Consider the following 57,671-nt stretch of genomic DNA (forward strand, 5'->3'; position numbering starts at 1 on the left):
GAGTCGTGACCACCGACGGCCAACTACTGCGAGAACTCCAACTCGATCCGACGAAAAACTACCAACCACAACCAAAACCGTGAACGATGTCCCAAGACACATGTGCACGATGTCCCGAGACATCACACTGCGCGCCCGAAGGGATTCGAACCCCCAACCTTCTGATCCGTAGTCAGATGCTCTATCCGTTGAGCTACGGGCGCTTATATGTAGTTGTACGGCGGAGGCGAGAGGATTTGAACCTCCGGTCGCCTTTGAGGGCGACAACTCATTAGCAGTGAGCCCCATTCGGCCGCTCTGGCACGCCTCCTGAACCCGAAGGCACAGAGTACACAGCGCGGATGACGCACCGCAAAGCCATCCGCGGCCGCCCCGAGACTGCTGGGAGATCGCGTTTGCGGCCAAATCGGCGATCTCCCAGCAGTCTCGGCGAAATGGGGCTGCAACCTATGCTGGGCGGGTGGCACCCCGTCTGCGTCCCGAGCTGGCCTCCTTGCCTGCCTACACCCCAGGCAAGACGGTGCCCGGAGCGATCAAGATCGCCAGCAACGAGACGGTGCACGGGCCGCTGCCCAGCGTGCGCGCCGCGATCGAAAACGCCACCGGCGCGGCCAACCGCTACCCCGACAACGGCTATCTCGAGCTGCGGGATCAGCTGGCCAAGCACGTCGATTTCCCGCCCGAGCAGGTGGCCGCGGGGTGCGGGTCGGTCAGCCTGTGCCAGCAGCTCATCCAGATCACCTCGACGGTCGGCGACGAGGTCGTGTACGGCTGGCGCAGCTTCGAGGTGTACCCGTTGCAGGTCCGGCTCGCCGGCGCCATGCCCGTCGAGGTGCCGCTCAAGGATCACACCTACGACCTCGACGCGATGGCCGCTGCGATCACCGACCGCACCCGGCTGGTGTTCGTCTGCAACCCCAACAACCCGACATCCACCGTCGTCGACCCCGAGGCGCTGGCGAGATTCGTCGAGGCCGCTCCGCCTGATCTGCTGATCGCGATCGACGAGGCCTACGTCGAATACATCCGCGACGGAATGCTGCCTTACTCTTTGGAATTGGCGCGCAGGCACTCGAATGTCATTGTGCTGAGGACATTCTCAAAGGCATACGGATTGGCGGGACTGCGCGTCGGCTACGCGGTTGGCGATCCCGGGGTGATCACCGCGCTGGGCAAGGCGTATGTCCCGTTCAGCGTGACAAGCATCTCGCAGGCCGCCGCGATCGCGTCACTGGCAGCGGCCGACGAGCTTCTCGCGCGCACCGACGCCGTTGTTGCCGAACGCGTCAGGGTGAGCGCGGCGCTACGCAAGGCCGGCTACACGCTGCCGCCGTCGCAGGCGAACTTCGTCTGGTTGCCTTTGCCAAGGCGCACAGCCGAATTCGTTGCGAGCGCGGCCGAGGCCAAGATCATCGTGCGTCCGTACGGCGACGACGGTGTTCGCGTCACCATCGCCGCGCCTGACGAGAACGACGCATTCATCAGCTTCGCCGAGCGGTGGATTCGAGAAGGCGGCTAGGCCGGCGCCCGGCCAGTGAATGCGATCAGCTTGTCGAACGCCGGCGCATCGTCGGCGACGTCCACAGGTGCGTCGAAGCCGACGTTCGAGCGCCCTTGCGGGGTGATGATGCTGCGAGCCAGCCCGAACACGAACTCGGCAACCTCGGGGTCGGGCCGCACCGACTGACCGGTCGCCTTCGCGTAATCCCAAGCGTGAATGAGGAATTCGAGAGACAGAACACCTACCATCACTTTGGCCGGGGCTTCGTTGTCCCCGAGGCGGACGGTGCCGTCGAGGCCGCGTCTGTGCCATGCATCCAACACCGGCCGCGCCGCGAGGATGATCTGACGCTCCACCGAATCCGAACTGTCGCGGGGCGGAATCTCGGCGCCGGCCATCCCGCCGATGGTGGTGATCGAATTCATCAGGTGGTCTGTGAGACTGGCCACATCGAATTCCCGGCACGGTGTCTGCTTGCCGAGGTCGTCGGCGGCGATGTGGTGGATCACCTGCTGCAGCTCCGCCAACGTCGCTTCGGCACTGGCGAGTTCGTCGGTGGGCTGGATGTCGGCGGGCACGAGTCAACGGTACGACTAGGGTTGCCGAATGACCATTTCGGTTCGAATCATGGCCACCATCGTGTTGTGCACGGAACTGGCTGCATGCGGGGGGACCTCCGCGTCCAAGCCGGACGCCAAGACGATCACGTGCGCTGACTACGCCAAACTCGATGAAACTGCGCGTGTTGACGTCGTGAATCAACTCTCTCCGAAGCCGACCGCGGACACTGGGTCACCGGAAGCCAAACAGATGGAGCCGATGGTCACGGAGTTGTGCAAGTCCGTGCCGGACAGCAAAGTCGCGGACCTGATCGGTACGTCGACGCCGACCTCGCACAACCCGCCACCGACCCCCTGACTAGCCTCGATAGCTATGGGAGACGCATACGAATCCGTCACCGTCGACGTCGACGGCCACGTCGCACAGGTGACGCTGGTAGGGCCGGGCAAGGGCAACGCGATGGGCCCGGCGTTCTGGGAGGAGATGCCGGAGGTCTTCGCCAAACTCGACGAGGACCGCGACGTGCGCGCGATCGTGCTGACGGGGTCGGGCCGCAACTTCAGCTACGGACTCGACCTGCCCGCCATGGGCGGGAGTCTGGCCGACGTGATGACCGACGGCGCGTCGGCGCGGCCGCGGGCGGACTTCCACAAGACGGTGTTGCGGATGCAGGGTGCCATCTCCGCGGTCGCCGACTGCCGCACACCGACGATCGCGTCGGTTCACGGCTGGTGCATCGGCGGCGGTGTCGACCTGATCTCGGCGGTCGACATCCGCTACGCCAGCGCCGACGCGAAGTTCTCCGTGCGTGAGGTGAAGCTGGCGATGGTCGCCGACGTGGGCAGCCTGGCGCGGCTGCCGCTGATACTCTCGGACGGACACTTGCGCGAATTGGCGTTGACGGGCAAGAACATTGACGCCGCGCGGGCCGAGAAGATCGGGCTCGTCAACGACGTCTACGACGATGCCGACGCCAGCCTGGCCGCCGCGCACGCCACGGCCGCCGAGATCGCGGCGAACCCGCCGCTGACGGTGCACGGCATCAAGGACGTGCTGGATCAGCAGCGGATTGCCCGTGTCTCGGAGAGCCTGCGTTACGTCGCCGCATGGAACGCGGCGTTCCTGCCTTCGAAGGATCTGACTGAGGGCATCACCGCGACGTTCGCCAAGCGTGCGCCCGAATTCCGCGGCGAGTGACGAAGCCCTACATCTGATTCTTGGCGGGCTCGCAGACGGTCCACTTCCCGTTCTCCTTGCGGAAGTACAGCTGCTGCGACTCGCTTTCCCTGAACTTGAGCGTGGCCGACGCGACGTCACCCTTCACCGTGATGTCGCCGATCTCGAACCCGGAGTCCTTAGGACCCTCGGCATCGCCGTCCTGGATCTCGGCGTTCTCGAGATACGGTTCGGCCTCGTCGGCGCACATGTAGCCGGCGATCTTCTGCGGGTTGCCCGTCGCGACGGCCTTGGCGAAATCGTCGGTCAGTGCCCTGATCTTCGCGGGCTCGATGTCCTTGTACTGCGCCAGGAGTACCCACGCGGTAGCACCGCCGGCGACGCCAAGGACAACGACGGCCACTGCGGCGATCAACCAGCCCCGGCGCCGACGTCGTACCGGCGCCGGCGGCAGAGCACCGTAAGGCTGGGTTGGCCAAGGCTCTTGCGGGGGGCCCTGCGGGGGACCGTAGTACGGGGTGCTCATCGTTCCTCTCAGACAGGGTCGACGAAATAGGCGGTCATCGTGTGATCGAGCAGCCGACTGAAATCATCCGGTTCATCCGCCACTCCGTCGTAAACGGTCAGCGCCTGTCCGCCCGGGAGATCGGGCGAGACGCAAAGGTAGACGTTGCCGCCTGTTGCCGCGAGGACCAACAACCGGGTGGAGTCCACGTCTTCCTCTGGCCAACCTGGCACACCCTCGGGGAAGTCGACGGACTTCGCGTACGTCTCCAGGTACCGCGGCTGATACGGGCCGTAATACAGCCACTCCGGATCCAAGAAGCCGGCATGCACGTCGCGATAAAACGTCTGCAATTGCTGCGGTATCGCGTCGAACAGCGGCACCTCGGCATCCGTGAATAAGGCTGGGTCCCAACCGATCCAGCACAGGACGTACCGGTCGGGTCCGCCGGCGTCAAAGTGCTCGAATGCGTAGACCAACACTGCGTCATTACCGATGTGTCCGACGCGGACGTCGGCGAGTTTGGAGCGCAGGGCTGCAGCGAAGTTCGGGACGATCTCGAGGAACTCGTTGTTCCACAACGACACAGCGGACAATCGGCGAGCCTCCGGGTCGTCGGAGTCGGCGATCGCGCGCCAGGCCTGCGGCACCTGCGGTCCCGGCCCAAGGACCACTGGCTCCGAATGGGGGTACCTCTGGAGCGCCTCTTCGATTTCGGCGGTTTCGACGGTCATCAGCCCGGTGGCAGCGCCGCAAGCAGTTTGTCGATGATCTTCTGCAGCTTCTCTTTCGTGCTCCCCTCAAGCGCGAGCTGCTCGTCCAGCCATTTCGGGTCGGCACCCGCGACCCGCGCGGCACTTCCCGAGTTCTTCATGGCGTTGGCGCTCTTGGTCATCCACTGCAAGTTCATCGGCGCGTTGGCCACCATGTACATCTGCTCGACCGGCAGTTTGATGAAGCCTGGCATGTACACGATCTGAGCCAGCGGAACGATGTGGTCCGGGACGATCGCCGGCTTCGTCGGATCATTGCCCATCGGCGGGATCGTCTTGCCGGGTTGAGACGGGTCGGGATCGCCGACCTTTCCGATCGGCTGGGCCGGTTTCAAGGTCTGGTTGCCCGCTCTGGGGTCCCGCAGGGAGTCGAATAGGGGCTTCATCGGCGGATCCACCGTGGTCACGCCGGGCTTCCCGTTGCTTCCGCCCCTCGTCGGTGGGTTCGTCGGCGGCACGTAGTTCGGCGGCAGTTTGCTCTTGGCGTCGTTGAGATTGTTGATTCGATCCTGGGAAGGCTTCGGAAGCGGCCCTCCCTCGGAAACCTGCTGAAACGCCTCGACGCAGGATTTGAGGCTCGAGACAGCTCGGGCCTTGCGTGCGTCGAGCGCGTCCGCTTCGGCGTTGTATGCGTCGAAGGCGGCCTGTTCCTGCGGAATCTTGAACAGGTGCGGTTGCGCGTTGTGAGCCGAGATAGCCGCCCGAACCGAGTCGAGCTCGCCCTGCTGGGCCTGGCACGCTACGTCGATGTTCGATACCGGTGGGTCGGCGAGGGCTGCCGGCGCGCCAGCCAGCAGACCGAGCGCCAGCAAGATCATGGCCAGCAGTGCTATCGGCGCGCGAAACCACGCGGCCTGACGGTGTTCGGAATTCATTTAGCCCGCTCGTCGGTCAGTTGACGTGTGCATACGACCTTACCGGCGGGTGCCGGGGTGGGCGCGCGGCGGATCGAGGTCAATGGCCGGTCGACTTGTAGATGGAAAAGCCGAACAACGCGGCAAGGAACAGCACCACCACCACCGCAGTGATGATCCATTGCCTGCCACTCGTCCTCGGCCTGTGGTCGGGTGCGCAGATCGTCACGGGGAAGCCGAGGGCGGTCAGGATTTCAGAGGCGGGCCCTTGGCCGCCTGGATCGATGTTCAGCTGGCCGCCTCTGCGCAGCACGAGCTCGACCGTCAACGGAAACGACGGCAGATCCACCGAATAGCTGGCTGGCATCGACCCGCCGTAACTGGTGAAGCGCTTGGTCTGCGCTTGCAGGGCGGGCCTCATATACGCCTCAGCGATGTTCTCGCGCAGTGCAAGTGGTGCGTTGTCGGCGTAGACGCCGCTTTGATCCACGGAGAGGGCGACCGAGACACGCTTGGGCTTGAGCGCGCCGGAGAGCATCATCGGGTAAAAGCCGAGCATCGCGACGCCCAGCACCGTGGCGGCGATAAATTTCGAATTTCCGGGCAGAAGTATCAACACTGGAACAGCTATCGCGACGAGAGCGATCGCTCCGCCGAACACCCACATGATTCTGGGGTTTCTTTGCATCAGAGTCGCTTGTCCGCGAAACACGAATGACGAATCTACGCTGGCTGAGCGCGTTGATATGGGTGAACGGCAACCGCGATTGGATCGGCGGTGGCGGAGGGATTTGAACCCCCGGACGGTGTTAGCCGTCTCTCGCTTTCAAGGCGAGTGCATTAGGCCGCTCTGCCACGCCACCGCGCACAAGGGTAGCGGGCCGGTACATCTCGGCGCTGCGCGCGGACTGACGGGCGTCAGGCCCGTCGCAGCCCCGTGCGTGGCGAGACCTTCAATCCCGCGTTGATCCGACGGCAGTTCTCCCCCAGCGCGGCCACTTGGGGACGCGATAGATGACTGAGGAAGTGTGCCTTCACGCTCTCGCTGTAGGTGACCATCGCCTGCTTGACCGCCATCCGGCCGTCGTCGGTGATCGACGCGAGTACCCCCCGGCCGTCGTCCGGGCTGGCCTCGCGGCGCACCAGTCCTTGGGCCTCGAGCCGGCGGATCTGGCGCGTGACCCGGCTCGGCAGCGACATCAGTCCCTCGGCAAGATCGCCCATCCGGGCCGCGCCCGTGGCTGATCGGTCGAGCATGTCCAGCAGACGCACGTCGACGAGCGTGAGGCTGTGCGAGTCGACCAGGCCGCGATTCAGCGTTGCCGCCATTCGCAACGCCACCTCGAGAAAGTTTTGCCAGGATCGCATCTCTGCGAGATCCAACCCCGGCATCTCACTGGTACTACGTCCCGCTATCAACCCCTCCATGGGCGACCATAGTAAGCGAGAAATGGTTGCTAGGGCTAGTGAGAGGCCGGGTTGTACCGTGGCCTCATGCGTGCTGTCGTGGCCCACTCCGCTGACCGACTTCCCTGGGATGAGGTGCCCGATGTGCGCCCGCAGTCGGGTGAAGTGCTGCTGCGAGTGCGGGCAGCGGGAGTGAACCGCGCCGATTTGCTACAGGCGGCCGGCCATTACCCGCCTCCGCCCGGTGCGAGCGAGATTCTTGGAATGGAAGCGTCCGGCGTGATAGCGGGGCTGGGCGACGGCGTCACAGAATGGGCGCCGGGACAAGAAGTTTGCGCTTTGCTGGCCGGCGGCGGGTATGCGGAGTATGTCGCGGTGCCCGCCCCTCAGTTGATGCCTCTGCCGCAGGGCGTGGACCTCGTCATGGCGGCCGGCCTGCCAGAAGTCGCGTGCACGGTCTGGTCGAACATCGTGATGACAGCCGGCCTCACACCGGGGCAGACCGTGCTGTTCCACGGCGGCGGCAGCGGCATCGGCACCCACGGCATACAGGTCGCGAAGGCGCTTGGCGCCAGGGTCGCCGTCACCGCCGGATCTGCGGAGAAGCTCGAGACGGCGCGCACTCTCGGCGCCGACATCACGATCAACTACCGCGACGAGGACTTCGTCGCGCGCGTCCGGGACGAAACGGGCGGGGCGGGGGCCGACGTGATTCTCGACATCATGGGTGCCGCCTATCTCGACCGGAACATCGACGCGCTCGCGCCCGGCGGTCGGGTGATCGTGATCGGCATGCAGGGCGGCACGAAGGGCGAGCTGAACCTCGGCAAGCTGCTCGTCAAGCGCGCCGGCGTCATCGCCACCGCGCTTCGCGGTCGGCCGGTCGAGGGACCCGACGGAAAAGGCCCGATCGTCGCCGAGGTCGTCGCGCATGTGTGGCCGATGATCGCCGACGGTAGGGTGCGGCCCGTTGTAGGCGCAGTGCTGCCCATCGAGCAGGCAGCCGAGGCGCACCGGCTGCTCTCGTCCGGCGAGGTGACCGGGAAAGTGGTGCTGCGGGTAGGCGACTAACCGCGCGAGCAGACGCAAAATCGCACAAATCGCGCTTGGGTAATGCGATTCCGCGTGTGCTCGCGAGAGAGCTTCTAGCCCAGCGACGCAAGCGCGCGGACCAGCTGGTCCACTTCCGCGGTCGTGGAGTAATGCGCAAGCCCGATCGAGACCGCGCCGCCGATGTCGCTGACGCCGATCAGATCGAGCACCCGTGACGGGGTGTTGGAAATTGCGCAGATTCCGTTGTCGGCCAGACGCTGGACCACGCGCTCGGCGGGCACATCACTGACCACGAAACTGAGCACCGGGATGTGCGTCTCGGGTGAACCCAGCACCATCACCCTGGGCAGCGACCGCAGTGACGTCTGCAGGTAATCGAATACCCGGTCCATGTACAGACCGGCCGACTGCATCGAGTAAGCCAGCCGTTGGCGCCGCGTGCCGGAGGCGGACTCATCAAGCGATGCCAGGTACTCGATGCTGGCGACGACGCCGGCGAGCAGTCCGAACTGGTGAACCCCGGTTTCGAGGCGCGCCGGTCCGGAAGCATTGGGGATCAACGACATCGACGCGAAGGTCTCGATGGCCGACGGGTCGCGGAAGGCAAGCGCGCCGATGGGCGGGCCGCCCCAGGCGACTGCATTCACGGCGACCACGTCGGCGTCCACTTCGTCGAGGTCCATCAACCTGTACGGGGCGGCCGCGGAGTGGTCGACAACCACCAGCCCGCCCGCGTCGTGGACCAACTTGGTGACCGCGCGCAGGTCGGTGACGGCACCGAGCGTCGACGACGCCGAGGTGATGGCGACCAGCCGGGTGCCCTTGGTGATCAGGCTCTCCCATTGCCACACGGGCAGGTCGCCCGTCTCGATGTCGACCTCGGCCCACTTGATCCTGGCCCCGTAGCGGTTTGCTGCGCGCAGCCACGGCGCGATGTTCGCCTCGTCGTCGAGCCGCGAGACGACGACCTCATAGCCGAGCCCGGCCCGCGACGACGACGCGTCCGCGAGTGCCTTCAGCAGAATCGCGCGGTCCGCGCCGAGGACCACTCCGCGCGGGTCCGCGTTGACCAGATCGCCTACCGCCTGCCGGGCCGCCTCGAGCACAGCGGCGCTGCGCCGCGCCCCCGGATGCGGGCCCGTTGCTTCGGGCCGCGATCCCCGGAAGGCCGTCGACACCGTGGTGGCCACAGAGTCGGGGACGAGCATTCCCAGCTGCGCGTCGAAATGCACCCAACCGTCGCCCAGCGAGGGGTGCAACCCGCGCACCCGGGCAACGTCATAACCCATGTAGGCACCTTAGAGCGTCGTTTGATTCTGGCTAACCGACCCGCTCGCCGGCGGCGCCCGACCGCCATCGAGCCCTGACAGAGCGGGTCACCTGGCCAGCCATACTAGTCCAGTGAGCTTGGCCCTCGGAGCGCTGCCAGCGCTGTTGCTGCTGATAGTGCCCGGGGCGCTCGTCGGACTCGCTGCGCGGCTGCCTTGGCCCATCGCGATCGCGGTGGGTCCGGCGTTGACCTACGGGGTGGTAGGTCTGGCGATTGTTCCGTTCGGAGCGCTCGGTTGGCCGTGGAACGGATGGACCGCGCTGTTTGCTCTGGCAGTCGTTCTCGCCGCGGTATTCGCCTTGAGCATCGTGCTGTCGCGGTACCGGGATCGCGACGCCGAAGCCCTTGGCCCCTCGAAGGGGCCCACGCTGACGGTCGCGGCCGGCGTCGTGCTGGGCGCGTCGCTGATCGGGGCAGCTGTCGTCGTGGGGCTCGTGCACTGGGAGTCGGTTCCGAGCACCTGGGACGCGGTCTGGCATGCGAACGAGATCCGGTACATCCTCGACACCGGCCAGGCCTCGCCCACGCACATGGGCGAGCTGCGCAACGTCGAAACCCATGCGGCCCTGTACTACCCGTCGGCGTTTCACGCGCTGGCGGCTGTTCTGGGGCAGCTCACAGGCGCCTCGGCGACCAGCGCCTACACACTGAGTTCCGTCGTCGCGGGGGTATGGCTGGTCCCCGTCAGCGCCGCGACGTTGACCTGGCAGCTGGTGCGCTTGCGGACATCGCAATGGCGAACCGCCGGCTGCGCCGCCGCCGCGGCGGTGATTTCGGCGTCGTTCACGGCGGTGCCGTACATCGAATTCAATACCGCGTCGATGCCGAACCTCGCGGCCTACGGCATCGCCGCCCCGACCATGGTGCTGGTCGCCTCGACGCTGCGGCACCGCGATCGCATACCCGCCGCCGTCCTGGCCGCGGTGGGCGTCTTCTCGGTGCACACCACGGGCGGCGTGATCGTCGCCCTGTTCGTCGCCGCGTGGTGGGCGTGCGATGTGGTGTGGCATCCGGTCCGAAGCCGGCTTGCCGACGTGGCTTCGCTTCTCGCGGTGGGGATCTCGGCGGTACTCCTGCTGCTGCCGCAGTTTCTCGCAATCCTGAAGCTGACCGACATCATCGTCGGGCATGCGTTCCTCACCGGCTTGGGCCGAAAAAGGGCACTGTTCAACGCGGTCTTCGGGCAGACCCGTCACCTCAACGACTTCCCCGTCCAGTGGGCCTTGATGGCGCTCGCCGGCGCCGGATTCCTGATCCTGCTCGTGCGCAGGATCTGGTGGCCGCTGGCGGTGTGGCTGGTGCTCGTCGCCGCCGTCGTGCACTCGTCGGCGCCCTACGGCACGATCGTCGGAACGGTGGTGGCCAAGTTCAGCGACCTGTTTTACAGCGACCCACGCCGGATATTCGCCGTGATCGTGCTGCTGCTGGCGCCGATGGCAGGCATCGCGGCTTTCACCCTCTGCGCCCTCGTCGTGGCGGGCGCGCGTCGACTGATCAGCCGATGGACCTCTGCGCCCGTGAGCCGGCCCGTCTGGGCAGGCGTCACCGCAGCGGCCGTCCTCGCGGTGACCATCGGGTACGCCATCCTCTACTTCCCCAGGAACTCCTACATCGTCGGCCAGAAATACGACTCGGTGGTAATCGACCACAAGGACCTCGAGGCGATGGCCTACCTCGCAACGCTTCCCGGCGCGCGGGACGCACTGATTGGCGACGCGAACACAGACGGCACCGCGTGGATGTACGCCGTCGCCGGACTTCGGCCACTGTGGACGCATTACGACTATCCGGTGCAGCAGGGCCCGGGATACAACCGGTTCATCTTCTGGGCGTATGCCGACGACGCGGACACCGACCCGCGAGTCGCAGAAGCGGTGAAAGCGCTCGGGATTCGGTACGTGATGACGAGCGTCCCGGTGGTTCGCGAGTTCGTCATGCCCGATGGCCTGTCGTCGCTGGACAAGTCGCGGTCGTGGGAGAAGATCTTCGACAACGGAGGCGCCCGGATCTACGAGTGGCGGCCCGGCGGTAGCTGAATTCGCGGCGGATAGGGTCAACGGGTAGCTGCGAGGAGAAGAGGTGAGCAGGGTGACTTCCGGCACCGACGACGACAACATCGAGATCATCGACGGCGACGGCTTGGGCGACAAGGACGGTTCCGAAGGACGGTCGGTGACGGACCTCGTCGAGAAGCCCGCCAAGGTGATGCGGATTGGGACGATGATCAAGCAGCTGCTTGAGGAGGTCCGTGCCGCCCCGCTTGACGACGCCAGCCGCAACAAGCTGCGCGAAATCCACGCCACCAGCATTCGCGAACTCGAAGAAGGGCTCGCCCCGGAACTGCGCGACGAGCTCGAGCGGTTGACGCTGCCCTTCACCGAGAACACGACACCGTCGGACTCGGAGCTGCGCATCGCCCAGGCGCAGCTCGTGGGCTGGCTGGAGGGGCTGTTCCACGGCATCCAGACCGCGCTGTTCGCCCAGCAGATGGCCGCGCGCGCCCAGCTCGAGCACATGCGACAGGGCGCGCTGCCGCCGGGATTGACGCCAGGCCAGATGCCGCAGGGCGGACCCGGCAGCGGCACCGGGCAGTACTTGTAGGTGCGGTGTCCGTAACAGATTCGACCGCCGGCGGCGATGAGCGCGCGCGCGAAATGGGGGCACTCCCCCCTGCAGAGCTGGGGGTACCCCCACCCGCTTGCGGGGGACAGACGATGATCGTGCAGTCAGAGACTCACGACGTCAGCATCCGGACGCAAGGCGCCTGGGTGGAGTTTCCGATCTTCGACGCGAAGTCGCGGTCCCTGAAGAAGACGTTCCTGGGCAAGGCCGGCGGCACCATCGGGCGCAACACGAGCAACGTGTTGGTGATCGAGGCGTTGCGTGACATCACGCTGTCGCTGGACACCGGTGATCGAGTCGGGCTGGTCGGACACAACGGCGCGGGCAAATCCACGCTGCTGCGGCTGATGTCGGGAATCTACGAGCCGACACGCGGGAAGGCCATCGTAAACGGCCGCGTCGCACCGATTTTCGATCTCGGCGTCGGAATGGACCCCGAGATCTCCGGTTACGAGAACATCATCATCCGGGGATTGTTCCTAGGGGAGTCCCGCAAGGCGATGCTGTCCAAGGTCGATGAGATCGCCGAGTTCACCGAGCTCGGCGAGTACCTGTCGATGCCGCTGCGGACGTACTCCACCGGCATGCGAGTGCGCCTTGCGATGGGAGTGGTCACCAGCATCGACCCGGAGATCCTGTTGCTCGACGAGGGCATCGGTGCCGTCGACGCCGAATTCCTCAAGAAGGCCCAAGCTCGATTGCAGAAGCTCGTCGAGCGCTCCGGAATCCTCGTGTTCGCCAGCCATTCGGTCGAATTCCTCGCCCGGTTGTGCAAGACCGCGATCTGGATCGACCACGGCTCGATCAAGCTGATGGGCGGCATCGAAGAGGTTGTCCGCGCCTATGAGGGCGAGGACGCGGCCCGTCACGTCCGAGAGATTCTGGCTGAGTCTGAGCGTGAGTCATGATTTTCGTGTGCGCGGTGCTCGTCACGCACCGGCGTCCTGACGAGCTGGCCAAGTCACTTGACGCCTTGAGTGCCCAGACTCGCCGTCCCGACCACCTCGTCGTCGTCGACAACGACAACGACGACCGGGTCAAGGACCTCGTCGATGGCCAACCGGTCCCATCCACGTACCTCGGATCCCGCCGAAACCTGGGCGGCGCAGGCGGATTCGCGCTGGGCATGCTGCACGCATTGGCGCTCGGCGCGGACTGGGTGTGGTGCGCCGACGACGACGGGCGCCCTGCGGACTCGTCGGTGCTTGCGAGGTTGATGGCGTGCGCGGAGCGGCACGGGCTGGCGGAGGTGTCGCCGATGGTCTGCGACATGGACGACCCGCAGCGCCTTGCCTTTCCGTTGCGCCGAGGCCTGGTGTGGCGGCGGCGCGTCAGCGAGCTGCGTGCCGAGGGCGGCTCGGAATTGCTGCCCGGCATCGCGTCGCTGTTCAACGGCGCCCTGTTCCGTGCGTCCACGCTGGAGGCCGTCGGTGTCCCGGATCTGCGGCTGTTCGTGCGCGGCGACGAGGTCGAGCTGCACCGCCGGCTGGTCCGATCGGGTCTGCCGTTCGGCACCTGTCTGGACGCGGTGTATCTGCACCCGCAGGGCTCCGAGGAGTTCAAACCGATCCTCGGCGGACGCATGCACACGCAGTACCCGGACGACCCCGTCAAACGGTTCTACACATACCGCAATCGGGGCTATGTGCTCTCGCAGCGCGGGCTGCGCCGGTTGCTGCCGCAGGAATGGCTGCGATTCGCCTGGTACTTCTTGGTCAGCCGCCGCGACCCGGCCGGCTTGTGGGAATGGGTCCGGCTGCGACGGCTCGGGCGCGACGAGAAGTTCAGTCGTGCGCCTGTGAAGGAGGGTCGATGACGACCTCGCGGATCCACCCGATGCATCACGACGTCGAAGACGCCGCCGATTCCAAGACGTTCCGCCGGGCCTTTCAGGACCTGGCCGAGGGGCTGCAGCGGCGGCAGCTGTGGCTACATCTGGGCTGGCAGGACATCAAGCAGCGGTATCGCCGCTCCGTACTGGGCCCGATCTGGATCACCATCGCGATGGGCACCACCGCGGTGGCCATGGGCGGGCTGTATTCGACGCTGTTTCATCTTCAACTGTCCGAGCACCTGCCGTACGTGACGCTCGGGCTGATCATCTGGGGGCTCATCAGCGCGTCGATCCTCGAAGGCGCGGAGGTGTTCGTCGCCAACGAGGGACTGATCAAGCAGCTGCCCACCGCGTTGTCGGTGCACGTCTACCGGCTTGTGTGGCGCCAGGCAATCCTGTTCGCGCACAACATCGTCATCTACGTGGTCATCGCGATGATCTTCCCCAAGCCCTGGAAATGGACCGACCTCGCAGTGATTCCGGCACTTGGCCTGATCGCTCTCAACTGCATCTGGGTGGCGCTGGTGTTCGGCATCGTCGGCACCCGCTTCCGCGACATCGGGCCGCTGTTGAACAGCCTCGTTCAATTGCTGTTCTTCATGACGCCGATCATCTGGAACGACCAGACGTTGACTGCGCAGGGAGCGGGCCAGTGGCGATGGGTGGTCGAGCTGAACCCGCTGTACCACTACCTCGACATCGTGCGGGCCCCGCTGCTCGGCGCCGACCAGCAGGCCCGGCACTGGATCGTGGTGCTGGTGCTGACCCTGATCGGTTGGGTGCTGGCCATATTGGCGATGCGGCAGTACCGCAGCCGCGTGCCGTACTGGGTGTAGCGCGAATCCCGAAATGACTTGGGAATGCAGCAATCCTGTAGAAGCGACGACGGCGGCTGCATTCGCTGCTCGTCGGGACCGGTCACGCACGTTTGATCCACGACATCGCGGCTACCCACAGCGGATGGCCCCGAATGCACCCACGCCGGTCGGTCCGCAACATGACAGCGGCCCGACACCCGCGCACCACCCGGCTCGACGTCGTGCGAGCCGCACAGCCGCAGCCTGGTGGGGACTGGTCGTCGGAGTGCTCTTGCTTCTGATTCTCGTCGTTTTCATAGCGCAGAACACTGATGGCTATCCGCTGCATTTTCTGGGCTGGACCTGGGAGCCCCCGGTCGGGCTGACCGTGCTCATTTCAGCGATGGCTGGCGCCGCTGTGGCGATCCTCATCGGAGGAGCGCGGATCATGCAGTTGAGAAAGAGAGTCCGAGCAACCGCTGCACCGCGACAGCCCCGATAAGCGGGGAGCGCCCGCCCACGGCGCGTCCTCCGGATCAGGAGGCACCGGCTCGACGCGGGGCCACCTTGTGCGCCAACGTGTTTGCGCCAGCTCCGGCTCGGTGTCGAGCGGTGAGAGCAATGCGCCGACCGCCGCCGCGACGCGCAGCCGCGCCGCGAGCGCCACTGGGTCGGTGCCCGGTTTGTGCACCTTGGTCACCACGTCGCCGGCGATGACGAGCTGCGACGCGCTCATCCCTCGACGGTATGCGTCAGCGCTCGAACACATCGGGCACACCGTCCCGGTCGAGGTCGAGTGATTCTTCGCGGCAAACCGCTCGGTAGTGCCGGTTCCGCAGACGCAGGACCACCGCCCCGAGAATTGCGGCAAGTGTCGAGCCCGCCAGGACGCCGACCTTGACCGAGGCCGCCCGCGGGGTTCCCTCACCAAACGCCAAATCACCGATGAGCAGCGCGACCGTGAACCCGATCCCGGCCAGCAGCGACAGTCCGAAGACGTCCATCCAACGCAGCGCTGGATCCAGAGTCGCCCGAGTCAGCGCCGACAGTGATCGTGCGGTGCCGAAGACGCCGACGGTCTTGCCCACCACCAGACCTGCCATGACGCCGAGCGCCACCGGATCTGTCAGTGCGTGAAGCAATCCGCCGGACCCGCCCACTGTTACCCCGGCTGCGAAGAACGCGAACACCGGCACGGCGAACCCAGTGGACACCGGGTAGATACGCCGCTCGAATCGGTCGGCGAGACTCGGTCGGCCATCCGGCGTCTTCGCTACCGGAACCATGAAACCCATCAGGACCCCAGCGACCGTGGGGTGTACACCGGACTCGTGGACCAACGCCCAGGCGGACACCGCAAGCGGGATCAAAAGCCACCAGGACCCCACACGACGCTGGACACACAGAGCGAATAGCAATAGTGGGACGAGCGCAAGACCAAGCGCAACGAGGTTGATTGTCTCGGTGTAGAACACCGCGATCACGGTGATCGCCAACAAGTCGTCGACGACCGCCAGCGTGAGAAGGAACGTGCGAAGCGCCGACGGGAGGTGGGTCGACAGAATCGCGAGCACCGCGACAGCGAATGCGATGTCCGTCGCGGTAGGGATAGCCCACCCCTTTGCCGCACCGACGTGCCCAGCGATCGTCAGGAAGATGGCAGCGGGCACCACCATCCCGCCCACCGCCGCAGCGATCGGCAGCGCCGCGCGCCCTGGGTCCCGCAGGTCGCCCGCGACGAACTCCCGCTTGAGTTCGAGCCCAACGACGAAGAAGAAGATGGCCAGCAGTCCATCTGCGGCCCATGCTGACAGGCTCAGGTCGAGGTGCAGCCAAAACCGTTCCGTACCAACGTGATAGTTCACCAGCGCGTGGTAGGACGCCGACCACGGCGAGTTCGCCCAGATCAGCGCAACCGCCGCGGCAACCAGCAGCAGTGCGCCGCCGACAGTTTCCTTGCGCAGCAACGATGAGATGCGCGATGTTTCGCCCCAGGAACCCCGGGCCAACAGCACGCGCTTGGAGGCACGTCGGAAATCGTTATCGGTCAAGGGTTTCCTCGGGCGGTTTCACTCCTGGGCGGACTTCGCAGCGAATCGCACGCTCAGCGGGGCGGTCAGGCTGTGCAGCACGAGACTCAACGTCACGACGATGACGACCGTCTCCTCGATGAGCCCGCGGTGCGCGATGTCGCCTCTGTCGACCACGATGAGGCCGAGCACCATCGTGCCGATTCCGCGGGGCCCGAACCAACCCATGAACAAGGTGCTCGACAGCGGCAGGTTGGCACGCACCATAGACAGCAGCACCGCGGCCATTCGAACGACGAACAACGCGACGAGGGCGAACACCACCACCCGCCAACCGGCGTGGCGAAATCCGTCGATCACCGCGAAGGCGCCAAACATCGCGAACACCAACAGCTCCAGCAACTCGCCGATCGCGTCCGAGACCTGCGTTGTCGCCTCCTGTCCACCCAGCCGCGCCGACACCATCGTGAAGGCCAGCCCGCCGGCGAACGCCGCGACGAACCCGCTGGCATGCAGGCGCTCGGCGGTGACGAAGCAAGCCAACGCCAACGCCACCGTTGACAGTTGTGCCCACGTGGCGCTCATCCACTGCCGGTTGGATGACCTGACGATGACGAATGCGCCTAACGCGCCGATCGCCAGTCCGACCCCGAGAGAGACGAATTCGGTGCGAAACACGAACCATGCCCAACGGGCGGGCTCGGGATCGCGGTCCTCGGAGGCCACGGCGAGTGCGGCCAGAAGTGCTGCGAGCGCGAATCCGTCGTAGAAGCCACTCTCAGCGGACAGCGCGTTGCGCACGCGTTCCGGAATACGAGTGTCGTCGAGCACCGCGCTGAGCAAGGCCACTTCTGTCGGTGCCACGATGACCGCGAGGCACACGGCCTCCCACAGCGGCAGCACCGGGAGCAGCGCTACGGCGGCGAGCGTGCCCAGTGCGATGGACGCGGGAATCCCAATTGCGAGCAGGCGCAATGTCAACCGGCCTCGGCGGAGCACAGTGCTCAAGTTCAACCGCGACGCCTGGTTGAACAGGATGACAGTCAACGCCAACTGCGCGAGGACCGTAAAGCTCTCGGAGTCGTCGTTCTTCACATCGATCCAGCCGGCCCCGGACGGGCCCAGCGCAATCCCGCAGACTACGAAGATCAACGCCGGCGCGACGTACCAGCGGTGAACCAGGCCGGACACCACCGCGTACGCCAGCACCAGGAAGGTCAGGGTGATCGCGGTTTCGGTGTGCATCAGCGGTAAGGCTCGCACAGAATTCCGTCGACGTTAGGGCAACCGGCCGGACGCTTTAAGCTGCGCGGGTGGCCGAGCCGCTGATGCCCCCGACGCTTTCCCTGAAGACGCAGGCGGTGCGGTTCGTCGTCACCGGTGGGTTCTCGGCGATCGTGGATTTCGGGCTTTACATGCTGCTCTACCGGGTGGCCGGTGTGCAGGTGGACGCGGCCAAGGCAATCAGCTTCGTCGCGGGCACGATCACCGCATACTTGATCAATCGGCGCTGGACCTTCCAGGCTCCGCCCAGTACGGCCAGGTTCGTCGCGGTCATGGTGCTGTACGCGTTGACGTTTGCGGTCCAAGTCGGGCTGAACCACCTGTGCCTCGCGCTGTTCGGGTACCGCAACTGGGCGCTTCTCGCGGCGTTCGTGATCGCCCAGGGCACCGCCACGGTGATCAACTTCATCGTGCAGCGCGCGGTGATCTTCAAGCTGCGCTGAACCTGGACAAAACGCGCCGGACGGTAGGCTGACCGGCGATGTTGACCACGAAGCGGCTTACCGGGTGGGGTCGCACGGCGCCGACCGTCGCCCAGGTACTCGCCACCCCCGACGTCGACGAGATCGCGAAGGCGGTCGCGCGGGCCGCCGACGGCGCCTCCCGCGGTGTGATCGCACGCGGGCTCGGCCGCTCGTATGGCGACAACGCGCAGAACGGCGGCGGGCTCGTGATCGACATGACGCCGCTGAACCGGATCCACTCGATCAGCGCCGACACGCGGCTCGTCGACGTCGACGCGGGCGTGAACCTCGATCAGCTGATGCGTGCCGCGCTGCCGTGCGGGCTGTGGGTGCCTGTGCTGCCGGGGACGCGCCAGGTCACCGTCGGCGGCGCAATCGCGTGTGACATCCACGGCAAGAACCACCACAGTGCGGGCAGCTTCGGAAACCACGTCCGTTCGATCGATCTCCTGACGGCCGACGGGGACGTCGAGCATCTGACCCCCGAGTCCGATCTGTTCTGGGCCACCGTCGGGGGCAACGGCCTGACCGGCATCATCCTGCGCGCGACGATCGCGATGACGCCGACCGAAACCGCCTACTTCATCGCCGATGGCGACGTCACGAGCGGTCTCGACGAGACGATCGCATTCCACAGCGACGGCAGCGAGGCGAACTACACCTACTCCAGCGCGTGGTTCGACGCGATCAGCGCGCCCCCGAAGCTTGGCCGTGCGGTCATCTCGCGCGGATCGCTGGCGCGACTCGATCAGCTGCCTGCCAAACTGCAGAAGGACCCGCTGAAATTCGATGCGCCGCAGTTCTTCACGACACCCGACATCTTCCCCAACGGTCTTGGCAACAAGTACACCTTCGGCCCGATGACCGAGGTCTGGTATCGGCTGGGCAAGACGTACCGCGGCAAGGCCCAGAACCTGACGCAGTTCTATCATCCGCTGGACATGGTCGGCGAATGGAACCGTGCTTATGGCTCAGTCGGATTCGCGCAATACCAGTTCGTGGTTCCCACCGAGGCCGTCGAGGCGTTCAAGGGCATCATGTACGACATCCAGAAGTCGGGGCACTACTCGTGGCTCAATGTGTTCAAGTTGTTCGGCCCGAACAACAAGGCGCCGCTGAGCTTCCCGATCCCGGGCTGGAATGTGTGCGTCGACTTCCAGATCAACCCCGGCCTCAACGAATTCCTCAACGAACTCGACCGGCGGGTCCTCGAATTCGGCGGGCGCCTCTACACCGCGAAGGACTCACGCACCACCGCAGAGACCTTCCATGCCATGTACCCCCGTGTCGACGAGTGGATTGCGTTGCGCCGTAAGGCAGATCCGCACGGCGTGTTCGTCTCCGATATGGCCCGACGCTTGGAGCTGGTCTAGATGGTGTTCGACGCTGTTGGCAATCCGCAGACGATCCTGCTGCTGGGCGGGACCTCAGAGATCGGGCTGGCGATCTGCGAGCGGTACCTGCGCAACGCCAAAGCGCGCATCGTCCTGGCGTGCGTGCCGGGCGATCCTCTCCGGGACGGTGCTGTGGCGCAGATGGAAGCCGCCGGTGCCAGGTCGGTCGAGGTCATCGATTTCGACGCCGTCGCGACGGATACCCATCCCGAGGTGATCGAGAAGGCGTTTGCAGGCGGGGACGTCGCAAGAGATATAGACGTAGCCATCGTGGCATTCGGGTTGCTTGGTGACGCCGAGGAACTGTGGCAGAACCAGCGCAAGGCTGTGCAGATTGCCGAGATCAATTACACGGCAGCGGTATCCGTGGGTGTACTGCTCGGTGAGAAGATGCGTGCACAAGGGTTCGGCCAAATCATCGCGATGAGCTCGGCCGCGGGAGAGCGCGTTCGCCGGTCCAACTTCGTCTACGGGTCGACGAAGGCCGGGCTCGACGGCTTCTACCTCGGTCTCGGAGAAGCATTGCGCGAGTACGGGGTTCGGGTTCTGGTGATCCGGCCGGGCCAGGTGCGCACCACAACGACGGCCGAACACTGGAAGGCCACGGGCAGCAAAGAGGCCCCGCTGACCGTCAACAAGGAGGATGTCGCAGAGCTGGCGGTGACGGCGGCAGCCAAAGGCAAGGAACTCGTCTGGGCGCCACCGCCCTTCCGTTACGTGATGATGGTGCTGCGCCACATCCCGCGGCCCATCTTCCGGAAACTGCCTATCTAGATGCGGCCCGCGCTGGTCGCATTCGGCCACATGCTCGTCGCGGCGCTCGCGGCCGGGGCGCTGGCCGCGGTGGCGCTGTTCGCGATCGCACACGTCGAGTGGCCTGCCTACAACTCGTCCAACCAGTTGCACGCGCTCACGACTGTCGGCCAGTTCGTCGGCGTCGCAGGGCTGTTGGCCGCCGGCTGGGTGTGGCGCCGAAGCCGGCCCTTCGCCGCGCACGCCGTGGCGGTGGTGTCTCTGGCGGTGTTCTCGATCGCGACGCTCGGCATGCCGCTGGGTGCCACGAAGCTCTACCTCTTCGGCATTTCGGTCGACCAGCAGTTCCGCACCGAATACCTGACCCGGCTGACGGACACCGCAGGCCTGCACGACATGACGTATGCCGACCTCCCGCCGTACTACCCGGCAGGCTGGTTCTGGCTCGGCGGCCGGGCCGCCGCGCTCACCGGAACACCCGGCTGGGAGATGTTCAAACCGTGGGCCGTCACCTCCATCACGATCGCGATCGTGATGGCATTCATCTTGTGGTCCAAGTTGATTCGCTTCGAGCTTGCAGTGATCGTCACCGTGGCAACTGCAGCGGCCACGCTCGCGTACGCGTCGGCTGAGCCGTACGCCGCGGTCATCACCATTTTTCTGCCGCCGGTTCTGGTGCTGGCGTGGTCGGGCCTACAGGGTCAGTCGCGCTCGGGTGGCTGGGCGGCCGTGGTGGCGGTCGGCATCTTCCTGGGATTCGCGGCCTTGTTCTACACACTGCTCCTGGCCTACGCGTCGTTCACGGTCGCGATCATGGCGGCGGTGGCGGCCGCGCTGGCACGGAAGTGGGAACCCTTGGCGCGCTTGGCGGTGGTCGCGGTGATCGCCGCCGCGATCGCGCTGATCGGCTGGCTGCCGTACCTGCTTGCCGCGATCGGCCGCTCGTCCGCCGGGTCCGGCACCGCGCGGCACTACCTCCCTGCCGACGGCGCGCAGCTGCCGTTCCCGATGTTGGAGTTCACGCTGCTGGGCGGGCTGTGCCTGCTCGGCACGCTGTGGCTGGTGGTGCGTGGGCTCCCGCTGTCGCTCTTCGCGCAAGCGGCTCATCGGCCGTCGACGCGGGCCGCCGCGCTGGCGTTCGGCGTGGTCGCGGTCTACCTGTGGTCGTTGTTGTCGATGCTGGCCACCCTGGCGCGTACCACCCTGCTGTCGTTTCGGCTGCAGCCGACGTTGACGGTGCTGCTCGTCGCGGCCGGCGCGTTCGGCTTCGTCGAGGTCGCACAGGGGCTCGCCGCGCGGCGAAGCCCGCAAGCCGGCCGACGCATCCTCGTCGCTGCCGGCGCGCTCGGCCTCGTCGGCGCACTGGCGTTCAGCCAGGACATCCCGAACGTGTTGAAGTCGGACCTCGTTGTCGCCTATACCGACACCGACGGCAACGGCCAGCGCGCCGACCGCCGCCCGCCCGGTGCCGAGAAGTACTACGCGGAGATCGACGCGAAGATCCGCCAGGTCACCGGCAAGCCGCGCGACGAGATCGTCGTGCTCACCGCCGATTACAGCTTTCTGTCCTATTACCCGTACTGGGGCTTTCAAGGGCTCACGTCGCATTACGCAAATCCGTTGGCGCAGTTCGACAAACGAGCCAAGGCGATCGAGAGCTGGTCGGAGCTGAAGACAGCTGGCGAGTTCATCGCCGCCCTCGACAAGCTGCCGTGGCGAGCACCGACCGTCTTCTTGATGCGCCACGGCGCCAACGACACATTCACACTTCGGCTGGCCGCCGATGTGTACCCGAACCAACCCAACGTACGGCGCTACCAGGTGGCGCTGTACGCGGCGCTCTTCGCCGATCCGCGGTTTACCGTAACCACGATCGGGCCGTTCGCACTGGCCATCCGCACATGAGCCGCGGCTGTGAAGTCTCTGCGTGTTGCCCTGGCGTGGCATCGCAGTGGATTCACACTCGCAAGGGCGCGGGCCGATGATGGCATTACGATCTACCCCCGTGACGGGCAGCGCGGCGGGCGACTACCGAACCGCACGGCTTGTCGCAATCGTCGCGGGTCTGCTCGGTGCCGTTCTCGCGTTGGCAACCCCGCTGCTGCCGGTGAAACAGACCACCGCGCAGTTGAATTGGCCGCAGGACGGCATCTTCTCCAGCGTGACTGCACCACTGATCTCCTATGTCGCCACCGACCTGGACATCACTGTCCCGTGCCGGGCGGCCGCGGGGCTCGCGGGTACGCAGAACGCGGGAAAGACGGTGCTGTTGTCGACGGTGCCGAAACAGGCGCCCAAAGCCGTCGACCGCGGGTTGCTGATCCAGCGGGTCAACGACGAGCTTCGCGTCATCGTCCGCAACGTGCCGATCGTGGTCGCGCCGATGAACCAGATCCTCGGCCCGGCCTGCCAGCGGCTCACGTTCACCGCACACGCAGACGAGGTGACCGCGGAGTTCGTCGGTCTGGTGAAGCCGCCGGACCGCGACGATGCCGGTGAGCCACTGAAAGGCAGGTTGTCGGGATACGACTTCCGCCCGCAGATCGTCGGCGTGTTCACCGATCTGAGCGGACCCGCGCCGCCCGGTGTGAGTTTCTCGGCCACTATCGACACCCGGTTCAGCAGCACGCCCACACTGCTGAAGCTTCTCGCGATGGTGCTCGGCGTCGCGGTCACCGCGGTCTCGCTGGTCGCGCTGCACGTGCTCGACACATCCGACGGCATGCGGCATCGCCGGTTCCTGCCCGCGCGATGGTGGTCGGTCACGCCACTGGACGGTGTGGTGACGGCGGTCCTAGTGTGGTGGCACTTCGTCGGCGCGAACACATCGGACGACGGCTACATCCTCACGATGGCGCGGGTGTCCGAGAACGCCGGCTACATGGCCAACTACTACCGCTGGTTCGGCACTCCGGAAGCGCCGTTCGGCTGGTACTACGACCTGCTCGCGCTGTGGACGCACGTGTCGACGGCAAGCGTATGGGTCCGGCTGCCCACGCTGATGATGGCGCTCGCATGCTGGTGGCTGATCAGCCGCGAAGTGATCCCGCGGCTCGGGCATGCCGTGAAGGCCAACCGCGCGGCGGCATGGACGGCCGCGGGCATGTTCCTGGTGTTCTGGCTGCCGCTGAACAACGGGCTTCGGCCCGAGCCGATCATCGCTCTGGGCATCCTGTTGACCTGGTGTTCTGTGGAACGCGCGGTGGCCACCAACAGGCTGCTGCCGTTGGCTGTGGCGTGCATTATCGGTGCGCTCACCTTGTTCTCCGGGCCGACGGGCATCGCGTCGATCGGGGCGCTGCTGGTGGCGATCGGCCCGTTGCGCACCATCCTGCGCCGCCGCTCGGCCCGATTCGGTTACCTGGCGCTGCTGGCGCCCATCTTGGCGGCGTGCACCGTCACGCTGATACTGATCTTCCGCGACCAGACGCTCGTCGGCGAGGTCGTGGCCAACTCCCTCAAGCGGGCCGCCGGTCCCAGCCTGAGTTGGTTCGAGGAGCACATCCGCTACGAGCGGCTGTTGTCGCCGACGCCCGACGGGTCGATTGCCCGCCGATTCCCGGTGCTGGCTCTCGTCGTCGCGCTGGCGGTCACCGTCGCGATGTCGCTGCGCAAGGGCCGGATTCCCGGAACGGCCGCCGGGCCCGGCAGGCGCATCGTCGGGATCACGGTCATCTCATTCCTCGCGATGATGTTCACGCCGACGAAGTGGACGCACCACTTCGGGGTGTTCGCGGGCCTGGCCGGGTCGCTGGGAGCCCTGGCGGCGGTGGCGGTGGCCGCAGCCGTGATGAAGTCGCGGCGCAACCGCATGATTTTCGGGGCGGTGGTGTTGTTCATCACCGCGCTGTCGTTCGCGAGCGTCAACGGCTACTGGTACGTCGCGAATTTCCATGTGCCGTGGTCAAATGAGTTCCCCGCCTTCGGTTACGGGTGGACCACGATCCTGCTCGGGCTGACGGTCGTGGCGTTGCTAGTTGCGGCGTGGTTCCACTTCTCCAACCGTGATGTCTCGACGCCGAAGCACGCAGGACGGTGGCGGCGGCTGGTGCGCCCGCTCGTCGAATCTCCGTTGGCGACTGCGACGTGGTTCTTGGTGGCGTTCGAGGTGTGGTCGTTGACCGGCGCGATGATCGCCCAGTACCCGGCGTGGAGCGTCGGGCGGTCCAACATCGAAGCGCTCACCGGCAAGACCTGCGGCCTCGCCAACGACGTGATGGTGGAGCAGGACCCGAACGCGGGCATGCTGACGCCGATAGGTGTTCCGGTCGCCGATGGGCTAGGCGCCGGCACCTCCGAAGGCTTCATCCCCAACGGTGTCCCGCTCGACGTCACCCCGGATCCCCTGCTGAACAATTCGAGCGGCGGATTCGTCAGCAACAGAGACGAGGAGTCGATCAACGGCGAGCCCGGCAACAAGGGCGGCACCAATGACGCCGGCGGGATCAACGGCTCCAACGCAAAGCTGCCGTACGGCCTGGACCCGGCCCGTACCCCGGTGCTCGGCAGCTATCGTTCCGGGATCCAGGCGATAGCTAACTTGCGATCGGCGTGGTATCGCCTGCCCGCACGAGACACCGCAGGACCGCTGCTGGTGGTCTCAGCCGCCGGACGGTTCGACTCGCGCGAAGTGCGAGTGCAGTGGGCGGGCGACGACGGGAAGGTGGCAGGCAGCGCCAACTTCAACGACATCGGCGCACCACCGGCCTGGCGCAATCTGCGCCTCGCGATGTCCTCCATCCCGGCCAGTGCCACGCAGATCCGGCTGACGGCGACCGACGAGGATCTGGCGCCCCGGCACTGGATTGCGGTGACACCACCGAGGATCCCGCAACTGCGCACGTTGCAAGACGTCGTGGGGTCGCGAGACCCCGTCCTGCTGGACTGGCTGGTGGGGCTGGATTTCCCCTGCCAGAAGCCCTTCGGCCACAACCGCGGGGTCACCGAGGTACCGAAGTGGCGGATCCTGCCTGACAAGTACGGCGACGAAGCGAACTCGGCGGTGATGGACAACTTCGGGGGCGGCCCGCTCGGAATCAGTCAACTGCTGTTCCGTGCGGTGACCGTGGCGACCTACCTCAACAATGATTGGACGCGCGACTGGGGGTCGCTGCAGCGGCTCGACCCCTATTACCCCGACGCCACACCGGCCAGGCTGGATCTCGGTTCGGCAACACGCAGCGGGCTGTGGAGCCCGGCGCCGATGCGTCATTAGGTGAGTCGCCTACCATCGACGGTCGTGCCCGATAGCGCCGATGACCGTCTAGCGGGAAGAGGAGACAGCGAGGCGCCGCCGTCCCCTCGGTTGCGTATCGCTCGGCTCGTCGCTATTGCGGCCGGGATCGCCGGAATCGTGCTGTGCGCGCTGGTCCCTCTGCTGCCGGTGAAGCAGACGACGGCAACGATCCAGTGGCCGCAGGGCGGACAGATCGTTGAGGTGACCGCGCCCCTGGTGTCAGGTGCGCCGCTGGCCTTGGACGTCAGCATCCCGTGCCCGATGATCGGTTCGCTGCCCAAGGACGGCGGTCTGGTGTTCTCGACGATCCCGTCGACGGCCGGAATCGAGGCCACCAAGAACGGGTTGTTCGTCCGCGCCAACGCCGATCTCGTCTTCGTCGCGTTCCGCGACTCGGTCGCCGCGGCGGCTCCGCGGCAGGCGGTGAATTCGGGGGCATGCTCCGCGCTGCACATCTGGGCGAACGTCGGTGGTGTCGGCGCCGATTTCGCCGGAATTCCCAAGGCCAGCGGAACGCTGGCGGCCGATAAGAAGCCGCAAGTCGCGGGGCTGTTCACCGATTTGACGGGTGCCTCTGTTCCAGGGCTGAGCGCGCGGCTGGACGTCGACACCCGGTTCATCACGTCGCCGACACATGTGAAGACAGCGGTGATGGTGCTGGGCGTCCTCTGCGTCGCGCTGTCACTTGCCGCGCTCGCGGTCCTGGACCGCTACTGGAGCATGCGCCCCCGGCGCGTGGGCCGCCGCTGGTGGAACGCGGGACTCGCCACGTGGCTGGCAGACGGCGGCGTCATCGGCACGCTGCTGATCTGGCACGTGATCGGCGCGCTCTCCTCCGACGACGGCTACAACCTGACCATCGCACGGGTATCGCACCAAGCCGGCTACTTCGCGAACTACTACCGCTTCTTCGGCACGACGGAGGCGCCGTTCGACTGGTATGCAGGCGTGCTCAGCCACCTCGCGTCAGTGAGCACCGCCAGCGTGTGGATGCGCCTGCCAGCCACATTGGCGGGCATCGGCTCGTGGCTGATCATCAGCCGATGTGTGCTGCCCCGGCTGGGTCACGGCGTCGCGAAGAACCGCGTCGCGGTGTGGACTGCGGGCGCGGTGTTCCTCTCGGCGTGGCTGCCGTTCAACAACGGGCTGCGACCTGAGCCGATCATCGTGCTCGGCACGATGATCACCTGGATGCTCGTCGAAAACGCAATCGCCACAAGGCGATTGGTTCCCGCGGCGTTGGCCGTCGTCAGCGCGATGCTGTCGGCGACGCTGGCGCCGCAGGGACTGGTCGCCGTGGCGGCGTTGCTCACGGGCTCACGTGCGATCGCCCGGGTGATCGCCCGGCGCAGGCCTGTCGACGGTCTTTTGGCGCCGCTGGCCGCGCTCCTCGCCGCGTTCTTCGTCATCCTCGTGGTGGTATTCCGAAGCCAGACGCTGGCCACCGTCGCCGAATCGACACGCATCAAATACGCTGTCGGGCCGACGATCTCGTGGTATCAGGAGTTCCTGCGCTACTACTTCCTGACGGTCGAGAACAACGTCGACGGGTCGTTGACGCGCCGGTTCGCCGGGCTGCTGCTACTGCTCTGCCTGTTCGGGATGATCATCGTGTTGCTCCGCCGTGGCCACGTGCCCGGGGTCGCCACCGGCCCGGTCTGGCGGCTCGTCGGCACCACCGCGATCGGGCTGCTGCTGCTGACCTTCACACCGACGAAGTGGGCGATCCAATTCGGCGCGTTCGCCGGCCTGACCGGGGCGCTGGGCGGGCTCACCGCGTTTGCGTTCTCCCGTGTCGGCTTGCACAGCCGACGCAACCTCGCGCTCTATGTCACTGCGCTGCTGTTCCTGCTGGCGTGGGCCACCTCGGGCATCAACGCGTGGTTCTACGTCGGCAACTTCGGGGTGCCGTGGTTCGACAAGCAGCCCGTGCTCTACCACCGGGCGGTCACGTCGATGTTCCTCACTCTCGCGGTGTTGACGGGGCTGTACGCCGGCTGGTTGCACTTCCGCATGGACTTCGCGGGGCACACCGAAGTCAAGGACAACCGGCGCAACCGCGTGCTGGCGTCCACGCCGCTCCTTGTCGTGGCGACGATTATGGTCGTCCTCGAGGTCGGGTCGCTGGCCAAGGCCGCTGCGCAGCGCTACCCCGCCTACACCACCGCCAAGGCCAACGTCGATGCGCTCACCTCCGGCTTGTCGAGCTGCGGCATGGCCGACGATGTGCTCGTCGAACCCGACACCAACGCCGGCCTGCTGCAGCCCGCGCCCGGTCAGACGTTCGGAAAGGACGGCCCGCTCGGTGGGCAGACGCCTGTCGGTTTCACACCCACCGGCGTCGACCCCGAGATGGAGTCGGAGCCGGTGACCGCGCGGCCGGGCCTGGTGAACTCCGACGGATCGCCCAACAAGCCGATCCGTGAGGCCGGGGACACGGCCGGCACCCGCGGCGGCTACGGGCCAGTCGGCGTCAACGGGTCCAATGCCGCGCTGCCGTTCGGCCTCGACCCCGCCCGCACACCGGTGATGGGCAGCTACGGCGAGAACACCGTTGCCGCACATGCCGAGTCGTCGTGGTACGAGCTGCCGCCGCGCACTCCCGACCGCCCGATCGTTGCGGTCGCCGCGGCCGGTGCCATCTGGTCCTACGACGAGGAGGGCGAGTTCAGCTACGGGCAGCATCTGCGCTTGCAGTGGGGTATCCGCCAGCCCGACGGCCGCACTCAGGAATTGGGTGTGTTCGATCCGATCGACATCGGGCCGCAGAACGTGTGGCGCAATCTGCGGTTCCCCCTGGGGTCGGCGCCGCCGGGGGCGAACGTCGTCCGCCTCGTCGCCGACGATCCGAACCTGTCCGACGATCAGTGGTTCGCCTTTACGCCGCCGCGGGTGCCTGTGCTGCAGACGGTGCAGCAGGTGATCGGATCGCAGACGCCGGTGTTGCTGGACATCGCGACAGCGGCCAATTTCCCGTGCCAGCGGCCGTTTTCCGAACATCTCGGCATCGCCGAGGTTCCCCGCTACCGGATCATGCCCGACCACAAGCAGACGGTGACGTCGTCGAACATGTGGGAGTCGGTCGACGCTGGGGGTCCGTTCCTGCTCACCACCGCGCTGCTGCGCAGCGTCACGATTCCGACGTACTTGCGCAATGACTGGTATCGGGACTGGGGCGCGATCGAACGCTATGACCGGCTGGTGCCGCAGAGCGAGGCGCCAGACGCCGTTGTCGAGCAGGGATCCGTAGCCGTGCCCGGCTGGCGGCGTGTCGGCCCGATTCGAGCGTTGCCATGACCGCTTTATTCGCCAATCCCGAGCGTCAGCAGGATCGCGCCGATGAGGTGCGCCGCAATATCACGGTGGCCCGTTGGGTGGCCACTATTGCCGGGCTGATCGGCTTCGTGCTGTCGGTGGCAACCCCGCTTCTGCCCGTGGTGCAGACCACCGCGACCCTGAACTGGCCGCAGCACGGCATCGTTCAAAACGTCACGGCGCCACTGATTTCCCAAACGCCCGTATCGATGTCGGCCACGGTGCCGTGCGACGTGGTGCGCTCGATGCCGGCCAACGGTGGCCTGCTGCTTGGTACCGCGCCGAAAGACGGCAAGCAGGCTGCGCTGCAGGCAATGTTGGTCAATGTCACCGCCGACCGGGTGGACGTGATCGTCCGCAATGTCGTGGTGGCCGCTGTACCGCGCGCGAAGGTGATGTCGCCGCAATGTCAGCGCATCGAGATCACGTCGTCGGAAGCCGGCACATTCGCCGCGTTCGTCGGGCTCACCGACGACAAGGGAGCGCCGCTGCGCGGTGGGTTCGCGGACCCGAACCTGCGCCCGCAGATCGTCGGGGTGTTCAGTGACCTGACCGGACCTGCGCCGTCGGGGTTGTCGCTTTCGGCGACGATCGACACCCGGTTCTCCACGTCGCCAACGGTTTTGAAACTGCTCGCGATGGTGCTGGCGATGGTGGCAACGATCGTTGCGCTGGTGGCGCTGTGGCGGCTTGACCAGGTCGACGGCCGGCGGATGCAGCGGTTGATTCCCGCGAGATGGCGCACGTTCACACTTACTGACGTCGTCGTGGTCGGCGGATTTCTGGGGTGGCACATCGTCGGAGGCAATTCGTCCGACGACGGCTACATCCTGCAGATGGCCCGCACCGCAGGACACGCGGGCTACATGTCGAACTACTTCCGGTGGTTCGGCAGTCCCGAGGACCCGTTCGGCTGGTATTACAACCTGCTGGCTCTGATGACGCATGTGAGCGACTCCAGCATCTGGATCCGGCTACCCGATCTCGTTGCGGCGCTGGTGTGTTGGGTGCTGTTGAGTCGCGAAGTGCTGCCGCGGCTGGGGCCCGCGGTGGTGTCGAGCAAGCCCGCGATGTGGGCTGCGGGGTTCGTGTTGCTGGGTGCGTGGATGCCGTTCAACAACGGGCTGCGGCCCGAGGGCATCATCGCCACGGGCGCTCTGATCACCTACGTGCTGATCGAGCGGGCGATCATCGGCGGCCGCATGACGCCGGCGGCGCTCGCGGTCTTGGTGGCGGCGTTCACCCTCGGCGTTCAGCCGACCGGCATCATCGCCGTCGCGGCGCTGCTGGCCGGCGGTCGGCCGATACTGCGAATCCTGGTGCGCAGGCACCGGATCATCGGCACGTGGCCGCTGGTGGCCCCCCTGCTGGCGGCGGGTACGGTGGTGCTGACGGTCGTGTTCGCGGACCAGACCTTGGCAACAGTGTTGGAGGCCACCAGGATTCGGTCGGTCATCGGCCCGAATCAGGCGTGGTACACCGAGAACCTGCGATACTACTACCTGCTGCTACCCACGGTCGACGGGTCGCTGTCGCGCCGCTTCGGCTTCCTGATCACCGCGCTGTCGCTGTTCACATCGATGTTCATCATGTTGCGGCGCAAGCGGATTCCAGGTGTTGCGCGTGGTCCGGTGTGGCGGTTGATGGGCGTCATCTTGCTCACGATGTTCTTCTTGATGTTCACTCCGACCAAGTGGGTTCACCACTTCGGGCTGTTCGCGACCGTCGGTGCAGCGATGGCCGCGTTGGCGACGGTGTTGGTGTCGCCGTCGGTACTTCGGTGGTCGCGCAACCGGATGACGTTCCTTGCGGCGTTGATGTTCGTGCTCGCCTTGTGTTTCGCCACCACCAACGGTTGGTGGTACGTGTCGAGCTACGGCATTCCGTACAACAGCAGCATGCCGCGCGCCGGCGCGATCACCATCAGCACAATCTTTTTCGCGCTCTTCGCGGTCACCGCGCTGTACGCGGCATGGCTGCATTTCGTCCCGCCGGGACGCGGCGAAGGCCGGCTGTCACGAGCGTTGACCACCGCGCCCATCCCCATCGCTGCGGGCTTCATGGTGTTGGTGTTCGTCGGGTCGATGCTCTTTGCGGTGGTGCGCCAGTACCCGACGTACTCGAACACGGCGTCGAACCTGCGCGCTTTCGTCGGCGGGTGCGGGCTGGCCGATGACGTGCTCGTCGAAGCGGATGCCAATGCGGGAATTCTGACCCCGATGCCGGGCGACTATGGCCCGCTCGGCCCTCTGGGTGGTGTCGGCCCCGTGGGCTTCACGCCCAACGGCGTGCCCGACCACATCGTCGCGGAGGCCATTCGCAATCCGCTGCCGCAGTCGGGCACCGACTATGACTGGGATGCCGCGGTGAAGCTGTCGACCCCCGGGGTCAACGGCTCCACGTTGCCGCTGCCGTACAAGCTCGACCCGGCCAAAGTGCCGGTCGCCGGTAGCTTTGCCAATGGCCCGCAACAGCAGGCCACGCTGACGTCGGCGTGGTACGGCTTGCGCCCGAATGACGGGGCTCACCCACTGGTCGTGATCACCGCAGCGGGCACGATCACCGGGAACAGCGTACTGAACGGCCACAGTGCCGGGCAGACAGTCGAATTGGAGTATGCGCGACCGGGCCCGGACGGCGTGCCACTACCTGCCGGCCGGGTGGCGCCCTACGACATCGGGCCGGCGCCGTCGTGGCGGAATCTGCGATACCCGCGATCCGAGATACCGGCAGACGCCGTGGCGGTGCGGGTGATCGCCGAGGACAAGTCGCTGACGCCGGGCGACTGGATCGCCGTCACGCCACCCCGCGTGCCCGAGGTACGCACGCTGCAGCAGTACGTGGGCTCGTCGCAGCCCGTCCTGATGGACTGGGCTGTGGGCCTTGCCTTCCCGTGCCAGCATCCGATGCTGCACACCTACGGCGTCACCGAGGTCCCGGCGTTCCGCATCACGCCCGACTACGAGGCGAAGATCCACGACACCGACACCTGGGAGGACGGCCAGTGGGGCGGCTTGCTCGGCGTCTCGGATCTGCTGCTGCGCGCGTCCGTCGTGTCGACCTACCTGTCCGATGACTGGGGCCGCGACTGGGGTTCCTTGCGCAAGTTCGACACCGTCTCGCAGGCCGAGCCCGCGACACTCGACCTGGGGAAGGCCACTCACAGCGGGCTGTGGAAGCCCGGGCGCATCCGCATCAAGCCCTAGCCTCGCGGCTTCAGCAAAGTGATTGGCGTCATATTTTTGGGGAACCCCCTCGCTGACGCGGTGCGAAGGAGACGGCGATGGCGACCAAGCAGCGACTCACCTCAGATCAGCGCAACTCGTTCATCGCCGCACAACTCGGCTGGACGATGGACGCGTTCGATTACTTCATCGTCGTCTTCGTCTACGCCGACATCGCCAAGACCTTCGGCTTGAGCACCACCGAGGTGGCCTTCCTCACCACTGCCACGCTTGTGATGCGTCCCGTCGGCGCCCTGCTTTTCGGTCTGTGGGCCGACCGCGTCGGCAGGCGAATCCCGCTAATGGTCGACGTGACGTTCTACTCGATCGTCGGCTTCCTGTGCGCCTTCGCACCGAACTTCACCGTGCTGCTGATCTTGCGGATGCTGTACGGAATCGGGATGGGCGGCGAGTGGGGCCTGGGCGCCGCGCTCGCGATGGAGAAGATTCCGCGGGAGCGTCGCGGCTTCTTCTCCGGCGTGCTGCAGGCCGGATACTCCTGCGGCTATCTGCTTGCCACCTTTGCCGCGCTCGTGGTGATCGACTGGCTGGACCTGTCGTGGCGCTGGTTGTTCGGCCTGAGCATCATCCCCGCCGCGATCTCCCTGATCATCCGATCGCGGGTGAAAGAGTCCGAGGTGTGGGAGGCCACCCGCGAGCGGATGAAGGTGACGAAGACCAGTTTCAAAGACCTCGCGAAGGATCCCAAGATCATTCGTCGGTTCATTTATCTGATTCTGCTGATGACGGCGTTCAACTGGATGAGCCACGGCACGCAGGATGTGTATCCGACCTTCCTGAAAGCCACCGAAAACGGCGGAGCCGGACTGTCCAGTGAGACGGCCAAGTGGATCGCCATCATCTACAACGTCGGTGCGATCATCGGCGGATTGACGTTCGGCAGGCTGTCGGAGAAGTACGGGCGCCGGTACACGATCATCTTCTGCGCCCTCCTGGGACTGCCGATCGTGCCGTTGTTCGCGTTCTCGACGACCGCGGCGATGCTGTGCCTGGGAGCGTTCCTCATGCAGGTTGCCGTCCAAGGCGCCTGGGGCGTCATCCCCGCGCACCTCACCGAGATGTCACCCGACACGATTCGCGGCTTCTACCCCGGCGTGACGTACCAACTGGGCAATCTGCTTGCGGCGCTGAACCTTCCGATCCAGGAGCGACTCGCTCATTCGCATGGGTACCCGTTCGCCTTGGCGGCTACGGTGATCCCGGTGTTGATCGCCGTCGCCTTCCTGACGCTGATTGGCAAGGACCGCAAGGGAATTGAATTCGGCACCGAGGAGAGCGCAGAGCTCGCCGGGGCGCGCGGGGGCTAGCCCGACGACCGGTTCAGGCGCGGCTCACGGTCACCGGAATGCCGTTCAGCGCTCCATTGCCCGATGGCTCGTCGACGAACGTCGGCGGCGACAGCACGTTGAAGTTGACGCCGGGCGAGCTGTTGGCCACCGCCATCTTGGTGCCGGGCTTTCCGTGACCCCAGCCGTGCGGCATCGACACCACGCCGGCTTTGATCGCGTCTGTCACCTCCACCGGCACCGCCAGCTTGCCGGTCGGCGACACCACCTCGACGACGTCGCCGGTCGCGACGCCGCGCCGATGCGCATCGGCCGGGTGCATGAGCAACGTACAGCGATCGCGGCCCTTCATCAGCGCGGGGACGTTGTGCAGCCACGAGTTGTTCGACCGCAGATGCCTGCGGCTGACCAGCACGAGGTCGTCGGGCTCACGCGCCAGCCGTGCGTCTAGCCGCGGCAGGTCGTCAAGTAGATACTGGGGCGCCAGCCGGATCTTGGCTTCCGGCGTTTCGAGAATGTCCGGCAGCTGCGGCACCATCGGCCCGAAATTCACTCCGTTGGGCCGCCGTTTCAATTCGGCCAGCGTCAGACCATCGGGCACGTCCCCGTACCGGTCGCCGAACGGGCCGGTGCGCAGCGTCAGGTCAAGGATCCGCTCGGGGCCGCCGCGCTTGTAGTGGGCACGGACCGCCGCGCCGTCGAGGCCCTGTGTGAACGCCATGTAGTCGAAGAAACCGTCGTCGATAGCGGCGACGTCGACGTCCTCGGCCGGCACGCCCTGGCACAGGCCGGTGAGCCGGATCAAGATCTCCCACTCTTCTGGGCGGCCGGGATCGTCGGGGGCGAACACCGGCGCCGAGTAGTTGGCGACGCTGTTGACGGCGAAGGCCAGGATCAGGTCGTCGTGGTGCGGCTGCTCAAGCGGCGACTGCCCAGGCAGGATGACGTCGGCATGCCTGGTGGTCTCATTGACCCAGTTGTCGACGGAGATCATCGCGTCCAGCCCGGGCAGCAACTCGTCCAGCTTGTCGCCGCCGGGGCTGGAGAGCACCGGGTTGCCTGCGACCGTGATCAACGCCTTGATCTGGCCGTCGCCGGGGGTGGCGATCTCCTCGGCCAGACACGACACCGGGGCTTGGCCCAGCACCTCCTTCGCCCCACGGACGCGGGTGTGCCAGCGCCCGAAGATGGGGGCGCCGCCCTCCATGCCAGGCTGCGGCTGACCCGTCAACGTCCAGACCGCAGGGCGGGCGAACATGCTGCCACCCGGGGTGTCGAAGTGCCCGGAAAGGATGTTGACGACGTCCACGAGCCAGCTCGCGAGACTCCCGAACTCTTGATTGCACAGACCAATTCGCCCGTATACGACTGCTTTTGGTGTGGCGGCCAGGTCGCGGGCCAGTTCCCTGATCCGCTGCGCGCGGATGCCGGTGACGTCGGCGACCCGTTCAGGTGGGTAGTCGGCCGCGACGCGGCGCACCACATCGACGCCGTCGACGTGCGGGGCCGCCGTCCCTAGTGACACGAGGTCTTCGTCGAACAGGGTGTGCACGACCGCCAGCAGCAGCGCGGCGTCCGTGCCCGGGGTCACGGGCAGCCATTCGTCGGCGTGCGCCGCAGTCTGCGTGCGCACCGGGTCGATGACGATGACCTTGCCGCGCTTGCGGATTCGGTTGACGATGCCCATCACGTCAGGTGCGGCCAGCAGTGAGCCCTGTGACGCGGCCGGGTTGGCTCCCATCACGACGAGAAGATCGGTGCGTTCGATGTCGGGTACCGGGAACGTCCACCACCCGCCGTACATCAGGTGCGACGTCAGGTTCTTCGGCCACTGGTCGACCGTGCCGGGCGAGTAGCTCACCGGAATTCCCGACATTCCCAGCAGCACGCCGATGTAGCGCCCGAGTGAGAACGAGTGCGCCAGCGGATTGCCGGTGTAGGCCGTGACCGCGGAGATTCCGTACCTGTCGATGACGGGCTTGAGCAACTCCGAGCACCGCCGGAACGCGGCGTCCCAACCGACCTCCTGCCAGCGCCCGTCGACCTTGATCAGTGGCCGGCGAATGCGGTCGGGGTCGTGGTGTACGGCGCCCAGCGACGCGCCTTTCGGGCACAGGTGCCCGCGGCTCCACACGTCGTCCGGGTTGCCGCGGATGCTGCGCACTTGGCCGCCCTCGACGTGAATCTCCAAGCCGCACATGGCCTCACAGAGCGGACAGGTGTACAGATGGCGGCCGTCGGCTCCGGTGCGCGCGAGCCGGGTGGTGAGGTCGGTGGTCACGGGCCCACGGTACGCCCTAATCGCTACGATGAGTAGCGGAATTCACCGGTGGAGCGACGAGCGCGGGGACGAATTCCCTGAATTGGCCATGCGATCGGCCCGGTCGCCTCAAGGTAGACGCAGGCCCATGTTCTGATCGTCCGGTGCAGCCCCAAGGAGGTGCCATGGGCAGCATTCACCTGCTGGCCGATGGTGATTGCCCCATGTGGCAGGACTTTGATTTCTCGGCCGCCGCGGCCGCGTACGGACAGCTCACCAGCGTCCTGGCGGGTTTCGCGTTCATCGCGATCACGCTCATGCTCAACCGACAGCACCGCCGCGAGGCGCTCGGCCGGGCCGACATCGCCGAGGAGCTGGTCCAGGATCGAAGATGTATCGCGGCCTTCGGATGCGCGTTTCTCGGACTCATCGCCGCAACCGTGCTGTACGCAGCGATCTCAGCCGAGCGCGGCTGCGTCGTCACCGACGGCAGGGGGGCGTCCGAAGAGGTGCTGGCCGGAGTGGCGTTCGCTTTCGCGCTCTACACATTGCTTTTCGCGGCTGTGCAGCTGGTCTCCGCGGCAGCGCTGGGCGCACACATTCGTTTCATCGTCGCGGTCCTAACACCGCCAATCATTGTGGTGTTCGTGCTGTCCAGCCTGGACGATCTGGCGCTGTCGCTGGCAGGTCCGCCGCAGAATCCCCTGCCGCACCGGCCAATTGAACCAATGTGGACACCCAGCAGCCGATCGTTGTGGGACAGCTCCCAATCCCTGTTGCCGTGGCTGGCTTTGGCGGTTTTTGTGGCTTGCGCCGTCATCTGGTGGTGCGGAAGAAGCGTACGGCGGGATGACGGCACGCCGGCCCGGCTAATGGATCTTGCGATGACATGTCTGCCCTATTCGAGCCTGGCTTTGATCATGTTCGCGGTGTGGCAATCGATGTCGCTGTCGACGCTTGACCCCACCGCACACATCAGCCCCCGGCTGGCATGGGGACTGGTTGGGGTTTCGACGGCGTTGGTGATTGCCCAGAGTGCGTGTCTGTCACTCGAACGCGGCGAAGAACGGGATCACCAGACGGCGCCAACCCAGCCTTCGGGTCAAGGCGAGGATGAGGGTCGCGCGTAGACGACTTTGCTGCCGAACACGATGTCCTGAACCGACCTGCGCCGCCGGTCCACCACCACCCAGAGCAGCCCGATCGGAAACACCACGCAGGTGACCGCTCGCAGCAACGCCACGAAGGGGCCGAGCCGCGGCTTGCGGCGCCCGACGACGCGCAGTCCCATCACCACAGCTCCCACGGTGCACCCCGACACCGACCAGCACGCGACCAGGTAGAGCACCGACACGACGAATGCGATGGTGGTCGAGAAGACGAAATCGAGGGACGGAAACGTGAAGGCCGTCGAGTGCAATATCAGCCGCGTCAACACCACCCCGACATACAGGGCGGCAAGGATTGCGCCGACGGTCAAGAAGTCGATGACGGCAGCCACGCCTCGGCTGACGATGCCTGCCGCGCGCTCTTCGACTTGTGGCGTCAGTTCGCTCACCGGTTGTCCGGGTCGCGTCCGAGGATGCGATCGACGAAGCCGGACACCATGTCGTCGGCTCGCTCGCCTTGAGTGCGGACGTCGGTCATCACCTCGGCTGTGACGCTGTTCGTCGATTCCCTGATGATCGCGGGAAGGTCGACGCCGTCGATGACCTGGTTCGCGAGTCCGACGAGGTCAATCCGCCCGATGACCGCATCCATGTCGAGCTCGTCGAGCACCAACTCCGTCAAATCCAGTTGCTCCAGAACAAGTTTCACCATGTCGACCACTACGGTGGAGATCAGTGTCTTGATCGGCTCGGTGCTGCGCGCGATGGCGTCCTCGCCGCGCCTGGTCAGCTCGGAGCGCCCACGACGCAGCCAGGAGCCGACCAACGGAAGGCTTTCGACGGCCCGGTATGTCGCCATCGCACCGCCCGCGACAGTGGCGGCGGCGCCGGCGACGACCAGTACGGCGGGCTGCTTGCGCAGGTCCGCAAGTTCGGGCACCACCGCATCGTAATCACCACGCTCGTCGAAAGGCGCAGATCAAGGCTTGCGCTCGACCCATTCCCGTCGAGAGCAATTCATCAGAAACCAGTATGTTGCTCGTGTCGTCGCCGTTAAGGAGCACCATGAGCAACTCGTCGGAAACCGGCACCCGCAAGCGTGTCGTGATCATCGGGTCCGGTTTCGGGGGCCTGCGCGCGGCCCGATACCTCAAGCGGGCCGACGTCGATATCACATTGATCTCTCGGACCACGACCCACCTGTTCCAGCCGTTGCTCTACCAAGTCGCGACGGGGATCTTGTCCGAAGGCGAAATCGCGCCGACAACGCGTCTGGTGTTGCGCAAGCAGAAGAATGTGCGCGTGCTGCTCGGTGACGTCGAAGCAATCGACCTGACGGCGAAAACCGTTACCTCGCGGTTGATCTCGATGGAAACGGTCGCGCCTTTTGACATGCTGATCGTGGCCGCGGGTGCCCAGCAGTCGTACTTCGGCAACGATCAGTTCGCGACGTACGCGCCGGGCATGAAGACGATCGACGACGCGCTGGAATTGCGCGGACGCATCCTGGGAGCCTTTGAGGCCGCCGAGGTGTCCACCGACCACGCTGAACGGCAGCGCCGGCTCACGTTCGTGGTCGTCGGCGCCGGACCGACCGGGGTCGAAGTGGCCGGTCAGATCGCCGAGCTCGCGGAGCGCACTCTCGCGGGGGCGTTCCGGACGATCAAGCCGCAGGACTGCCGGGTGATCCTGCTCGACGCGGCGCCCATGGTGCTACCGCCGATGGGTGAGAACCTCGGCCGTAAGGCCCAGAAGCGCCTGGAGAAGATGGGCGTCGAGGTGCAGCTCAACGCGATGGTGACCAACGTCGACTACATGGGAATCACCGTGAAGGACAAGGACGGACCCGAGCGGCGCATCGAATGCGCGTGCAAGGTGTGGTCCGCAGGCGTCCAGGCCAGCGCGTTGGGAAAGATGGTCGCCGAGCAATCCGACGGCACCGAAGTCGACCGTGCCGGGCGCGTGGTCGTCGAACCGGATCTCAGCGTCAAGGGCTACCCGTACGTTTTCGTGATCGGCGACCTGATGTCCGTTCCCGGCGTACCCGGCATGGCGCAAGGCGCGATTCAGGGCGCCAAGTACGCAACGAAGCTGATCAAGAAGTCGCTCAAGGGCCAGGACGATCCGGCCACCCGGGAACCCTTCAAGTACCGCGACAAAGGCAGCATGGCGACGATCTCACGCAACAGCGCCGTTGCACAGGTCGGCAAGTTGGAGTTCAGCGGCTATTTCGCGTGGTTGGCGTGGCTGGTCTTGCATCTTTTCTATCTGGTCGGCTTCAAGAATCAGTTCACGACGATCGTCGCGTGGTTCGTCACCTTCCTGGGCCGGGGCCGCGGTCAGATGGCCATCACCAGCCAAATGATCTACGCCAGGCAGGCGATGACGATGCTGCAACAGCAGCAGGGGGCACTGGCCGCCGCCGAGACGGCCGACGAACTCGAACGGTCCGAGTCAGCAGGCGGGGCGGCCTAGGCGTTTTCTGCGCGAGCGTGCGTGTCTGCGGCCGACACGCCGTATTGGCTAGCGAGTCTGCGCACGCTCGTGCCGCCAGACGAGGCCCTTTTTGCGTCGCGGACGATCAGCGGTCCGCTGACCTGGAATTCGGAGCTCCTCGGTGCTGAGGTCGGGGAGGAAAGTAGCGGCCTTGACGGCCCGGACGTCCCGTGACTTGATTCTGTACGGGTGCGGAGAACTCGCCAATTACCTTGCACGGCAGCATCTTGTGGACGAAGTGCGATTTTGGATGCATCCCTACGTGTGGGGTCGCGGCGTCAGGCCTTTCGAGCCCGGCGAGATGCCGATGCCGCTTCGTCTGCTCTCGACGAAGACGTACACCTCGGGTCTGGTGCGGCTGACGTACGAGCCAGCTGGCTGACGGCGTCCGCTGCGAGCGTGCGCAGAATCGAATACTGGCTCGGCGTGTCGGCCGCAGACACGCACGCTCGCGCCAAAAGCCGGCGCTAACTAGATTGGCGTGAGACCGTGCTTGCGCTGGACGCGGTCGTACTTCTGAATGTCTTTCAACAGGTGAAGCGACTTGCGCAGCAACAGCCTCGTCTCGTGCGGCTCGATCACCCCGTCGATGTATCCGCGCTCAGCAGCGATCCACGGGATGGCAATGTTCTCGTTGTAGCCCTCGATGAACGAGCGCTTGACCTCTTGCGCTTCGGGGGCGTGCGGGTCGGGGAAGCGTTTCATCAACAGCTGCGCGGCTCCGTCGGCACCGATCACCGCGATGCGTGCGGTGGGCCATGCGAAGTTCAAGTCGGCTGAGAGCTGCTTGGAGCCCATCACCGCGTACGCGCCGCCGTAGGACTTGCGGATCGTGATCGTCACCTTCGGGATGTCGGCTTCGACGACGGCGTTGAGGAAGCGGCCGCCGCGCTTGATGATTCCGTTCTTTTCTTGCTCGACGCCTGGCAGGAAGCCCGGGGTGTCGACGACGAAAACCAAAGGCAGGTTGAAGGAGTCGCAGAACCTGATGAAGCCGGCCGCTTTGTCGGACGCTTCGTTGTCGATCGCACCGGAAAGGAACATCGGCTGGTTGGCGATCACACCGACGGGACGCCCGTTGACGCGCGCGAACGCGGTGATCATCGCGGGGCCGCGGTGCGCGGCGACGTCGAACACGTCGCCGTCGTCGAAGATTCGAATCAGGATCTCATGCATGTCGTAGGCGGCGTTGTCGTTGTCCGGCACGATCGCATCCAATTCCAGGTCGTGCGGAGTGATCTCGGGTTCAAGGCCAGGGTTCACGATCGGAGCATCGTCGAACGTGTTGCCCGGCAGGAAACTCAGATAGTCGCGCACGTACTGGAATGCGGCAGCCTCGGACTCGACCACCTGGTGAATGTTGCCGTAGCGCGCCTGAGCATCCGCGCCACCGAGTTCGTCAAGGCTGACGTCTTCCCCGGTGACGTCCTTGATGACGTCGGGTCCGGTGACGAACATGTACCCCTGGTCACGCACTGCAATTACAAGGTCTGTCTGTATTGGCGAATAGACCGCTCCCCCAGCGCATTTGCCGAGAATGATCGAGATCTCCGGTACAAGGCCGCGGAGCAGCTCGTGGCGGCGACCGAGTTCTGCGTACCAGGCCAGCGAGGTCACCGCGTCCTGGATGCGGGCGCCTGCGGAGTCGTTGATGCCGATGATCGGGCAGCCGACCATTGCGACCCACTCCATGAGCTTGGCCACCTTGCGACCGAACATCTCACCGACGGAGCCCTGGAAAACCGTTTGGTCATGTGAGAACACACCGACGGGTCGGCCGTTGATCCTGCCGTGTCCCGTCACGACGCCGTCGCCGTACAACGCGTTGGGATCACCCGGGGTTTTGCACAGCGCACCAATCTCCAAGAAGCTGCCTGGGTCGAGCAGCGCGTGGATTCTCGCGCGGGCGCTGGGGATTCCCTTTTTCTCGCGCTTCGCGACGGCCTTCTCACCGCCGGGCTCCTTGGCCAGTTCGAGCTTTTCGTGCAGGTCGGCTAGCTTCTTGGCGGTGGTGTCGGTCACTAGTTGTCCACTCTGCTCTCGGATGAGCCGCTTGCGCGAAGACCGACGGCTTCGGATGAGCCGCTTGCGCGAAGACCGACAGCTTCTGCGTCAATCTTGTTGAGCGCCTGGCTCATATGTGCGCCGACCTTCGCGATGATCGGCTCGTCGATGGCCTGGATGTGCTCGCCGCCGATGGGCACCACCTCGAGATCGCCGACGAACTCGCCCCACCCGCCGTCGGGCTTGCGGGTGGCGTAGCGCGGTTCGAACATGATCGCGTCGTCGTGGTAGCGGTCTGCCATGTACAGCGTGACGTGCCCGTCGTAGGGCCGGACTTGTGCGGTGTCGATCGCGCGGTTGTCGAGATAGGACGTGCGCTGGTGCTCGATGATGCCGCCCGGGATCTGCACCCCGCTCTGCTTGACCGCCTCCAGTACGAACGACACCTGGCCCGCGTCGTCGAGCGTCTCCAGGTGGTCGTAAGGGATTTCGGGGATCGTCACGTTGAACGTGCGCTCGGCGAACCGGGCATACCGTTCCCAGCGGTTCCGTGTCTCTTCCTTGGTCTGCGGGATTTCCTCGCCCGCGCGCACCACGTCGATCAGCCCGACGAACGGCACGTCGCAGCCCTGCTCCTTGAGCGCGATCGCACACGCGTAGGCCAGCACACCGCCCAGCGACCAGCCGACCAGGATGAACGGGCCGTCGCCCTGCAACTCGCGCAGCTTCGGAATGTATTGCGCAGCACGCTCTTCGATGGTGCCCTCGACACGTTCGAAGCCGTACATCGGAGTGTCCGGCGGAAGCCGCTTCAGCAGCGGCTCGTACACCACGGTCGACCCACCTGCAGCGTGGAACACGAACACCGGAACCTTGTCCGAACCTTCTTCGCGGGGCCGGATGATGCGGACGAATCCGTCGATCTGCCCGGCCTCCAAGTAGTTTCGCACCTTATCGGCCAGCGCCTCGATGGTGGCCGACGACGTCACGTCCTCGACCGAGATCGGACCGTCGGCCCGATCAGACAGCCGCTGCGCCATTTTTTCCGCGGTCGCAGCGTCGAGGTCTGGCAGAGGGTTGAAGATGCCGCCGGGCGACTTGCCGGTGACCACCGCCCACGTCGCGAACGTCACCCGCTCCGACGCGTCGCGCGGTGGCACGTCGGCGCCGAGCGCCTCGGTGACCGCCTCCTGCGAGAGAACGGCCGCGGCCGCAGCCAGTGCGGGCTTCTCGGTGCGCGGGGGACCCTCAGGGTTGTTCGACGGCGGTGGCGGCGGAGCGGCGTCGGCCGCGACATCAGGCGGCGGAGCGGCGTCGGCCGCGGCACCACTGTCGGCCTGCTGCGTTTCTGGCTCGGCCTGCGGGTCGGGCGCAGGCGCAGTGAGCGTTTCGATCGACGCGCCGGACATCATCCGAGCCTGCTCTTCGGCAATCTCGTCGGCGGTCTTGGTCTTCTGGTACTCGTGCAGTTCCTCGACTTCGTCGCGGTGCTCGATCGCGTATTGAATCAGCTTCTCGACGGCGTACAGGTTCGCGTCACGGACGGCCTGCAGCTGGATCGGCGGCAAGTCGAAGTCGTATTCGACGCGGTTCTTGATCCGCACCGCCATCAGCGAGTCGAGCCCGAGCTCGATGAGCGGGACCTCCCACGGCAGGTCCTCTGGCTCGTAACCCATCGCGCTGGCCACGATCGTCGCCAACCGTTGCCCCACACTTTCAGCGGAATCCGGCGACCACTTCGCGAAGCCAGCACCGAGATTGGCGCCTTGTGTCAGATGGTCGTGCAGGATTTCAGCATCAGGCTGTTCGTCGACGGCAGGCGTTGCTGCGACGACCTCGGTTGGCGCCGTTGCGGTTCCGACGGCAACCGCGGCCGGCAACGCCGCGACCTGGCCGGACCGCGTCACGATCGCGTCGTAGACGAGGGTGAATGACTCGTCGATACGGGCGTGCACCTGCACCGACGCCCCACCGGGATGGCGGGTCAGTGTCGTCACCAGCCGCGCGCCGTCGCCGGGCACTGCCCGCTGCTCCGAAGCCGTCACCTCCGCGTCCGGAAGCACCTGCGTCGCAGCGGTTTTCACCAAAGCCGCGAGGTCGGTCGCGTCGCGCGGCGCGTACTCCCAGACGTGGCGCCCGTCCGGCATCGCGACGTGTGTGCCCGGCATCATCACCGATCCGTCGCCCGAGAACCGCGCGTCGAGCCAGTGCTCCTTGCGCTTGAACTTGGTCGGCGGGATGTTTGCGTAGTCCGCAGGCCGTTCCGCCCGCGTGAACAGCGTCCGGACGTCGAGGTCGTGGCCGAGGACGAACAGCTGAGCCATCGTCGCGACCATCGACTCGGTCTCGTCCTGCTTGCGCGCCAGCGTCGCGATCAGCTGTGGATCGTGCAGGCCTGCGGCGGCGGTGGTCAAGCCCACCTGCATCAACGCAACCGGGTTGGGCGCCAACTCGAGGAACGTGGTGTAGCCGTTGTCGACGGCGTTGCGGATGCCGTGGGTGAAGTAGACGGAATGCCGCAGGCCCTTCTTCCAGTAGTCCACGTCGTGGATCGCCTGCCCGGGGCGGATGAAGCTGCCCTCGTGCACGGTCGAGTAGTAGCCGATGGTCGTCGGCCGCGGCTCGATGCCGATCAGCTCGGCGGCCAGCTCGCCCAGCAGCGGGTCCATCTGCTGCGTGTGGCTGGCGCCCTTCGTCTGGAATTTGCGGGCGAACTTGCCTTCCTTCTCGCAGCGCTCGATGATCGCGTCCACCTGTTCCGGCGGCCCGCCGATCACGGTCTGGCTGGGCGCGGCGTAGACGCACACCTCGAGATCCGGGAAGTCGGAGAACACCGTCTTGATCTCGTCGGCCGAGTACTCGACCAAGGCCATCAGGCGGATGTACTCGCCGAACAGCATCGCCTCCCCTTCACCCATGAGATGGGCGCGAGACGCGATGGTGCGGGTGGCGTCGGCCAACGAGAGCCCGCCAGAGAAGTACGCGGCGGCGGCTTCGCCGAGCGACTGGCCGATAACCGCACCGGGTTTGGCTCCGTGGTGGCGGAGAAGCTCGCCGAGCGCGACCTGAATCGCGAAGATCACGGTCTGCGTAGTCTCGATGCCGTAGTCCTGCGCGTCGTCGAGGATCAGCTCGACGATCGAATAGCCCCGTTCGTCCTGCACGTGTGCGTCGACCTTGTTGATCCACTCGGCGAACACGTCGTTGCGCAGGTACAGGCTTTTGGCCATCTTCCGGTGCTGCGCACCGAAGCCGGCGAGCACCCAGACGGGTCCGTTGGTTACGGGCCCATCGGCGCTGAACACGTTGGGCCGCTGCTTGCCTTCGGCGACCGCGCGCAGGCCCTTGATGGCCTCATCGTGGTCGTGGGCGAGCACCACCGCGCGCGAGCGGCCGTGGTTTCGCCGCGACAGCGCCCGGCCGATCGACTCGAGCGATGCCGCCTGCCCCTCGGGGCTTTCCAGCCAGTCCGCGAGCTCGGCGGCGGCGGCCTTCTTGCGTGAGGTGAGGAAGGCCGAGACCGCCAGCGGCACTGCAGGAGCCGGCGGCTCCTCCGAATCCAGCTCCTCGAGCGCAATCTCTTTGAGCCGCAACGCCTCATCGGTCAGGCCAGGAAGTTCGTACTCGACGTCGCCCAAGGCAGACGGCGCGACCGCATCAATCTCATGGTCGATGAACTCGCCGTACTCATCCATCCGCACGCCGCCCACGAACGCGGCGCCGGCGTCTTCGTCGGGCTTGTCTTCGACGACGGGTTCGGGCTCGGGTTCCTTCTCGATGACGTCGCGGGGCAGCACTTCGCGGACCACCACGTGGGCGTTCGCCCCACCGAACCCGAAGCCGGAGACGCCCGCGATCGCGTACCCGCTGTAGCGGGGCCAGTCGGTGACGGTGTCGGCGACCTTCAGTCGCACCGTGTCGAAGTCGATGTACGGGTTGGGTCCGGCGTAGTTGATGGACGGCGGCAGCTTGTCGTGCTGCAGCGCCAGAACCATCTTCGCCAGGCTGGCCGCGCCTGCCGCCGATTCGAGGTGGCCGACGTTGGACTTCACTGCACCCAGCAGGGCCGGCTTGTCGGCGGGACGCCCCCTGCCGATCACCCGGCCGAGGGCTTCGGCCTCGATCGGGTCCCCGAGGATCGTGCCGGTGCCGTGCGCCTCGATGTAGTCGACGGTGCGCGGGTCGATGCCGGCGTCCTTGTACGCCCGGCGCAGCACCTCGGCCTGGGCGTCGGGGTTAGGTGCCAGCAGGCCGTTGGAGCGGCCGTCATGGTTGACCGCGCTTCCCGCGATGACGGCGAGGATCTGGTCGCCGTCGCGGCGGGCGTCGTCGACACGCTTGAACACGAGCATGCCGCCGCCCTCGGCGCGCGAGTACCCGTCGGCGTCCGACGAGAACGACTTGATCCGGCCGTCGGCGGCAAGCACGCCGCCGACTTCGTCGAAACCGATCGTCACCAGCGGCGTGATCAGCGCGTTGACGCCACCCGCGATCGCGACGTCGCACTCGCCGGAACGCAGCGCTTGCACGGCCTGGTGCGCCGCGACGAGCGAGCTGGAGCAGGCCGTGTCCACCGCGAACGACGGTCCCCGGAAGTCGTAGAAGTACGACACCCGGTTCGCGATGATCGAGGTGGCTGTGCCGGTGATCGCGTATGGGTGCGCGACCGTCGGGTCGGACACCGCAAGGAACTGGTAGTCGTTGTTGGACGCGCCGACGAACACGCCGACGCTGCCGCCGCGCAGGCTTGACGCCGGGATGCGTGCGTGTTCCAGTGCCTCCCAGGTCAATTCGAGAGCGAGCCGCTGCTGCGGGTCGAGGTTGTCGGCCTCCATCTTGGACAAGGCGAAGAACTCGGAGTCGAAGCCCTTGATGTCCGTCAGGTAGCCGCCGCGGGTGCGCGCCTTCGCGACCCGCTCGGCGATTCGCGGCTCGGAAAGGAACTCGGTCCACCGGCCCTCGGGCAGATCGCTGATACCGCTGCGCCCGGCCAGCAGCGCCTGCCACGTCGCGTCGGGCGTGTTCATGTCGCCGGGGAAACGGGTGGCCAACCCGACGATCGCGATGTCGGCAACGTCGCGAACGCGCGACCAGTCCTCGTCTTCTCCTGTGTCCTCGACGACAGGCTCGCCGTCGACGATCCGCGTGGCCAGCGACTCGATCGTGGGGTGCTGGAACGCCACTGTCGCCGACAGCGTCACGCCGGTGAGGTCCTCGATGTCGGAGGCCATCGCGACCGCATCGCGTGAGGAGAGCCCGAGCTCGACCATGGGGGTGGTCTCGTCGATCGCGTCGGGCGATTGGCCGGTGGCGCTGGCCACCCAATTGCGCAGCCAAGTGCGCATCTCGGCGACGGTCATGTCGCCGGGGCTATTGCTTGTGACTTCAGTCTCGTGTTCTGTCATTGCCTTCTCGAAATATCGCCCGCCGCGGTTGTCAGTCCGCCGCGTCGGGGAAGGAGTTCGGGGACGCCGTGCCGCGGCGAAGGCTGCCGTCGATGTAGGCGGCCCTGCATGCCCGGCGGCCGATCTTGCCACTGGAGGTGCGCGGAATCGAGCCCGCCGGCATCAGGAGCACATCGCGTACCGTGACGCCGTGCCGGACGGCGACCGCGGCGCGGATGTCGTCGGCCACAGGTGCCACCTCGAGTTTGTGCGTACCGGCGGCGCGTTCGCCAACGATCACCAACTGCTCAGACGTGTCGTCAGCGTCGTACGTCAGGCCGGCATGCGCGTTGTCGAAGACTTCCTGCGGCAACTGGTTAGCCGGCACCGAGAACGCTGCCGCGAACCCGGGCCGCAGCGCACGCGTGGCCTCCTGCGCCGTGTATTCGAGATCCTGCGGGTAGTGGTTGCGGCCGTCGATGATCACCAGCTCTTTGATCCGGCCGGTGACGTAGAACTCGCCGTCGAGGTACGCGCCGAGGTCGCCGGTGCGCATCCACGTCCCGTCGTCGGGAGCACCCTCCGCGTGGGAGGGATTGGCCCGCGACTTGAGGATGTTCTGAAAAGTCTCGCGGGATTCTTCTTCTTTGTTCCAGTAGCCGACGCCGACGTTGTTGCCATGCACCCAGATCTCGCCGATCTGACCGTCGGGTAGTTCGGTGGCGGTGTCGGGATCGACGATCGCCGCCCACTCGTCGTATCCGATCTCGCCGCACGCCACCTGCGGCACCGCTTTGGGCGCGCCTTCGGGCAGTTCGACCAGCCGGTCGTTGGCCAGCTCGTCGCGGTCGACGTGGATGACCTTCGCCGCCTCATCGGCCTTCGTGGTGGACACCATCAACGTGGCCTCTGCCATCCCGTAGGACGGCTTGATGACCTTTTCCGACAGTCCGTACGGCGCGAACGCTTCGTAGAACCTGCGCATCGACGCCTGGGACACCGGCTCGCTGCCGTTGAGGATGCACTTCACGTTGCTCAGGTCGAGGTCGGGCTCGCCCTCCTTCGGCAGACCGCGGCGCGCGGCGTGCTCGAATGCGAAATTCGGCGCCGCCGAGATGCTCGGCCCGGCGTCGTTGCCTTTGACCCCGAGCTCGCGCATCCACCGAATGGGGCGGCGCACGAAGGCGGCCGGGGTCATGAACGTCGCGTACCTGCCGATGATCGACGGCAGCATGATCGTGATCAGACCCATGTCGTGGAAGAACGGCAGCCAGCTGACGCCGCGGTGGCCCTCTTCTCCCTCCAGCGCGGTCATCACCTGGATGATGTTGGTGGCCACCGCGAGGTGAGTGATCTTCACACCGGCGGGCGCGCGTGTCGAGCCGGAGGTGTACTGCAGATACGCGACCGTCTCTTCGGTGGCTGGCGGCGGCTCAACCCACGTGTCGGCGACCTCGTCGGGCACCGCGTCGACGGCGATGATGCGGGGGCGTTCCTTGGCCGGCCGGTTACGGAAGAACTTCCGAACTCCCTCTGCAGAACCGGTGGTCGTCAGGATGACAGAGGGCGTGCAGTCGTCAAGAACCGAATGCAGCCGGCCGACGTGACCGGGCTCGGCCGGGTCGAACAACGGAACGGCGAGTCGGCTGGAGTACATCGCGCCGTACAAGGCCGTCAGGTAGTCGAGACTCTGCGGGCACAGGATTGCGACCCGGTCATCGGGCTGCGTGACCTGCTGAAGGCGCGCTGCGATAGCACGGTTACGCAGGCTGAACTGCGACCACGTCAGATCGCGCTCGACGCCGTCGCGTTCGGTGGAGAAGTCGAGGAACCGGTACACAAGATGCTCGCCCCGAATCTGGGCCCACCGTTCCACGTGACGGACGAGGCTGGCACCTTCTGGGAACTTGATGCGTCCTGTCGCCTTGTCGATGAACGGATTCACCCAAATCGGCACGTTCTTCTCTTCCTGTCGAACACCACGCGGCTTGCGTCACCTTTGACCGCTCTCGCCGCAAAAGCCCAAACCTTACAGATCGTACAGAGGCCTGGCGTCATCCCCGTGACCTGGACCGGCGCCCGGACTTGATGTCGTCGGGCCTTGCTGACCAGCCGATTTGGACGGGGCGGCCGCTCCTGCTCTTAGTTATTTCTTAATGTTAGGGGACGCCTGGTCGGGCGCCAAATCGTCGGGACCCTTCGTGTCTGAACTGTCATCTCGCCACCGGGTGAGGCGCGCCGTTGGTCAGTTGCGACGCCCAGTTGGCCGTCCATGCGGTGGCCGGCTGCCCGTCGACGGCCCAGAACTCCGGAGTGTTGTACAGCGCGTGCACGGGGTGGGCTGCGCCACCGGCCAGCGTCTCGATTGTGGCGGGCAGATTGAGGAGGCTGAAGGCGTCTTTGGGCGCCGCGCAGATGAGGTCGCTTTGCGCACAGATCTGGTTGGTGCGGTCGTTGAGTGCGCCAAAGCCTCCGTTTCGCGGGCCGGTCATCGTCATGCCGGAAGGGATGAACGGAACGCCGTACAAGACGATCTCCGCCCCCTCCCCGTCGGGATTGGGGCCCACGTCCTGGCCGACGCCGGTCTGGCGGCGTCCGTCGGCGATAAGGGTCGTGCCGAGAACCCGGTCCGCGGCAACGGGTCCCCGGCCATTGCCGATGTCGCTGGCGATGTCACCGCCGATCACCGCGCCCTGCGAGAATCCGATGATCACGTAGTCGGTCAGTGGACACTTGGCCGCCATGGCGGCCATCGCGTTCTTGGTGGCCGCGGTGCCCTCGGTTCGGCTGTCGTCGTAGTTCATCTGGTCGTCACTGGTGAACGGGCGGTGGAACTGCGCGGTGTACGGGACGGTGTACACCTGCAGGCGGCTCGCGTCGAATTGTTTGGCAAGGGGCGCAGTTACATTGAGCAGCAACGCATTTGGGAACTGCGTTGGGTTCAGCGGATCCTGCTGCGGAGATGACTCCGCGGTGCCGGGGATCGAAACCAGCATCACGTCGGGGCAGCCGGCGCTCTGGGCTTTTCCTCCTGGCCTGTTGTGGAAGTACAAGCCCAATCCGACACCAACGAGCACCACGGCGACAACGCCGACGGCAATCCAGATGGTGCGATTGCGCCCGAACTTGTGCGCCACGCCTCACCCGTGCTTGGGATGGGGTGCGGCGTCGACCAACCGCGCGGACCAGTCGCGGGTCCACGCCGGGGCGGGAAGGCCGTTCTCGCTCCAGAACTCCGGGGTGTTGTACAAGGCGTGCACGGGCGAGCCCGCGCTGCCGGTGAGCACGTCAATGGTGTGCGGAAGGTTCGTGATGTCGAACGCTTCCTCGGGCGCGGCACAGATCAGGTCGCCTGTGGCGCAGATCTGGTTGGTGCGGTCGTTGAGAGCCCCGAAGCCCCCTGGACGCGGGCCGGTCATCGTGATCCCGAACGGCTTGAGCGTGTCGCCCGACAGCAACGGCACGTGCTGCAGCGTGATCTCGGCGCCCTGGCCGGGCGGGTTGGGGCCGACGTCCTTGCCCACGCCGGGTTCGCGCCGCCCATCGGCGATCAACGTGACACCGAGCACGAGATCCTCGTCAACAGGACCCCTGCCGTTGCCGATGTCGCCGGCGACGTCTCCGGCGATCACCGCACCCTGTGAGAATCCGACGATCACATAGCTGGTGAGCGGACACCGATTGTTCATGTCCGTCATCGCCTTGACGGTCGCATCGAAGCCCTCTTTGCGGCTGTCGTCGTACGAGATCTCTTTGTCGGTGCCGAACGGCCGGTGAAATTCCGCGGTGTAGGGGACCGTGTACGTCTGCAGCCGGGCCGGGTCGAACTGCTGAGCCAGCGGGCGAGTCACGTTGAGCATCAGGGCGTTCGGGTACAGCGTCGGGTTCAGCGGATCGTCTTTGGGGGACGACTCCCAGGTGCCGGGAACCGAAACCACCTGAACGTCAGGACAACTGGCGTCCTGGAACTCCGGACGCGGCTTCTTCGGCGTATACGGCGTGCTTGGACCGGTGGGCGGCGCTCCGGACGGTGGTGCAGCCGAGTTCGACGACGTCGCCTGCGGCTTTGCAGGTCCGCGCAAGTAGTTGACGGCGAAGATCAGCACGATCGCGACAAGCACGCACACCGCGCCCGCGGCCGCGAGCGCGAGAATGAGACGGCGTTTCCGCCGAGTGTCGTCCTCCATGGTCTCCTGCTAGCAGAGTCGTTCGGTGGCGATGCGGATGTAGCTCGCGGTGGCGGCGTCGACGTCGGCCGCTGTCGGTGCCCTCGCGGTCATGTGAGCGGCGTGCACGTCATTGGATACCAGCGGGTGCACGTAATCCCATACCGCCTGCTGACTCTGGCCGGCCGCGCGGGCCTGGCACACATAGGAGCCGATCGACAGTGCCAGCAGGTCAGTTGACGGGCGCAGGCCCGCCGACACCAGCGCATCCAGATAACCCTGTTGCTGCGCACTCACCGTCAGCACACCGCGGCCGCCCGTTCCCGCGGTCGCAGACGGCGGAAGCGCCGACGCCACCTGGCCGGGCGTCGCCGATTGTTTGGACGAGGTTTCGCTGGCCGGCAGCGTCACGCTGGACATGAACCCATCGCCCGCCGAGCAACCCGACAACGCGGCGACCAGGGTCGTCATCACGGCGGTACAGCACCCCGCCGTCAAGCCTGCCGTCCGTTGCACGCTTCCACGGTACCGGCGATCGGTGGGCTCCCGCGTGAGCGACGTCGCGCACGGGACCCGTGCGGGTGCCCGGGCTACTTGATGGTGGCGACCAACTCGCCCGACATCGCCCCGAGCTGCGGGCCCCACGTCGACCAGTCGTGATTTCCGCCCGGCGGGAAGTCGAAGTGGCCGTTATGCCCGCCGACGGAGCGGTAGTGCTGGTAGAACGTCCGGTTGGTGCCCTGCGCCTGATCGCAATAGCCGATCATCGCCGCGGGATCGCTGCACGTGAGCGTCTGCGGGGCGAACAACCACAGCCGTGTGTTGTTCTGCACCAGCAGCGAGACGTGCACATCGGGGTCGTGCCACTTCCACCGCCCCAACTGGGGCAGGCCCCACATATTGCGGGAGTCGACACCGCCGAAGCGCATCAGGCCCTCGGTGATCGCGCCGTTGAACGTGGTCGCGGACGGGGTCAGGAAGCCGGACAGCGAGCCGGCGTAGCGGTACCGGTCCGGGTGGAAGGCGGCCAGCGTCAGTGCACCATAACCGCCCTGAGCGGCGCCGACGATTCCGTGGCCGCTGGGTGCGAGCCCCTTGTTCGCCGCCAGCCAGTCGGGCAGCTCCTGCGACAGGAACGTCTCCCACTGGCGGCTGCCGTCCTGCTCCCAGTCCGTGTACATGCTGTAGGCGCCGCTGGCGGGCGCTACCACCGAGATGCCCTTGCCGGCGAGCGTGTTCATCGCATTGCCCGCAGTCACCCAGTTACTGACGCTGTCGCCGGCGTTGAAGGCGTCCAGCAGAACGACGGCGTGGGGACCGCCCGCCTGGAAGGCAACCGGGATGTCACGGCCCATCGCGCCCGACGGGACCATCAGCATTTCGACACCGGCAGCGTTCGCGATACCCGGCATCGCGGTGGGGGCGGCCAGCAGGCCAGCCCCGAGGATCACGGCCGCCGCCGCACGCAGGAATATCGCACTCACCTTCATCGCCACCCCTCACAGCCGCCGCGTCAGATCGACGCAACGTAGTGAATCACATCACAGGGCGAAGGCGCGACGGTCGTGCAGCCTCGGGAAATGACCGACGGGGGCGACCCATCGCTGTGGCCACCCCCCGTCGGGTCGATTTGTTCGCGCCTAGCTGGTCGGCGTGGCGCCGAGCACCCGCTGGATGTCAGGCTTCATCGCGCCGAGCTGCTGACCCCAGTAGGCCCAGCTGTGGGTCCCCGACTCCGGGAAGTTGAACACCGCGTTCTTGCCGCCTGCCGCGATGTACGTGTCCTGGAAGGTCTTGTTGGTGCGAAGGGTGAAGCCTTCGAGGAACTTGGCGTTGAAATCGCCACCGCCGAGCTCATTGGGCTTGCCATTGCCGCAGTACACCCACAGGCGGGTGTTATTGGCGACCAGCTTGCTGATGTTGACCATCGGATCGTTGCGCTTCCACGCCGGATCTTCCTTCGGTCCCCACATGTCCGCGGCCTTATAGCCGCCGGCGTCGCCCATCGACGTCCCGACCAGGGTCGGCCACCAGCCCTCAGAGAGGTTCAGGAAGCCCGACAGCGACGCTGCGTACGGGAACTGCTGCGGGTAGTAGATCGCCAGCGTCATCGCCGCGGACCCGGCCATCGACAGACCGACGGCGGCGCTGCCCGTGGGCTTCACCTGCTTCTGGGCTGACAAGTACGCGGGCAGCTCCTGGGTGAGGAATGTCTCCCACTTGTAGGTCAGGCAGCCGGCCTTGCCGCACGCCGGCTTGTACCAGTCGCTGTAGAAGCTGGACTGGCCGCCGACCGGCATGACCACCGAGAGACCGGACTGGTAGTACATCTCGAATGCGTTGGTCTCGATGTCCCAGCCGTTGAAATCGTCGCGGGCGCGCAGCCCGTCAAGCATGTAGACGGCAGGTGAACCGGCGCCGCCGCTTTGGAACTGGATCTTGATATCGCGACCCATTCCCGCCGAGGGGACCTCTAGGTACTCAACCGGCAAACCCGGCCGAGAGAACGCCCCCGCAGTCGCCGAGCCCCCTACGACGCCGACCAGACCCGGCAGCAACGCCGCAGCCATGGCCGCGACCGTCAATCTGCGAGCCCAGGGGCCCCGCAACTTCTCAACGAACTTCATTGTGTGTGTCCATCCCATCTTTTATGCGAATGGCACCGCGCGTCCCCGCTGCCGTGCCTTGGGTAGTCAACCACACCTTTATGTGGTTGACCTGACGCGAGTCCCTCACCTGCCCTTTTGCGATCACCGATTCACGCTCGAGATCAGGTCGGGCTTGAGACTCTGCAACTGTTCCGTTGCATCCCCCGGCATTCGTGCATTTCTCCTGGAACATCCCGGTGTTGCCGATCCGCGCGCTGTCCGCCGTGGCGATATCAGACCAGGGCGGCGCAACCTACCAATCCGCAAGGTTCTCACCGTCAGTTCACGCCATTTGTGATTGAACTATCACCGCGCCGTTGCAGTGGGCTACCACGAACAGGACCCGCCAGCTAACAAAGCATGAACAGCTAGGGCCCCGTCACCGGTAAGCCTGTGTAAGGGGTACCACTTAATGGCGGCTCGCTCAAGCCGCAGCGAGCGAGCTCGTACTTCGGCACGCGGTCGATCCGATAGCCGGTGAACGCAATCGCGTGCCCGAGGTTGGACATGAATTGCCGCCACGTCAGAGGGTTCCTGATCGACTTCAACATCGAGTCGGTGGCCGGACATGCAAGGGCAGCCCTGGCCTCGGCGATCCAGTCTTCGTCGATGTAGGAGGGCACGTACGGGTGCTTGTTCAGCCACGGTCCGTCCGCTATCACCCAGTCGGGGAAGAGGTTCTTGTCGTGGCCGATCCTGGCGTCGTCCAGGCGTGCCGTATGCGCGGCCACCGGGTTAGCTAGTCCGATCTGGTCGAGCACTCTGATGTTGAGTCCGACATTCATGCTGAGCATGCCGAGATTCGTGAAGAAGACCGTATGCGGACCGTTCAGGTTCGGAGGCTGGCCCGGTGGCGACGGAAAGGCGGGCACGACATCCCACTGGGTGTAATTGCCGGATGGCAGGAGCAGGGCCCCCTCGGGGGTGTTGTTGATCGCCTCGATCGCCGCACGCATCCGCGGGTAGTCCAGGTAATCGGCAGCAGTGACGGGATGCGGGTTGCCGGTGGCCTGCGCGTAGAACCGGCGCTCGTCGACGATGCCGGAGTACGTGACCTTCGTCGCGTCGGCACCCATCCCCGGGGAGGTCGCCGCCCACAGCGCCCACCCGGCGATGGCCAGCCACACCACGGCCGTCGCGCCCGCGACGGCCGCACTGGTGCCGCGCGAGAGGTTGGTCCGATTCGGCAGCACCACCGGGATCACCGCGACCGGTGCCAGCAGGCAGAACACCGGAGTCAGCAAAACCCGGCCGTGCATGAAATCGCCACCCTGGCGGATCCAATAGATGCCCTGAAGCACACCGCTGATGATGATGAAACCGACCACCGCCACCGGGCTTTGAACCAGTCTCGCGAACCAGCGCTGGTCTCTGCGCGCAGAGCTGCGGATCCACCACGGGCGGCTGCGCGCGATCAGCACCAGCACAGCGAGCGCGATCAGAAGTACGACAGGCACCCACAAGGCGTACGGAGCATTGAAGTTGGCGAGATAAATGAATCCCTGTGCCCACTTCTCGCCGCTGGCGTCCTTGGCGAGCGCGGTGCCCGGCACCACGAGCCCGTAGTAGCCCATCCGAAAGATCTGATAGGCCACCGGCAATAACCCGCCGGCGACCACGATGGCCACGCGAAAGCGCCAACCGCGAGCGGCGATCAGCATCATCACCAAGGCCAAGCCGCCTATCAGCGCGAGCTCAGGCCGGACCAGCACGGACAAGCCGGCAACGAAGGCAAGCGCCGCGATGAATCCGAGGCCCCCCCTTTGCTCCTCGCGTCCGCGGTGGCTCGGCTGTTGCTGTGCCCAGCACACCATCATCCACCACAGCAGGCCGAGATACGCCAGCACCAAACAGTTTTCGAGCCCAGACGTCGCGAAGTCGCGCGACGGAGGAATGGCGATGTACACGAGGGCCCCGGCGGGCAGCAACAACGCGCGGCGGCCGAGCAGGCTGGGCGCATACAGCCGAGCCGCGCCGAACATCGCGAACAACACGCCCAGCACCGAGAGGATCAGAGCCAGGACGAGAGCCACGTACTCCAGACGAACCGGGCCGCCGATCCACCCCCCGAGTGTGACCAGATACGTCCACAGCGCCGAGGTGTTGGACTCAACCCGTTCACCGGCGTTGAAGACGGGGCCGTTGCCCGCCAGCAGGTTTCGCACCGTGCGCAGCACGATCAGCCCGTCGTCGGCGATCCAGCGACGCTGCCAGGCGCCCCACCCGAACAGCACGGCGGTCACCAGCGCAGAGACCAGCAGGCTGACCTGTGCGGTCGGCTCGAGGCGGCGGGCGCTAACCGAAATAGACGGCCGCACTGACTGTTCCGATCAATGCCAGCGCGAGCAACTGCAGCACGCGGTCGCGCAGTGCGATCTCTTCTGGCTCGCCGGCCATACCGCCGTCGACATCGACCGCGTAACGCAGGATCGCGAGCGTGAACGGGATCATCGAGATCGCGAACCAGGAACCGGAGTGCGCCTCGGCGTCACGTTCGAAGGCCCATGAGCCGTAGCACAACACCACCGCGGTCGCCGACAGCGTCCATACGAACCGCAGATATGTGGGCGTGTAGCTCTCGAGCGATCTGCGGATCTTCGCGCCGGTGCGCTCGGCCAGCTGCAGCTCCGCGTAGCGCTTGCCGGCGACCATGAACAGCGAGCCAAACGCCATCACCAACAAAAACCATTGCGACAGCTGGATATTGGCAGCGGCACCGCCCGCGATCGCGCGTAGCAGGTAGGCGGACGAGACGATACAGATGTCCAGCACGGCCTGATGCTTTAACCCGAAGCAGTAGGCCAGCTGCATGATGATGTACACCGCCATCACCACCGCGAGGTTCGGCGCTACAAAATAGGAGATCACCATGGACGCCGTGCCGAGCACGGCCGCAAGGGTGTACGCCAGCCATGGGGGGACGACGCCCGACGCGATCGGCCGGAACCGCTTGGTGGGGTGCGCGCGGTCGGCTTCGACGTCGCGGACGTCGTTGATCAGATACACCGCCGACGCCGCCAGGCAGAACACCACGAAGGCCAGCGCCACGTGGATCAGCACTTGCTTGTAGTCGTAGTGGACGCCCCGGCCGAGCGCGGCGAGCGGGGCCGCCAGCACGAGCAGGTTCTTGACCCATTGACGAGGTCGCATCGCCCTGATGACACCGACGAGCAGGTTGCTCGGTGCCTTGGTCACCTCTGCGGGTTCTTCGGTCACTGCGTCTTTCCGATCTTCCGGACAAGCCGCGCGACGAGCGCGCCGACCGCCACCCCGGTCGCTACGTCGCTGGGGTAATGCACGCCAAGTATCAAGCGCGACAACGCCATTGGTGGCACGACCACCAGAGGCAGAGGCAATCCCGTCAGCGGGGCCATCAGAACCGCTGCGGCCGTGGTCGAGGTGGCGTGTGCCGATGGAAAGCTCAGCTCACTTGGCGTGCCGACGTTGACGTCGACGGCGGGATGATGTGGACGACGGCGCCGCACGACTCTCTTGATCAGCACGGCAACCGCATGTGCGACGAACGCGCCGGCCCCTGCCAACAGCCAATCGCGGCGGTGCCGCGGCGCCAACAGGGCGCCCAACGCGGCCACGCCGAGCCACCCTGCGCTGTGCTCGCCGAAGTGCGACATTGCCCGTGCGGCCGGCACAACTCCAGGGCGGCGGGCCAGTGCCGACTGGACGAGCACGAGTGCGGCCACCTCCCCGTGAGGTGCGTCTCTGTTGTCGGTCCCCCGCAAGCGGGAGGTGCCCCCACTTCGCGCAAGCGGCTCATCGCTGTCACTCATGCGCGCTACCCGGCAACAACACCGTTTCCCACTTCTGCTTGCTCGACAACACCGGCAGGGCACCGCGGTAGACGCGGCGCATCTCGTCGAATCGCTTGGCCAGCTTGCGCTGTCGGCGCAGGGACGCGGCCAGCAGCGAGAACATCTTCGCGCGGTCACGCTGCCGGTAGACCACACCGCGGTTGTCCGCGGTGGTCACTGTGACCCCGTCGACCTTGCACAGCAGAAACCACCGTGAGTCCTGCGTCGGCACATTCATCTGCGGGCGTTCATGGTGAGCCGGATCGGCCGAACTGAGATGGTGCAGCACACCGCGCACGAGCCGAATTGCCTTGCCTGGAGCGGTCTTCGGCTCACCGACGCGCCCGACCATCCCCGACGGGGGAGGCAGCTGAG

The 57,671-nt window shown here is 66.0% G+C and carries 46 protein-coding genes and 3 tRNA genes (1 of these 49 running past the window's edge); 21 read left to right on the forward strand and 28 right to left on the reverse strand.

Annotated features, from left to right (window positions below; genetic code table 11):
• Nucleotides 1-130: 130 nt before the first annotated feature.
• Both QOH60_RS09945 and QOH60_RS09950 read right to left on the reverse strand, forming a co-directional pair.
• Nucleotides 131-203: transfer RNA gene (locus tag QOH60_RS09945), tRNA-Arg, on the reverse strand.
• A gap of 18 nt (nt 204-221) precedes the next feature.
• Nucleotides 222-310: transfer RNA gene (locus QOH60_RS09950), tRNA-Ser, on the reverse strand.
• 150 nt (nt 311-460) lie between these two features.
• Between QOH60_RS09950 and QOH60_RS09955 the strand changes: the two genes are divergently transcribed.
• Nucleotides 461-1,519 carry a pyridoxal phosphate-dependent aminotransferase gene (locus tag QOH60_RS09955; protein ID WP_526419670.1) on the forward strand — a complete coding sequence of 353 codons (1,059 nt, stop codon included), beginning with the start codon at nt 461-463 and terminating at the stop codon, nt 1,517-1,519.
• On the opposite strand, the gene QOH60_RS09960 is transcribed toward QOH60_RS09955, so the two are convergent.
• Complete coding sequence (locus QOH60_RS09960) at nt 1,516-2,079, reverse strand: TIGR03086 family metal-binding protein (RefSeq protein WP_526419672.1); 564 nt, start codon at nt 2,077-2,079, stop codon at nt 1,516-1,518. The genes QOH60_RS09955 and QOH60_RS09960 overlap by 4 nt on opposite strands.
• A gap of 28 nt (nt 2,080-2,107) precedes the next feature.
• On the opposite strand from QOH60_RS09960, the gene QOH60_RS09965 reads away from it, so the two are divergent.
• On the forward strand, nt 2,108-2,419 hold the full coding sequence (locus QOH60_RS09965; RefSeq protein WP_526419674.1) for a hypothetical protein: 312 nt from the start codon (nt 2,108-2,110) through the stop codon (nt 2,417-2,419).
• Between the two features lie 15 nt (nt 2,420-2,434).
• Nucleotides 2,435-3,259 (forward strand): crotonase/enoyl-CoA hydratase family protein, encoded by an 825-nt coding sequence (locus tag QOH60_RS09970; protein WP_526419676.1) that lies wholly within the window; start codon nt 2,435-2,437, stop codon nt 3,257-3,259.
• A 7-nt stretch (nt 3,260-3,266) separates the two neighbouring features.
• Here QOH60_RS09970 and QOH60_RS09975 read toward each other — a convergent pair whose 3' ends face one another.
• The 6 genes from QOH60_RS09975 to QOH60_RS10000 form a co-directional block, all read right to left on the reverse strand.
• Complete coding sequence (locus QOH60_RS09975; protein ID WP_526419678.1) at nt 3,267-3,764, reverse strand: Rv0361 family membrane protein; 498 nt, start codon at nt 3,762-3,764, stop codon at nt 3,267-3,269.
• 8 nt (nt 3,765-3,772) lie between these two features.
• On the reverse strand, nt 3,773-4,477 hold the full coding sequence (locus QOH60_RS09980; protein ID WP_526419680.1) for a hypothetical protein: 705 nt from the start codon (nt 4,475-4,477) through the stop codon (nt 3,773-3,775).
• Nucleotides 4,477-5,391 carry a hypothetical protein gene (locus QOH60_RS09985; RefSeq protein WP_526419682.1) on the reverse strand — a complete coding sequence of 305 codons (915 nt, stop codon included), beginning with the start codon at nt 5,389-5,391 and terminating at the stop codon, nt 4,477-4,479. Before QOH60_RS09985 ends, QOH60_RS09980 begins: the two co-directional genes overlap by 1 nt.
• A gap of 79 nt (nt 5,392-5,470) precedes the next feature.
• On the reverse strand, nt 5,471-6,058 hold the full coding sequence (locus QOH60_RS09990; RefSeq protein WP_526419684.1) for a hypothetical protein: 588 nt from the start codon (nt 6,056-6,058) through the stop codon (nt 5,471-5,473).
• Between the two features lie 88 nt (nt 6,059-6,146).
• Nucleotides 6,147-6,233, reverse strand: a tRNA-Ser gene (locus tag QOH60_RS09995).
• 55 nt (nt 6,234-6,288) lie between these two features.
• Nucleotides 6,289-6,798: a MarR family winged helix-turn-helix transcriptional regulator gene (locus QOH60_RS10000; protein ID WP_526419686.1), complete on the reverse strand. Its 510-nt coding sequence runs from the start codon at nt 6,796-6,798 to the stop codon at nt 6,289-6,291.
• 66 nt (nt 6,799-6,864) lie between these two features.
• Between QOH60_RS10000 and QOH60_RS10005 the strand changes: the two genes are divergently transcribed.
• On the forward strand, nt 6,865-7,848 hold the full coding sequence (locus QOH60_RS10005; RefSeq protein ID WP_526419688.1) for an NAD(P)H-quinone oxidoreductase: 984 nt from the start codon (nt 6,865-6,867) through the stop codon (nt 7,846-7,848).
• Between the two features lie 74 nt (nt 7,849-7,922).
• On the opposite strand, the gene QOH60_RS10010 is transcribed toward QOH60_RS10005, so the two are convergent.
• Nucleotides 7,923-9,119, reverse strand: coding sequence for a cysteine desulfurase-like protein (locus tag QOH60_RS10010; RefSeq protein WP_526419690.1), 1,197 nt, complete (start codon nt 9,117-9,119; stop codon nt 7,923-7,925).
• 112 nt (nt 9,120-9,231) lie between these two features.
• Between QOH60_RS10010 and QOH60_RS10015 the strand changes: the two genes are divergently transcribed.
• The 6 genes from QOH60_RS10015 (at nt 9,232) to QOH60_RS10040 (ending at nt 14,915) form a co-directional block, all read left to right on the forward strand.
• A complete protein-coding gene (locus QOH60_RS10015) occupies nt 9,232-11,196 on the forward strand; it encodes a DUF6541 family protein (RefSeq protein ID WP_526419692.1) in 1,965 nt (654 codons plus the stop codon).
• A 52-nt stretch (nt 11,197-11,248) separates the two neighbouring features.
• Entirely contained in the window at nt 11,249-11,761 is a 513-nt protein-coding gene (locus QOH60_RS10020) for a proteasome activator (RefSeq protein ID WP_526419768.1), read from the forward strand.
• Nucleotides 11,762-11,874: 113 nt separating this feature from the next.
• Nucleotides 11,875-12,690: a galactan export ABC transporter ATP-binding subunit Wzt/RfbE gene (gene wzt, locus QOH60_RS10025; RefSeq protein WP_526419694.1), complete on the forward strand. Its 816-nt coding sequence runs from the start codon at nt 11,875-11,877 to the stop codon at nt 12,688-12,690.
• Nucleotides 12,687-13,598 (forward strand): galactofuranosyltransferase GlfT1, encoded by a 912-nt coding sequence (gene glfT1, locus QOH60_RS10030; RefSeq protein WP_526419696.1) that lies wholly within the window; start codon nt 12,687-12,689, stop codon nt 13,596-13,598. The genes wzt and glfT1 overlap by 4 nt, the downstream gene beginning before the upstream one ends.
• Nucleotides 13,599-13,618: 20 nt before the next feature.
• Nucleotides 13,619-14,452, forward strand: coding sequence for a galactan export ABC transporter permease subunit Wzm/RfbD (gene wzm, locus QOH60_RS10035; protein ID WP_526419771.1), 834 nt, complete (start codon nt 13,619-13,621; stop codon nt 14,450-14,452).
• Nucleotides 14,453-14,576: 124 nt separating this feature from the next.
• Nucleotides 14,577-14,915, forward strand: a complete 339-nt coding sequence (locus tag QOH60_RS10040) for a LapA family protein (RefSeq protein ID WP_526419698.1) — start codon at nt 14,577-14,579, stop codon at nt 14,913-14,915.
• Here QOH60_RS10040 and QOH60_RS10045 read toward each other — a convergent pair.
• The 3 genes from QOH60_RS10045 to QOH60_RS10055 are packed head-to-tail and all read right to left on the reverse strand — an operon-like array spanning nt 14,811 to nt 17,688.
• The gene (locus QOH60_RS10045; protein ID WP_526419784.1) at nt 14,811-15,149 is read right to left on the reverse strand and encodes a hypothetical protein; all 339 of its coding nucleotides are present in this window, start codon (nt 15,147-15,149) and stop codon (nt 14,811-14,813) included. The two genes, QOH60_RS10040 and QOH60_RS10045, sit on opposite strands and share 105 nt — an antisense overlap.
• 16 nt (nt 15,150-15,165) lie before the next feature.
• A complete protein-coding gene (gene nhaA, locus QOH60_RS10050; protein ID WP_526419700.1) occupies nt 15,166-16,464 on the reverse strand; it encodes a Na+/H+ antiporter NhaA in 1,299 nt (432 codons plus the stop codon).
• 18 nt (nt 16,465-16,482) lie between these two features.
• The gene (locus tag QOH60_RS10055; protein WP_526419702.1) at nt 16,483-17,688 is read right to left on the reverse strand and encodes a cation:proton antiporter; all 1,206 of its coding nucleotides are present in this window, start codon (nt 17,686-17,688) and stop codon (nt 16,483-16,485) included.
• 116 nt (nt 17,689-17,804) lie between these two features.
• Between QOH60_RS10055 and QOH60_RS10060 the strand changes: the two genes are divergently transcribed.
• From QOH60_RS10060 to QOH60_RS10095, 8 genes are all read left to right on the forward strand, one after another.
• Entirely contained in the window at nt 17,805-18,170 is a 366-nt protein-coding gene (locus QOH60_RS10060) for a GtrA family protein (RefSeq protein WP_526419773.1), read from the forward strand.
• 38 nt (nt 18,171-18,208) lie between these two features.
• On the forward strand, nt 18,209-19,564 hold the full coding sequence (gene dprE1, locus QOH60_RS10065) for a decaprenylphosphoryl-beta-D-ribose oxidase (RefSeq protein ID WP_526419704.1): 1,356 nt from the start codon (nt 18,209-18,211) through the stop codon (nt 19,562-19,564).
• Entirely contained in the window at nt 19,565-20,359 is a 795-nt protein-coding gene (dprE2, locus tag QOH60_RS10070) for a decaprenylphospho-beta-D-erythro-pentofuranosid-2-ulose 2-reductase (protein ID WP_526419706.1), read from the forward strand.
• Nucleotides 20,360-22,243, forward strand: a complete 1,884-nt coding sequence (locus QOH60_RS10075) for an arabinofuranosyltransferase (protein WP_526419708.1) — start codon at nt 20,360-20,362, stop codon at nt 22,241-22,243. It abuts the gene before it with no gap.
• A 76-nt stretch (nt 22,244-22,319) separates the two neighbouring features.
• Complete coding sequence (locus tag QOH60_RS10080) at nt 22,320-25,553, forward strand: arabinosyltransferase domain-containing protein (protein WP_526419710.1); 3,234 nt, start codon at nt 22,320-22,322, stop codon at nt 25,551-25,553.
• Nucleotides 25,554-25,643: 90 nt separating this feature from the next.
• On the forward strand, nt 25,644-28,871 hold the full coding sequence (locus tag QOH60_RS10085) for an arabinosyltransferase domain-containing protein (RefSeq protein WP_526419775.1): 3,228 nt from the start codon (nt 25,644-25,646) through the stop codon (nt 28,869-28,871).
• Nucleotides 28,868-32,095, forward strand: a complete 3,228-nt coding sequence (locus tag QOH60_RS10090) for an arabinosyltransferase domain-containing protein (protein WP_526419712.1) — start codon at nt 28,868-28,870, stop codon at nt 32,093-32,095. The genes QOH60_RS10085 and QOH60_RS10090 overlap by 4 nt, the downstream gene beginning before the upstream one ends.
• Nucleotides 32,096-32,172: 77 nt before the next feature.
• Complete coding sequence (locus QOH60_RS10095; RefSeq protein ID WP_526419714.1) at nt 32,173-33,441, forward strand: MFS transporter; 1,269 nt, start codon at nt 32,173-32,175, stop codon at nt 33,439-33,441.
• 13 nt (nt 33,442-33,454) lie between these two features.
• On the opposite strand, the gene QOH60_RS10100 is transcribed toward QOH60_RS10095, so the two are convergent.
• Nucleotides 33,455-35,701 carry a molybdopterin-dependent oxidoreductase gene (locus tag QOH60_RS10100; RefSeq protein ID WP_526419716.1) on the reverse strand — a complete coding sequence of 749 codons (2,247 nt, stop codon included), beginning with the start codon at nt 35,699-35,701 and terminating at the stop codon, nt 33,455-33,457.
• 164 nt (nt 35,702-35,865) lie between these two features.
• Here QOH60_RS10100 and QOH60_RS10105 point away from each other — a divergent pair, with 164 nt between their 5' ends.
• Nucleotides 35,866-36,810: a hypothetical protein gene (locus QOH60_RS10105; RefSeq protein ID WP_526419718.1), complete on the forward strand. Its 945-nt coding sequence runs from the start codon at nt 35,866-35,868 to the stop codon at nt 36,808-36,810.
• Here the strand turns inward: QOH60_RS10105 and QOH60_RS10110 are convergent.
• Together QOH60_RS10110 and QOH60_RS10115 are read right to left on the reverse strand one after the other, a co-directional pair.
• Nucleotides 36,783-37,238, reverse strand: coding sequence for an RDD family protein (locus tag QOH60_RS10110; protein ID WP_526419720.1), 456 nt, complete (start codon nt 37,236-37,238; stop codon nt 36,783-36,785). The two genes, QOH60_RS10105 and QOH60_RS10110, sit on opposite strands and share 28 nt — an antisense overlap.
• A complete protein-coding gene (locus tag QOH60_RS10115; protein WP_526419722.1) occupies nt 37,235-37,729 on the reverse strand; it encodes a hypothetical protein in 495 nt (164 codons plus the stop codon). The genes QOH60_RS10110 and QOH60_RS10115 overlap by 4 nt, the downstream gene beginning before the upstream one ends.
• A gap of 125 nt (nt 37,730-37,854) precedes the next feature.
• Between QOH60_RS10115 and ndhA the strand changes: the two genes are divergently transcribed.
• Complete coding sequence (ndhA, locus tag QOH60_RS10120; RefSeq protein ID WP_526419724.1) at nt 37,855-39,264, forward strand: type II NADH:quinone oxidoreductase NdhA; 1,410 nt, start codon at nt 37,855-37,857, stop codon at nt 39,262-39,264.
• 172 nt (nt 39,265-39,436) lie between these two features.
• Nucleotides 39,437-39,667, forward strand: a complete 231-nt coding sequence (locus QOH60_RS10125; RefSeq protein WP_526419726.1) for a dihydrofolate reductase family protein — start codon at nt 39,437-39,439, stop codon at nt 39,665-39,667.
• Nucleotides 39,668-39,756: 89 nt separating this feature from the next.
• On the opposite strand, the gene QOH60_RS10130 is transcribed toward QOH60_RS10125, so the two are convergent.
• The 12 genes from QOH60_RS10130 to QOH60_RS10185 form a co-directional block, all read right to left on the reverse strand.
• Entirely contained in the window at nt 39,757-41,307 is a 1,551-nt protein-coding gene (locus QOH60_RS10130) for an acyl-CoA carboxylase subunit beta (RefSeq protein ID WP_526419728.1), read from the reverse strand.
• A complete protein-coding gene (gene pks13, locus QOH60_RS10135; protein WP_526419730.1) occupies nt 41,307-46,694 on the reverse strand; it encodes a polyketide synthase Pks13 in 5,388 nt (1,795 codons plus the stop codon). The genes QOH60_RS10130 and pks13 overlap by 1 nt, the downstream gene beginning before the upstream one ends.
• A gap of 31 nt (nt 46,695-46,725) precedes the next feature.
• The gene (fadD32, locus tag QOH60_RS10140; RefSeq protein WP_526419777.1) at nt 46,726-48,624 is read right to left on the reverse strand and encodes a long-chain-fatty-acid--AMP ligase FadD32; all 1,899 of its coding nucleotides are present in this window, start codon (nt 48,622-48,624) and stop codon (nt 46,726-46,728) included.
• Between the two features lie 262 nt (nt 48,625-48,886).
• Nucleotides 48,887-49,753 (reverse strand): cutinase family protein, encoded by an 867-nt coding sequence (locus tag QOH60_RS10145; protein ID WP_526419779.1) that lies wholly within the window; start codon nt 49,751-49,753, stop codon nt 48,887-48,889.
• A gap of 60 nt (nt 49,754-49,813) precedes the next feature.
• The gene (locus QOH60_RS10150; RefSeq protein WP_526419732.1) at nt 49,814-50,860 is read right to left on the reverse strand and encodes a cutinase family protein; all 1,047 of its coding nucleotides are present in this window, start codon (nt 50,858-50,860) and stop codon (nt 49,814-49,816) included.
• Nucleotides 50,861-50,869: 9 nt separating this feature from the next.
• On the reverse strand, nt 50,870-51,355 hold the full coding sequence (locus QOH60_RS10155; protein ID WP_526419734.1) for a DUF732 domain-containing protein: 486 nt from the start codon (nt 51,353-51,355) through the stop codon (nt 50,870-50,872).
• A 74-nt stretch (nt 51,356-51,429) separates the two neighbouring features.
• On the reverse strand, nt 51,430-52,329 hold the full coding sequence (locus tag QOH60_RS10160; protein ID WP_526419737.1) for an alpha/beta hydrolase: 900 nt from the start codon (nt 52,327-52,329) through the stop codon (nt 51,430-51,432).
• A gap of 150 nt (nt 52,330-52,479) precedes the next feature.
• Nucleotides 52,480-53,466: an alpha/beta hydrolase gene (locus QOH60_RS10165; RefSeq protein ID WP_526419739.1), complete on the reverse strand. Its 987-nt coding sequence runs from the start codon at nt 53,464-53,466 to the stop codon at nt 52,480-52,482.
• A 389-nt stretch (nt 53,467-53,855) separates the two neighbouring features.
• Nucleotides 53,856-55,805 carry a terminal beta-(1->2)-arabinofuranosyltransferase gene (aftB, locus tag QOH60_RS10170; RefSeq protein WP_526419741.1) on the reverse strand — a complete coding sequence of 650 codons (1,950 nt, stop codon included), beginning with the start codon at nt 55,803-55,805 and terminating at the stop codon, nt 53,856-53,858.
• Nucleotides 55,783-56,703 (reverse strand): decaprenyl-phosphate phosphoribosyltransferase, encoded by a 921-nt coding sequence (locus tag QOH60_RS10175; RefSeq protein ID WP_526419743.1) that lies wholly within the window; start codon nt 56,701-56,703, stop codon nt 55,783-55,785. The genes aftB and QOH60_RS10175 overlap by 23 nt, the downstream gene beginning before the upstream one ends.
• The gene (locus tag QOH60_RS10180) at nt 56,700-57,275 is read right to left on the reverse strand and encodes a phosphatase PAP2 family protein (protein ID WP_526419745.1); all 576 of its coding nucleotides are present in this window, start codon (nt 57,273-57,275) and stop codon (nt 56,700-56,702) included. The genes QOH60_RS10175 and QOH60_RS10180 overlap by 4 nt, the downstream gene beginning before the upstream one ends.
• A protein-coding gene (locus QOH60_RS10185) for a glycosyltransferase family 2 protein (RefSeq protein WP_526419747.1) crosses the window boundary here: on the reverse strand, nt 57,268-57,671 show its 3' portion. The gene runs 1,489 nt beyond the window's last position; 404 of the gene's 1,893 nt are visible here — the last part of the coding sequence; its start codon lies beyond the right edge, outside the window; its stop codon occupies nt 57,268-57,270. Before QOH60_RS10185 ends, QOH60_RS10180 begins: the two co-directional genes overlap by 8 nt.

The sequence above is a fragment of the Mycobacterium sp. genome, from assembly GCF_032159765.1.
Lineage (GTDB): Bacteria > Actinomycetota > Actinomycetes > Mycobacteriales > Mycobacteriaceae > Mycobacterium.

What these genes read in the sequence shown, in the direction of transcription:
- dprE2 (WP_526419706.1), top strand. Translation starts at nt 19,565, where the DNA reads ATGGTGTTCGACGCTGTTGGCAATCCGCAGACGATCCTGCTGCTGGGC.
- wzm (WP_526419771.1), top strand. Translation starts at nt 13,619, where the DNA reads ATGCATCACGACGTCGAAGACGCCGCCGATTCCAAGACGTTCCGCCGG.
- QOH60_RS10150 (WP_526419732.1), bottom strand. Translation starts at nt 50,860, where the DNA reads ATGGAGGACGACACTCGGCGGAAACGCCGTCTCATTCTCGCGCTCGCG.
- QOH60_RS09975 (WP_526419678.1), bottom strand. Translation starts at nt 3,764, where the DNA reads ATGAGCACCCCGTACTACGGTCCCCCGCAGGGCCCCCCGCAAGAGCCT.
- QOH60_RS10005 (WP_526419688.1), top strand. Translation starts at nt 6,865, where the DNA reads ATGCGTGCTGTCGTGGCCCACTCCGCTGACCGACTTCCCTGGGATGAG.
- QOH60_RS09985 (WP_526419682.1), bottom strand. Translation starts at nt 5,391, where the DNA reads ATGAATTCCGAACACCGTCAGGCCGCGTGGTTTCGCGCGCCGATAGCA.
- QOH60_RS10045 (WP_526419784.1), bottom strand. Translation starts at nt 15,149, where the DNA reads ATGAGCGCGTCGCAGCTCGTCATCGCCGGCGACGTGGTGACCAAGGTG.
- QOH60_RS10000 (WP_526419686.1), bottom strand. Translation starts at nt 6,798, where the DNA reads ATGGAGGGGTTGATAGCGGGACGTAGTACCAGTGAGATGCCGGGGTTG.
- glfT1 (WP_526419696.1), top strand. Translation starts at nt 12,687, where the DNA reads ATGATTTTCGTGTGCGCGGTGCTCGTCACGCACCGGCGTCCTGACGAG.
- QOH60_RS10010 (WP_526419690.1), bottom strand. Translation starts at nt 9,119, where the DNA reads ATGGGTTATGACGTTGCCCGGGTGCGCGGGTTGCACCCCTCGCTGGGC.
- QOH60_RS10075 (WP_526419708.1), top strand. Translation starts at nt 20,360, where the DNA reads ATGCGGCCCGCGCTGGTCGCATTCGGCCACATGCTCGTCGCGGCGCTC.
- ndhA (WP_526419724.1), top strand. Translation starts at nt 37,855, where the DNA reads ATGAGCAACTCGTCGGAAACCGGCACCCGCAAGCGTGTCGTGATCATC.
- wzt (WP_526419694.1), top strand. Translation starts at nt 11,875, where the DNA reads ATGATCGTGCAGTCAGAGACTCACGACGTCAGCATCCGGACGCAAGGC.
- QOH60_RS09980 (WP_526419680.1), bottom strand. Translation starts at nt 4,477, where the DNA reads ATGACCGTCGAAACCGCCGAAATCGAAGAGGCGCTCCAGAGGTACCCC.
- QOH60_RS10080 (WP_526419710.1), top strand. Translation starts at nt 22,320, where the DNA reads ATGATGGCATTACGATCTACCCCCGTGACGGGCAGCGCGGCGGGCGAC.
- pks13 (WP_526419730.1), bottom strand. Translation starts at nt 46,694, where the DNA reads ATGACAGAACACGAGACTGAAGTCACAAGCAATAGCCCCGGCGACATG.
- QOH60_RS10040 (WP_526419698.1), top strand. Translation starts at nt 14,577, where the DNA reads ATGGCCCCGAATGCACCCACGCCGGTCGGTCCGCAACATGACAGCGGC.
- QOH60_RS09965 (WP_526419674.1), top strand. Translation starts at nt 2,108, where the DNA reads ATGACCATTTCGGTTCGAATCATGGCCACCATCGTGTTGTGCACGGAA.
- QOH60_RS09990 (WP_526419684.1), bottom strand. Translation starts at nt 6,058, where the DNA reads ATGCAAAGAAACCCCAGAATCATGTGGGTGTTCGGCGGAGCGATCGCT.
- QOH60_RS10095 (WP_526419714.1), top strand. Translation starts at nt 32,173, where the DNA reads ATGGCGACCAAGCAGCGACTCACCTCAGATCAGCGCAACTCGTTCATC.
- QOH60_RS10160 (WP_526419737.1), bottom strand. Translation starts at nt 52,329, where the DNA reads ATGAAGGTGAGTGCGATATTCCTGCGTGCGGCGGCGGCCGTGATCCTC.
- QOH60_RS10165 (WP_526419739.1), bottom strand. Translation starts at nt 53,466, where the DNA reads ATGAAGTTCGTTGAGAAGTTGCGGGGCCCCTGGGCTCGCAGATTGACG.
- dprE1 (WP_526419704.1), top strand. Translation starts at nt 18,209, where the DNA reads ATGTTGACCACGAAGCGGCTTACCGGGTGGGGTCGCACGGCGCCGACC.
- QOH60_RS10090 (WP_526419712.1), top strand. Translation starts at nt 28,868, where the DNA reads ATGACCGCTTTATTCGCCAATCCCGAGCGTCAGCAGGATCGCGCCGAT.
- QOH60_RS10055 (WP_526419702.1), bottom strand. Translation starts at nt 17,688, where the DNA reads ATGCACACCGAAACCGCGATCACCCTGACCTTCCTGGTGCTGGCGTAC.
- QOH60_RS10105 (WP_526419718.1), top strand. Translation starts at nt 35,866, where the DNA reads ATGGGCAGCATTCACCTGCTGGCCGATGGTGATTGCCCCATGTGGCAG.
- QOH60_RS09970 (WP_526419676.1), top strand. Translation starts at nt 2,435, where the DNA reads ATGGGAGACGCATACGAATCCGTCACCGTCGACGTCGACGGCCACGTC.
- QOH60_RS10180 (WP_526419745.1), bottom strand. Translation starts at nt 57,275, where the DNA reads ATGAGTGACAGCGATGAGCCGCTTGCGCGAAGTGGGGGCACCTCCCGC.